65 protein-coding genes and 2 pseudogenes (1 of these 67 only partly in view) are annotated in these 53,626 nt (G+C 60.1%); 54 read left to right on the top strand and 13 right to left on the bottom strand.

Going from position 1 to position 53,626, the window contains the following annotated elements:
• The first annotated feature begins 85 nt into the window (after positions 1-85).
• The 15 genes and pseudogenes from H620_RS0108150 (at position 86) to H620_RS0108080 (ending at position 7,470) form a co-directional block, all read left to right on the top strand.
• Complete coding sequence (locus tag H620_RS0108150; protein WP_027907140.1) at positions 86-1,075, top strand: replication protein; 990 nt, start codon at positions 86-88, stop codon at positions 1,073-1,075.
• Positions 1,072-2,412, top strand: a complete 1,341-nt coding sequence (gene dnaB / locus H620_RS0108145; RefSeq protein ID WP_027907139.1) for a replicative DNA helicase — start codon at positions 1,072-1,074, stop codon at positions 2,410-2,412. Before H620_RS0108150 ends, dnaB begins: the two co-directional genes overlap by 4 nt.
• Entirely contained in the window at positions 2,412-3,065 is a 654-nt protein-coding gene (locus H620_RS0108140; RefSeq protein ID WP_027907138.1) for a PDDEXK family nuclease, read from the top strand. The genes dnaB and H620_RS0108140 overlap by 1 nt, the downstream gene beginning before the upstream one ends.
• Positions 3,035-3,124: pseudogene (locus H620_RS27740) on the top strand (replication protein P); the annotation flags it as partial. The gene H620_RS0108140 and the pseudogene H620_RS27740, both read left to right, overlap by 31 nt.
• Positions 3,121-3,411, top strand: coding sequence for a phiTE_015 family protein (locus H620_RS0108135; RefSeq protein ID WP_049818736.1), 291 nt, complete (start codon positions 3,121-3,123; stop codon positions 3,409-3,411). The pseudogene H620_RS27740 and the gene H620_RS0108135, both read left to right, overlap by 4 nt.
• Positions 3,408-3,713, top strand: a complete 306-nt coding sequence (locus H620_RS0108130; RefSeq protein ID WP_027907136.1) for a hypothetical protein — start codon at positions 3,408-3,410, stop codon at positions 3,711-3,713. The genes H620_RS0108135 and H620_RS0108130 overlap by 4 nt, the downstream gene beginning before the upstream one ends.
• Positions 3,710-4,180 carry a NinB/YbcN family protein gene (locus tag H620_RS0108125; protein ID WP_027907135.1) on the top strand — a complete coding sequence of 157 codons (471 nt, stop codon included), beginning with the start codon at positions 3,710-3,712 and terminating at the stop codon, positions 4,178-4,180. The genes H620_RS0108130 and H620_RS0108125 overlap by 4 nt, the downstream gene beginning before the upstream one ends.
• Entirely contained in the window at positions 4,177-4,407 is a 231-nt protein-coding gene (locus H620_RS0108120; RefSeq protein WP_027907134.1) for a hypothetical protein, read from the top strand. The genes H620_RS0108125 and H620_RS0108120 overlap by 4 nt, the downstream gene beginning before the upstream one ends.
• Positions 4,404-5,009: a recombination protein NinG gene (locus H620_RS0108115; protein WP_027907133.1), complete on the top strand. Its 606-nt coding sequence runs from the start codon at positions 4,404-4,406 to the stop codon at positions 5,007-5,009. Before H620_RS0108120 ends, H620_RS0108115 begins: the two co-directional genes overlap by 4 nt.
• A gap of 139 nt (positions 5,010-5,148) precedes the next feature.
• Positions 5,149-5,838: a hypothetical protein gene (locus H620_RS0108105; RefSeq protein WP_027907132.1), complete on the top strand. Its 690-nt coding sequence runs from the start codon at positions 5,149-5,151 to the stop codon at positions 5,836-5,838.
• Positions 5,828-6,217, top strand: coding sequence for a hypothetical protein (locus H620_RS0108100; protein ID WP_244880954.1), 390 nt, complete (start codon positions 5,828-5,830; stop codon positions 6,215-6,217). The genes H620_RS0108105 and H620_RS0108100 overlap by 11 nt, the downstream gene beginning before the upstream one ends.
• An 86-nt stretch (positions 6,218-6,303) precedes the next feature.
• Positions 6,304-6,675, top strand: coding sequence for a chemotaxis protein (locus tag H620_RS0108095; RefSeq protein ID WP_027907130.1), 372 nt, complete (start codon positions 6,304-6,306; stop codon positions 6,673-6,675).
• The gene (locus H620_RS0108090; protein ID WP_027907129.1) at positions 6,675-6,992 is read left to right on the top strand and encodes a hypothetical protein; all 318 of its coding nucleotides are present in this window, start codon (positions 6,675-6,677) and stop codon (positions 6,990-6,992) included. The genes H620_RS0108095 and H620_RS0108090 overlap by 1 nt, the downstream gene beginning before the upstream one ends.
• A gap of 47 nt (positions 6,993-7,039) precedes the next feature.
• Positions 7,040-7,231 (top strand): hypothetical protein, encoded by a 192-nt coding sequence (locus H620_RS0108085; RefSeq protein WP_027907128.1) that lies wholly within the window; start codon positions 7,040-7,042, stop codon positions 7,229-7,231.
• Positions 7,228-7,470, top strand: coding sequence for a hypothetical protein (locus tag H620_RS0108080; protein ID WP_027907127.1), 243 nt, complete (start codon positions 7,228-7,230; stop codon positions 7,468-7,470). Before H620_RS0108085 ends, H620_RS0108080 begins: the two co-directional genes overlap by 4 nt.
• Position 7,471: 1 nt before the next feature.
• On the opposite strand, the gene H620_RS25610 is transcribed toward H620_RS0108080, so the two are convergent.
• Both H620_RS25610 and H620_RS0108070 read right to left on the bottom strand, forming a co-directional pair.
• Positions 7,472-7,930 (bottom strand): hypothetical protein, encoded by a 459-nt coding sequence (locus H620_RS25610; protein ID WP_049818735.1) that lies wholly within the window; start codon positions 7,928-7,930, stop codon positions 7,472-7,474.
• A 157-nt stretch (positions 7,931-8,087) separates the two neighbouring features.
• The gene (locus tag H620_RS0108070; RefSeq protein WP_049818734.1) at positions 8,088-8,324 is read right to left on the bottom strand and encodes a hypothetical protein; all 237 of its coding nucleotides are present in this window, start codon (positions 8,322-8,324) and stop codon (positions 8,088-8,090) included.
• 75 nt (positions 8,325-8,399) lie between these two features.
• On the opposite strand from H620_RS0108070, the gene H620_RS0108065 reads away from it, so the two are divergent.
• The 24 genes from H620_RS0108065 (at position 8,400) to H620_RS0107950 (ending at position 29,521) form a co-directional block, all read left to right on the top strand.
• A complete protein-coding gene (locus H620_RS0108065; RefSeq protein WP_027907125.1) occupies positions 8,400-9,008 on the top strand; it encodes a putative metallopeptidase in 609 nt (202 codons plus the stop codon).
• A gap of 31 nt (positions 9,009-9,039) precedes the next feature.
• The gene (locus H620_RS0108060; RefSeq protein WP_027907124.1) at positions 9,040-9,501 is read left to right on the top strand and encodes a DUF2280 domain-containing protein; all 462 of its coding nucleotides are present in this window, start codon (positions 9,040-9,042) and stop codon (positions 9,499-9,501) included.
• Positions 9,488-10,786 (top strand): terminase large subunit domain-containing protein, encoded by a 1,299-nt coding sequence (locus H620_RS0108055; RefSeq protein ID WP_027907123.1) that lies wholly within the window; start codon positions 9,488-9,490, stop codon positions 10,784-10,786. The genes H620_RS0108060 and H620_RS0108055 overlap by 14 nt, the downstream gene beginning before the upstream one ends.
• 2 nt (positions 10,787-10,788) lie before the next feature.
• Entirely contained in the window at positions 10,789-12,195 is a 1,407-nt protein-coding gene (locus H620_RS0108050; RefSeq protein WP_049818732.1) for a DUF4055 domain-containing protein, read from the top strand.
• Positions 12,195-13,271 carry a hypothetical protein gene (locus tag H620_RS0108045; RefSeq protein WP_049818731.1) on the top strand — a complete coding sequence of 359 codons (1,077 nt, stop codon included), beginning with the start codon at positions 12,195-12,197 and terminating at the stop codon, positions 13,269-13,271. Before H620_RS0108050 ends, H620_RS0108045 begins: the two co-directional genes overlap by 1 nt.
• Before the next feature lie 151 nt (positions 13,272-13,422).
• Entirely contained in the window at positions 13,423-14,169 is a 747-nt protein-coding gene (locus tag H620_RS0108040; RefSeq protein ID WP_013972415.1) for a DUF6651 domain-containing protein, read from the top strand.
• A gap of 9 nt (positions 14,170-14,178) precedes the next feature.
• On the top strand, positions 14,179-15,147 hold the full coding sequence (locus H620_RS0108035) for a major capsid protein (protein WP_027907120.1): 969 nt from the start codon (positions 14,179-14,181) through the stop codon (positions 15,145-15,147).
• A gap of 41 nt (positions 15,148-15,188) precedes the next feature.
• On the top strand, positions 15,189-15,485 hold the full coding sequence (locus H620_RS0108030) for a hypothetical protein (protein ID WP_027907119.1): 297 nt from the start codon (positions 15,189-15,191) through the stop codon (positions 15,483-15,485).
• Positions 15,485-15,856, top strand: coding sequence for a hypothetical protein (locus H620_RS0108025; protein WP_027907118.1), 372 nt, complete (start codon positions 15,485-15,487; stop codon positions 15,854-15,856). Before H620_RS0108030 ends, H620_RS0108025 begins: the two co-directional genes overlap by 1 nt.
• A gap of 1 nt (position 15,857) precedes the next feature.
• Complete coding sequence (locus tag H620_RS0108020; RefSeq protein ID WP_027907117.1) at positions 15,858-16,241, top strand: hypothetical protein; 384 nt, start codon at positions 15,858-15,860, stop codon at positions 16,239-16,241.
• Positions 16,242-16,243: 2 nt separating this feature from the next.
• On the top strand, positions 16,244-16,633 hold the full coding sequence (locus tag H620_RS0108015; protein WP_027907116.1) for an HK97 gp10 family phage protein: 390 nt from the start codon (positions 16,244-16,246) through the stop codon (positions 16,631-16,633).
• Entirely contained in the window at positions 16,630-17,037 is a 408-nt protein-coding gene (locus H620_RS0108010) for a phage tail terminator-like protein (protein ID WP_027907115.1), read from the top strand. The genes H620_RS0108015 and H620_RS0108010 overlap by 4 nt, the downstream gene beginning before the upstream one ends.
• Positions 17,037-17,228 carry a hypothetical protein gene (locus tag H620_RS0108005; RefSeq protein ID WP_104883542.1) on the top strand — a complete coding sequence of 64 codons (192 nt, stop codon included), beginning with the start codon at positions 17,037-17,039 and terminating at the stop codon, positions 17,226-17,228. The genes H620_RS0108010 and H620_RS0108005 overlap by 1 nt, the downstream gene beginning before the upstream one ends.
• A gap of 65 nt (positions 17,229-17,293) precedes the next feature.
• Entirely contained in the window at positions 17,294-18,463 is a 1,170-nt protein-coding gene (locus tag H620_RS0108000; protein ID WP_027907113.1) for a phage tail tube protein, read from the top strand.
• Between the two features lie 57 nt (positions 18,464-18,520).
• Positions 18,521-19,006 (top strand): hypothetical protein, encoded by a 486-nt coding sequence (locus tag H620_RS0107995; RefSeq protein WP_027907112.1) that lies wholly within the window; start codon positions 18,521-18,523, stop codon positions 19,004-19,006.
• Between the two features lie 74 nt (positions 19,007-19,080).
• Positions 19,081-19,368: a hypothetical protein gene (locus H620_RS0107990; RefSeq protein WP_027907111.1), complete on the top strand. Its 288-nt coding sequence runs from the start codon at positions 19,081-19,083 to the stop codon at positions 19,366-19,368.
• Positions 19,369-19,414: 46 nt separating this feature from the next.
• Complete coding sequence (locus H620_RS0107985) at positions 19,415-19,714, top strand: hypothetical protein (protein ID WP_027907110.1); 300 nt, start codon at positions 19,415-19,417, stop codon at positions 19,712-19,714.
• Positions 19,715-19,771: 57 nt separating this feature from the next.
• A complete protein-coding gene (locus H620_RS0107980; protein ID WP_027907109.1) occupies positions 19,772-22,678 on the top strand; it encodes a phage tail length tape measure family protein in 2,907 nt (968 codons plus the stop codon).
• A gap of 9 nt (positions 22,679-22,687) precedes the next feature.
• Positions 22,688-22,831 carry a hypothetical protein gene (locus tag H620_RS27165; protein WP_167332795.1) on the top strand — a complete coding sequence of 48 codons (144 nt, stop codon included), beginning with the start codon at positions 22,688-22,690 and terminating at the stop codon, positions 22,829-22,831.
• Positions 22,832-22,857: 26 nt separating this feature from the next.
• The gene (locus H620_RS0107970; protein ID WP_027907108.1) at positions 22,858-23,310 is read left to right on the top strand and encodes a hypothetical protein; all 453 of its coding nucleotides are present in this window, start codon (positions 22,858-22,860) and stop codon (positions 23,308-23,310) included.
• Positions 23,307-23,786 carry a DUF1833 family protein gene (locus H620_RS0107965; protein WP_027907107.1) on the top strand — a complete coding sequence of 160 codons (480 nt, stop codon included), beginning with the start codon at positions 23,307-23,309 and terminating at the stop codon, positions 23,784-23,786. The genes H620_RS0107970 and H620_RS0107965 overlap by 4 nt, the downstream gene beginning before the upstream one ends.
• Positions 23,787-23,788: 2 nt before the next feature.
• Positions 23,789-24,196, top strand: a complete 408-nt coding sequence (locus H620_RS0107960; RefSeq protein ID WP_027907106.1) for a hypothetical protein — start codon at positions 23,789-23,791, stop codon at positions 24,194-24,196.
• Entirely contained in the window at positions 24,162-27,218 is a 3,057-nt protein-coding gene (locus tag H620_RS0107955; RefSeq protein WP_027907105.1) for a host specificity factor TipJ family phage tail protein, read from the top strand. Before H620_RS0107960 ends, H620_RS0107955 begins: the two co-directional genes overlap by 35 nt.
• A gap of 59 nt (positions 27,219-27,277) precedes the next feature.
• Positions 27,278-29,521, top strand: coding sequence for a phage tailspike polysaccharide lyase family protein (locus H620_RS0107950; RefSeq protein WP_027907104.1), 2,244 nt, complete (start codon positions 27,278-27,280; stop codon positions 29,519-29,521).
• A gap of 80 nt (positions 29,522-29,601) precedes the next feature.
• Here H620_RS0107950 and H620_RS0107945 read toward each other — a convergent pair whose 3' ends face one another.
• Both H620_RS0107945 and H620_RS0107940 read right to left on the bottom strand, forming a co-directional pair.
• Entirely contained in the window at positions 29,602-31,245 is a 1,644-nt protein-coding gene (locus H620_RS0107945) for a D-glucuronyl C5-epimerase family protein (protein WP_027907103.1), read from the bottom strand.
• Between the two features lie 102 nt (positions 31,246-31,347).
• The gene (locus tag H620_RS0107940; RefSeq protein WP_027907102.1) at positions 31,348-32,412 is read right to left on the bottom strand and encodes an acyltransferase family protein; all 1,065 of its coding nucleotides are present in this window, start codon (positions 32,410-32,412) and stop codon (positions 31,348-31,350) included.
• A gap of 296 nt (positions 32,413-32,708) precedes the next feature.
• Between H620_RS0107940 and H620_RS0107935 the strand changes: the two are divergent.
• The 7 genes and pseudogenes from H620_RS0107935 (at position 32,709) to H620_RS0107905 (ending at position 36,720) form a co-directional block, all read left to right on the top strand.
• Positions 32,709-33,140, top strand: a pseudogene (locus H620_RS0107935) (lysozyme).
• A 1,347-nt stretch (positions 33,141-34,487) separates the two neighbouring features.
• The gene (locus H620_RS0107930) at positions 34,488-34,976 is read left to right on the top strand and encodes a glycoside hydrolase family 24 protein (protein WP_027907101.1); all 489 of its coding nucleotides are present in this window, start codon (positions 34,488-34,490) and stop codon (positions 34,974-34,976) included.
• A complete protein-coding gene (locus tag H620_RS0107925; RefSeq protein ID WP_049818730.1) occupies positions 34,973-35,353 on the top strand; it encodes a ubiquitination-like system serine protease family protein in 381 nt (126 codons plus the stop codon). The genes H620_RS0107930 and H620_RS0107925 overlap by 4 nt, the downstream gene beginning before the upstream one ends.
• Positions 35,338-35,853 carry a DUF2514 family protein gene (locus H620_RS0107920; RefSeq protein WP_049818729.1) on the top strand — a complete coding sequence of 172 codons (516 nt, stop codon included), beginning with the start codon at positions 35,338-35,340 and terminating at the stop codon, positions 35,851-35,853. Before H620_RS0107925 ends, H620_RS0107920 begins: the two co-directional genes overlap by 16 nt.
• A 42-nt stretch (positions 35,854-35,895) precedes the next feature.
• A complete protein-coding gene (locus H620_RS0107915) occupies positions 35,896-36,120 on the top strand; it encodes a hypothetical protein (RefSeq protein ID WP_027907098.1) in 225 nt (74 codons plus the stop codon).
• A gap of 80 nt (positions 36,121-36,200) precedes the next feature.
• The gene (locus tag H620_RS0107910) at positions 36,201-36,509 is read left to right on the top strand and encodes a hypothetical protein (protein WP_027907097.1); all 309 of its coding nucleotides are present in this window, start codon (positions 36,201-36,203) and stop codon (positions 36,507-36,509) included.
• Positions 36,499-36,720: a hypothetical protein gene (locus H620_RS0107905; protein ID WP_027907096.1), complete on the top strand. Its 222-nt coding sequence runs from the start codon at positions 36,499-36,501 to the stop codon at positions 36,718-36,720. The genes H620_RS0107910 and H620_RS0107905 overlap by 11 nt, the downstream gene beginning before the upstream one ends.
• A 460-nt stretch (positions 36,721-37,180) precedes the next feature.
• Here the strand turns inward: H620_RS0107905 and glsB are convergent, their stop codons facing one another.
• Together glsB and H620_RS0107895 are read right to left on the bottom strand one after the other, a co-directional pair.
• Positions 37,181-38,089, bottom strand: a complete 909-nt coding sequence (gene glsB, locus H620_RS0107900; RefSeq protein WP_023381155.1) for a glutaminase B — start codon at positions 38,087-38,089, stop codon at positions 37,181-37,183.
• 218 nt (positions 38,090-38,307) lie between these two features.
• Positions 38,308-38,490 carry a hypothetical protein gene (locus H620_RS0107895; protein WP_023381154.1) on the bottom strand — a complete coding sequence of 61 codons (183 nt, stop codon included), beginning with the start codon at positions 38,488-38,490 and terminating at the stop codon, positions 38,308-38,310.
• A gap of 252 nt (positions 38,491-38,742) precedes the next feature.
• Here H620_RS0107895 and H620_RS0107890 point away from each other — a divergent pair, with 252 nt between their 5' ends.
• On the top strand, positions 38,743-39,564 hold the full coding sequence (locus tag H620_RS0107890; protein WP_023381153.1) for a shikimate 5-dehydrogenase: 822 nt from the start codon (positions 38,743-38,745) through the stop codon (positions 39,562-39,564).
• 54 nt (positions 39,565-39,618) lie between these two features.
• Here H620_RS0107890 and H620_RS0107885 read toward each other — a convergent pair whose 3' ends face one another.
• The 3 genes from H620_RS0107885 to H620_RS0107875 all read right to left on the bottom strand — a co-directional run bounded on the left by H620_RS0107885 (position 39,619) and on the right by H620_RS0107875 (position 41,071).
• Positions 39,619-39,861, bottom strand: a complete 243-nt coding sequence (locus H620_RS0107885; protein WP_023381152.1) for a hypothetical protein — start codon at positions 39,859-39,861, stop codon at positions 39,619-39,621.
• A gap of 97 nt (positions 39,862-39,958) precedes the next feature.
• Positions 39,959-40,486, bottom strand: coding sequence for a lactoylglutathione lyase (gene gloA / locus H620_RS0107880; protein ID WP_027907095.1), 528 nt, complete (start codon positions 40,484-40,486; stop codon positions 39,959-39,961).
• A 225-nt stretch (positions 40,487-40,711) separates the two neighbouring features.
• Entirely contained in the window at positions 40,712-41,071 is a 360-nt protein-coding gene (locus H620_RS0107875) for a histone-like nucleoid-structuring protein, MvaT/MvaU family (protein ID WP_023381150.1), read from the bottom strand.
• 357 nt (positions 41,072-41,428) lie between these two features.
• Here H620_RS0107875 and H620_RS0107870 point away from each other — a divergent pair, with 357 nt between their 5' ends.
• Positions 41,429-42,718, top strand: a complete 1,290-nt coding sequence (locus tag H620_RS0107870; RefSeq protein WP_023381149.1) for an OprD family porin — start codon at positions 41,429-41,431, stop codon at positions 42,716-42,718.
• Between the two features lie 271 nt (positions 42,719-42,989).
• Positions 42,990-43,739, top strand: coding sequence for a precorrin-6A synthase (deacetylating) (gene cobF / locus H620_RS0107865; RefSeq protein ID WP_027907094.1), 750 nt, complete (start codon positions 42,990-42,992; stop codon positions 43,737-43,739).
• 36 nt (positions 43,740-43,775) lie between these two features.
• On the opposite strand, the gene H620_RS0107860 is transcribed toward cobF, so the two are convergent.
• Positions 43,776-44,126 (bottom strand): response regulator, encoded by a 351-nt coding sequence (locus H620_RS0107860; RefSeq protein ID WP_023381147.1) that lies wholly within the window; start codon positions 44,124-44,126, stop codon positions 43,776-43,778.
• Between the two features lie 257 nt (positions 44,127-44,383).
• On the opposite strand from H620_RS0107860, the gene H620_RS0107855 reads away from it, so the two are divergent.
• Genes H620_RS0107855 through H620_RS0107835 form a run of 5 tightly spaced genes read left to right on the top strand, consistent with a single transcriptional unit; the run spans position 44,384 to position 50,883 of the window.
• A complete protein-coding gene (locus H620_RS0107855; protein ID WP_027907093.1) occupies positions 44,384-47,851 on the top strand; it encodes a response regulator in 3,468 nt (1,155 codons plus the stop codon).
• Positions 47,848-48,669, top strand: a complete 822-nt coding sequence (locus H620_RS0107850) for a CheR family methyltransferase (protein ID WP_023381145.1) — start codon at positions 47,848-47,850, stop codon at positions 48,667-48,669. Before H620_RS0107855 ends, H620_RS0107850 begins: the two co-directional genes overlap by 4 nt.
• On the top strand, positions 48,666-49,265 hold the full coding sequence (locus H620_RS0107845; RefSeq protein WP_027907092.1) for a chemotaxis protein CheB: 600 nt from the start codon (positions 48,666-48,668) through the stop codon (positions 49,263-49,265). The genes H620_RS0107850 and H620_RS0107845 overlap by 4 nt, the downstream gene beginning before the upstream one ends.
• Entirely contained in the window at positions 49,235-50,461 is a 1,227-nt protein-coding gene (locus H620_RS0107840; protein WP_023381143.1) for a hybrid sensor histidine kinase/response regulator, read from the top strand. The genes H620_RS0107845 and H620_RS0107840 overlap by 31 nt, the downstream gene beginning before the upstream one ends.
• Positions 50,462-50,505: 44 nt before the next feature.
• Positions 50,506-50,883 (top strand): response regulator, encoded by a 378-nt coding sequence (locus H620_RS0107835; protein WP_023381142.1) that lies wholly within the window; start codon positions 50,506-50,508, stop codon positions 50,881-50,883.
• A 250-nt stretch (positions 50,884-51,133) separates the two neighbouring features.
• Here the strand turns inward: H620_RS0107835 and H620_RS0107830 are convergent, their stop codons facing one another.
• The 3 genes in view from H620_RS0107830 to H620_RS0107820 are tightly spaced (at most 13 nt apart) and all read right to left on the bottom strand, a layout consistent with a single transcriptional unit that may run on beyond the window.
• The gene (locus tag H620_RS0107830) at positions 51,134-51,715 is read right to left on the bottom strand and encodes a TetR/AcrR family transcriptional regulator (protein ID WP_023381141.1); all 582 of its coding nucleotides are present in this window, start codon (positions 51,713-51,715) and stop codon (positions 51,134-51,136) included.
• 12 nt (positions 51,716-51,727) lie between these two features.
• Complete coding sequence (locus H620_RS0107825; RefSeq protein WP_023381140.1) at positions 51,728-52,576, bottom strand: 3-hydroxybutyryl-CoA dehydrogenase; 849 nt, start codon at positions 52,574-52,576, stop codon at positions 51,728-51,730.
• A gap of 13 nt (positions 52,577-52,589) precedes the next feature.
• Positions 52,590-53,626 carry the 3' portion of an acetyl-CoA C-acyltransferase family protein gene (locus H620_RS0107820; RefSeq protein WP_023381139.1) on the bottom strand. 148 nt of this gene lie beyond the right edge of the window, so the window shows 1,037 of its 1,185 coding nt (coding positions 149-1,185); its start codon lies beyond the right edge, outside the window; the stop codon is at positions 52,590-52,592.

Here is a 53,626-nt window from a genome sequence, read left to right as displayed (position 1 = left end):
TCGCGCCAATCCAAACGACAGCTCGTCCGTGAATGCCTGCATCACCTGCATGCGTTCCTGGCTGCCCAGCGCCTTGGAGCAGCCCATGAGTAACGTCTTCACCTTCAAATCAGCCGGGGGCTTTACCCGGATGGACAATCAGCTGATGGACGCTCTGGCAGCGGTTCACCTGTCGCCAGCTGAGTTCAAGACTATCCACGCGATTGCTCGCTTGGTGATCGGCTACAACCTGACAGAGCGCCGCATTACTGCCGACGAAGTGGCCAAGATGACCAACATCCTGCCTGCGCACGTTTCGCGTGCGATCAGCAGCCTGCTGGCCCGTCGAGTGCTGTACCGGGTTGGTGGTAGCCGTGGCGAAATCGGCATCTGCTCGCCGTCTGAATGGGTGTACCAAGAGCCGAAAAAGGAACAATCGACTCAACCAAAATCAGTCGAAACTACCAAAATTGGTAATTCCGACAACGTAGCGAAACTACCAATTTCCGACGACTCCCTTCTTTATACGAAAGAAAAACCCCTAGTAACTGTTCCTACGGAACAGATTACTGCCCCCCAGGGGGCTGAGCCCGCTCAGTCGGAAGCCAAGCTGGTTGTGTTCACTGGCGAAGATTTCGAAGTGGACGCCACCCTGATCACCAAATGGGCAGAGGCCTATGCACCGATCGACGTGGAAGCGGAGATCAAGCGTGCGGCAGCCTGGGCCACCGGCAGCAAGCCGAAGAAGGACTGGCGCCGCTTCCTGGTCAACTGGTTGGGCCGTGCGTTCAAGCGCAGCCCGAACGGTGCCAGTGAGGCAGGCGTGCCGGTGGATAAGATCATCGACCTGTACCACAAGGTCTGCCCGAACCTGCCAGCCGTGACCGTAAAGAGCGACAAGGTTCTGCGCAGCATGATCGCCGAGCGCTGGAACGAGTCGCCTGATCACCAGAGCGGGCAGGGCTTCTGGCTCGGATTCTTTCAGAAGGCCAACAACCGCAACCAGGTGTTCTTCCGTGGCCAGAACGTCCAGCCTCGGCTGGAGGCCCTGGTCAGCCGCGCTGTGTTCCGCGAGATCTCGGAGGCTGCGCAATGAACGAACTTCACAGCCTTGAAGCCGAGCACGGCGTTATCGGCGCCATGCTTCGCCAGCCGCACCTGATCGATGTTCTGTCCGACGCCCTCTCGCCCGAGGCATTTGCTTGGGACGACAACGCCGACCTGTACCGGTTGATTCTTGAGCTGCATGCCGATGGCAAACCTGTCGACGTGATTACCCTGAGCGATCGCCGTGCCGAACTTCCCAGTGGCACACGGACGCTAGCCTATGCCGGCGAGATCCAGGCGAATACGCCGAGCGTGGCAAACGCCAAGGCCTACGCCCAGATCATCCGTGACCGGGCAATTTGCCGTCAGCTCGCCGCCGCCGCCGAGCGCATCAACGAGGTTGCGCACGAGCAGGCCGATATCGAGGACAAGATCTCGCTGGCCCAGTCGATCGTGCTAGGCCTGGACGCATCGGGAAGCGAGGGCGAGTGCCAAATGATCGGCGACATCATGGCCGAGCATGTGGAGGTGCTTCAGGAGCGCCTGGATCGCTACGAGAACGGCGTTTCGATGGAAGGCCTGGGTTCGGGTATCCCCGACCTCGATAAATTCACCCAGGGCCTTAAGCCGGGCCAGATGATCGTGGTTGCTGGTCGCCCTGCGATGGGCAAGACGACGCTCGCCATGAACGTTGCCGCAGATGTGGCTATCGCCCAGCAAAAGCCAGTGCTGGTGGTGAGCCTGGAGATGACCAAGACCCAGCTCATGGACCGCCTGATCGCGGCTGTCGGAGGAATCCCACTGCCATCGCTTAAGACAGGCGTATGTGCCGCTGACTACCGGGTAGAACTGGCGGCCGCCACGCTCAAGCTGCGTGATGCGCCGATCTGCGTCTCCGACGTTCCTGTGATGACGATGCCTCGCATCCGCTCCATCGCGCGCCGCTACGCGAACCGTATGGGCGGCCTAGGCCTGGTGGTGATCGACTACCTGGGCCTGATGGAAGGCGAGGGCAAGGGGCGTACCGAGGATGTCACCGCCATGTCGCGCCAGATCAAGCTGCTGGCCCGCGAGCTTGGCTGCCCCGTGATCGTGCTGTCCCAGCTCAACCGGGGCTGCGAGGCGCGCCCAGATAAGCGCCCTGTGCTCAGCGATCTGCGCGAATCCGGGGCCATCGAGCAGGACGCCGACATCGTGATGTTCGTGTATCGCGATGAGGTGTACCACCCGAACACCCAGGACAAGGGCATCGGGGAAATCCTGATCCGCAAGAACCGCGACGGGGAGATCGGCACTGTGGCCACCGCATTCCAGGGTGACCGGTCCCGATTCATGCCTCTGGCCAGTCGCGCCAAGCAGGAAAATGTCGTGAAGGTGAACTTCTGATGAGAGAGCGCAGAACGATCTACCACCACGAGGGCTACCGCCTTCGCTCCTACACCGAGCTCATGTGGGTCAAGGTGATGGAGGCCGCCGGGATCTTCTACCTGTACGAGCCTGATTTGGTTCGCGTGGATGAGGGCTTCTACCTGCCGGATTTCTGGCTGCCGAATGTCGGCGTGTATCTGGAGGTCAAAGGCAAGACCCCGACCGCCGAAGAAATCATGAAGGCTGAAGCCGTGATGGAGCGCACCGGGCGCGAGGTGTTTTTCCTGGTGGGCCTTCCCCAGGCTGACGACCGTGGAATCTGCAACTGCGGTTTTCTGGTGCGAGGCGCAAGTGGCTGGACTGGGAATCTGTCCCCGAACTACCTGCATCAGGTCATTCGCGACTTCCTTTGCCCGGGCATGTGGCTCGCGATCATCCGTGCTGCGCGGCCTGACGGCTACGACTGGGTGCGGCCGATTGGCGACATGCTGGAAGAGTTCTTCCTGTCCCGCGCCGACCGATCCGAGATGGAAAAGATCCTGCGCGAAGGTCACGCCCCGGTGAATGCCGAGCGCATGGCCCGACTGCCAGCGCCAAGCCCATGCGAGTCCGCCATCAAAGCGTTTCTCGACCGTCAGCAATTCCGCGTTGCACAGCGAGGTGCCGCATGAGTCAGTTCGCCAAGTTGAACATCAAGCGCGCCGGGCAGCCGGCCGGGGAGGGAGTATGACCGACGAGATGCGTGCCGAATTCGATGTTGCTTTCCGAGCGCAGTTCGGGTTTGGCGCCTCAGACATTCAAGAGGCAAAGGACGCTGAGGCTGCAGCGATGATGGGTTGCGCTCTGTGGGCCTGGGAGGCTTCCCGCGAGGCCGTGGTGGTGGAGCTGCCGCCCAAGATCAGCGCGCACAACATCAGCGAAGGCGGTTTTGTTCGTCCAGAGGCGGAGCACTACGACGAAGCCATTGATGACTGTCGTGAAGCCATCGAGGCCCAGGGCCTGAAGGTGGCGCCATGAACATTGACCGAGAACTGGTTCTCCAGGCGCACGACCTGTTGCACAAGGGCATGGTCAACGAGGCGCACGAGGTGTTGCACAAGCTGCTCGGCGTGGATAACGACGCGCCTGAAGACCATCAGCCAATCGCGCATCGTCGCGGGTTCGACATGGCGTTTATCACTGCCTGCCGGAAAAACGGAGTGCGGGCAGCCTACGTGTTGGTCGACAACCAGAGCGAGAGCGGTATGGCACGCCTGCTGAGTGGCGGTGATGCACAGCTGTGCGCGGTCGTTGATAGGGCAATGAGGGGGCTTCAATGACCGAGAAGATAAGCGTCAACAGCCAAGCCAAGCTGTCCGAGGCCGTAACCATGCTCACCCGTCTGTTCCGCGACAAGAAGTTCGTCGTGGTCACCATGCGTCCGGGCAAGGATCGCACCCTGGACCAGAACGCCCTGTGGTTCGCCATGTACGACCGCATCGCCAAGAGCACCGAGATGGGCGACATCGAGGATGTGCGCCGGTACTGCAAGCTGCACTTCGGCGTGCCGATCATGCGCGCTGGCTGCGATGAGTTCCGCACCGGCTGGGCCGAGTCGTTCATCCACCTGCCGTATGAGGTGAAGCTTCGCCTGATGGGACCGTGCGCGATGTTCGGTCCGGATGGCTTCCCGGTGACCCGGCTGTTCGATCGGGCCCAGGGCTGCCAGTACACCGACCGCATCGTGGCCGAGTTCGCGCCGCAGGGTGTGGTGTTCAGCGATCTGCTGAGCGAGGAGGCCGCATGAGAAGGCGTGATTGGTACGACCGGCGCCTGGATAAGCGTGTAGCCCTGCAGATCGCCGAGGAGCACGGGGTTGTGGCTGACAGTACAGAATTCAGGCAGGCCCTGGTCGCCAAGCTTCAGTCCGGAGAAATGACCCTCAGCCAGGTGCAGGAGGAGCTGCGCAAAGTGAAGCGTGAGGCGAAAAAGAACGGCAAGAAAACGCGCGCACAGATCTGGAGGTCGGCATGAAACTGGCCAAGGAGACCAAGCCGAAGAAGTGCAAAGCGCCAGGTTGCGGCAAGCCCTTCAAGCCGACCATGACCACGCAGAAGGTGTGCAGCATCTCCTGCGCCAAGGCCATGGCCAAGGACCCGAAGCTGCAGAAGATTGCGGCCAAGGCGATCACCAAGCAGGGCCGCCAAGAACTGCAGGAGCGCCGAGAGAAGCTGAAGACCCGCCGCGAGCACATGGCCGAGGCCCAGACCGCGTTCAACGCCTACATCCGCGAGCGCGACGCCGGCCTGCCGTGCATCAGCTGCGACTCGCTGCCAAGCGACCACGACCTCATCACCGGCAGCCGCTGGGACGCCGGGCATTACCGGTCGGTGGGCGCCTGCCCGGAGCTGCGGTTCGAGCCGCTGAACGTCCACCGCCAGTGCGTGAAGTGCAACCGGAACCTGTCGGGGAACGCGGTTGAGTACCGTATCCGGCTGATGAAGCGCATTGGCGCCGAAGCCGTAGAGTTCCTCGAAGGGCCTCATAAGCCCCAGCGTCTGACCATCGAAGACCTGCAGGCCATCAAGGCTCTGTACAGGCAGAAGCTCAAAGACCTGAGGAGGGCAGCGGCATGACGCCAGCGTGGGGGTTTTTGATTATGGCCGCCCTCATGGTGGTGGCCGGTGTGGCGCTGTCATGGGCAGGCGCCGTGCGCCGCAAGCGCAGCTACGAAGAATTCATCTTGAGCAAGGCCAAGCAGGCAGGGGGCAAGCAATGAAGTATCAGAGCGTTTTGGCAGCAGTAGTGCGCGCCCTCGCGGCAGAAACCATGAGCGGAGTGGGCGGCGGCGACTTCGAGCCGAAGGTCCAGGCTTCGAAGCTGAAGGGGGAGATCTCCGGGAAGGATGCGGCGATGCTGGTGGACTGCTGGGTGCACGCCCGCCTGCACAGCAAGCTGATCCCTCGGCACTGGCATGCACTGACGGCCAGGTTCTCGACCCACAAGGCCAAGAAGGTTGAAGCGATCGGTAAGCTGGTACCGCTGATTGCGACCCAAGCGCCGAACCTGTTCCGGTACAAGGCAGTCACCGCCTGGGCCATTCCGCCGGTGAAGGGCGTGCAGGCGTCATCGGGCAACGAGATCGCGAGCCGGTCGGCCCGTGAGCGAGCGGAGTGGGAATCGCTGAATGCCGGTGTTATCCAGCACTTGGCTGGCGGCGAGATGCCCGAGGACGCCGGCCAGGCGCGCCGCGAGCAGTACGTGAAGCGCTCGACCGACATGATCGTGCTGCCGGCCGAGTTCTACGACATCAACACCTGGGACGGCCAGGGCTTGAACCGGACCACGTACTGGCGCTGGAAGAAGGCCATCGAGAAGGTGCTTGACGAGATGGTGGCCGAAGCGCTGGAAGCCTCTAGCAAGATACTTCAGGAGGAAGGCGTTTTGATGGCAGATGCCGCTTGACACCCGTGCAACGTTGCAACATTATTTGTTCATCATGTCATTCCTACGCGTGTTGAGGAGTGGCGAAGAAAGCCCGGCCTCAAGCGTCGGGCTTTTTCATGTGAGGCAATGGAATATGCGAACCCTTATGGTGCTTGGAGTTCTCCTTGCGACGCCGGCCTTTGCTGACATCGTGGAGCCGTCACACGACTGCACGCAGCCTGACATCCCCTACGAGTTTCAGAATAGCTACGAGCGCGAGCAGTTCCTTTCTGATGCAGAGGAGTACAAGTCGTGCATTGCTGATTTCGTAGAAGAGCAGGAAGATGCCATGCGAAAACATAAGTCGGCCGCCGATAGCGCTGTCGAGGAATGGAATTCGTTCGCCAGTTCAATCTAGCTGTTGCGCATATCTTCAAGCCCCGCCATGAGCGGGGTTTTTGCTTTTTGAAGAGGGCCTCAATGGGCCCGCACTTGGAGTAATCGATGGACCCGACCGACCTCGGCCCAGGCACAGCCACCTGGCTGGGCGGAACGGGCACTGTATTGCTGGGTGGCTTTCTTTGGCTGCGCAAGTGGTTGTCCAGGGATGCCACCGACAGGGCGATGGACACCGCCGACATCGGCGTCGTCCGGCGCTTGAATGAACTGCTCGACATCGAGCGCGAGGCCCGGAAAGAAGCTGAGGCCCGCGCCGATCAGTTCGCGAAGGAGCGGAACGATCTGGTGGCTACGGTAGGGCGCCTGGAGGGCAAGATCGAAGCCCTGACCAGTCAGGTCGGCCAGCTCAATGAGCGCGTAGCTGCGCAGAGCGATGAGCTCGCCCGCCTGCGCGGAAAGCTGGGAGGTGCTTCCTGATGGACAGATGCGCACTTGAATTCATAGCCCGCTGCTGGTGGCGCCGGGCAGAGGTCTGGATCATCGCCGCGCTGCTGGTCACCGGCGGGGCAGTCCTTGGCTGGCAGTCGGCGTTCTGGTCGATGGCCACGACCCAGGCCAACCAGGTGGCCGAGATCCGGGCCGCCTACGATGCCGCCATGGCCGAGCGCGACAAGCGCCTGGATGAGCTGACCAGCAAGGCCGAGAGCGCCGCGACCAAAGCGTCGAAGGCTGCGACCACTGCTACCCAGGCCGCCGACAAGGCTGATGAGGCCCTCAATCGGGTATCGCCGTAGTCGCACCACATTTCCAGCGTGCGCCGTTTCGTGGCGCGGAGACATCCATGTCCAATGTCACCCGACTGCGCCACGCCTTGCCGCTTCCTGCTGACGTGGTAGCCGCGACCAATGAGCTGGATGCTGCGGTGATCAAGGCTATCGATGCAGCCAAGAGCGCTGGCCTCCCTCAGGGCCTTCTTGCCGCTATTCTTCACGCCCACGCCCATGCTGAGACCCACAAGATGGTGTCCTCGTGAAGGTGTTGGAGTTCCAGCGAGAGGGGTGGCGCGACACGGTCAAGGCACTACGCAAGATCGCCGACGACCTGGAGCAGGGCAACATCGACCCATGCGTGATCGGCGCGGTCGCCCTGCGCTCCCCGGCTGGGAAGGTGACTGCGTTCGGCATTGGTCCGGCCGCAGATGATCTTCAGGCCCTGGCTCTGTTCAGGCTGGCGGAGCAGCAGCTGATTGATGTGCTACTGGAGAAAGAGTGATTTAAGGATTTGCGATCCAAGACGCGGCCGCGGAGTAACTCATGCTCGCGCCGACGGCAAGGGCCTTCCCGGCGAGAGATTTGACCGAATCCAGTAAGCCGTTTTCCGCGGCGTCCTGTAGCAGAGAGCCGAAATTCTTTCCAGTGACGCTGTCCGGTAGAGCCTTGAGAACTTCAAGCCCCTTCGCTGTGAGGACGCAGTCTTCGAAAATCGACAGTTCCCTCCGCACTGTTGTTGTGTGTGTCAGGTACCCAGTTCGTGTCAGCCAGTCAATGGTGTGGCCGAAGAATTCGATAGCGCCGAATGCTTGTTCGTTCTGGACATCCTGATCCTGTCCTTCAGGGGCTATTTGCGCCAGAAAATGATAGGGGTCGAGGATCACCGGTTCAGGGAATGATTCATAGAGCTGAGCAAAAACGGCACCTGTTAGCAGATCAAAGCGCTCCATATTCGAAGCCATGAGAATCTCCTTCGAAAAATCGTACTCATACATCGTTGGTATTTGAGTGACAACAAAGCATCCCGACTGGGAGGCGATCGAACGCCCCTTTCCGGCAGGGGGGCTTACTCTGGCGGATGAGGGGTAGAGCTACTCGCCGCAGGGAGGTGCCTTTGGCTCACTCTGCTTGACGCATTCGCTGTGCGACACCCTGCAGATAAGCGATCAGCTGTTCTACCTGAGCAGAGGTAGTGGCAATAGGATACTCACCGAGTACAGCCCTCAAGACGTCGTGGTGATCGACGAAAAACAGATCGCCGTCGATATAGGATGAATACTCGGTACTTGTTATGTCGCGCATCGTCGGGATGTCGATAGCGTTGGCGCCGTATTCGATCGTCACATCAAGCTTCATGGTTCACCTTGGCAGTGAATGGGTGGATCTTATCAATACCGGCAACAAGCCATCATTTCAAGGCGCAGGTGATCCATGAGCAGATCCATGCCGCCGGCTGAGCTGCTCGACTCTCCGTTCCTGGAGTTGCGCCCAGCTCCTGAAGTCTGGGAGTGGATTCAGCGCGAGATCCTCGCCGACACCGGTAGCATCCACAACCCAGAGCATGCCCACCTGATCGACGCCAACATCGGCGTGCTCTGGGCATCGACAGGGTTCGCCAAGCAGGGGCGGGTGGTTCTCGGTCAGGCCGAACAGCTGATGTTCCGCGCTGGCGGATGGCAGAGGGCACGGCAAGAGCAGCAGATGCGTGACTGGTTCGGCGAGGAGCCTACCTACCTCATCACCCTGGCTGCCGACTACTGCGCCCAGTGCACCGATGCTGAGTTTTGCGCCCTGGTCGAGCACGAGCTGTACCACATCGCCCAGGCGACCGATGAGTACGGAGCGCCCAAGTTCACCCAGGACGGGCTGCCCAAGCTCTACCTGCGCGGCCATGACGTCGAAGAGTTCGTCGGAGTGGTGAGGCGCTACGGTGCCAGTCAAGACGTACAGCAGCTTATCGACGCTGCAAGCCGGCCGCCTGAGGTGGCCAAGATCAACATTTCGAGGGCATGCGGAACCTGTCTGCTCAAGTCTGCCTGACCTTTGACAGACCTAAGACGGAATTGAACCTATGGCAGCCCTGAGCAACGAGGTGAAAGCCTTTATCGTTCAGGCCCTGGCCTGTTTCGATACCCCCGCACAGGTGGCGGCCTCTGTCCGAGAAGAATTCGGCATAGAGGTGAGTCGCCAGCAGTGCGAATCGCATGACCCTACCAAGAGCGCAGGACGAGATCTGGCCAAGCGCTGGCGGACCCTGTTCGACGATACGCGCAAGCGGTTCCGTGAAGAGACATCCGAGATCCCTATCGCCAACCGGGCATTCCGGCTCCGTGCGCTGGGAAGGATGGCTGAGAAGGCCGAGTCCATGAAGAACATGGCGCTCACTGCCCAGTTGCTGGAGCAGGCGGCCAAAGAGGTCGGCGACGTCTACGTGAACCGCCAGACCAAGAACGAGAATCCCCACGACAACGTGCCGCCCACCCGGGTTCAGGTGGACGTGGTGGATGCGAGGAAGCCTGATGCCGTCACTTAACGTGCCACAGGCTAGCTTCCTCCGGATGGAGAACAAGTTCCGCGGCTTCGTGGCCGGGTTCGGCTCGGGCAAGACCTGGGTAGGCTGCGCGGCGCTGTGCAAGCACGTGTGGGAGTGGCCCAGGATTGATTCGGGCTACTTTGCTCCGACCTACCCGCAGATCCGCGACATCTTCTTCCCGACCATTGAGGAGGTCGCCTTCGATTGGGGCCTGAAGGTCAAGACGAAGGAGAGCGACAAGGAGGTCGAGTTCTACAGCGGCGGCCAGTACCGCAGCACGACCATCTGCCGCTCGATGGAGAAGCCGCAGACCATCGTGGGCTTCAAGATCGGGCACGCTCTGGTCGACGAACTCGATGTTCTGCCCGCGCTGAAGGCTGAACACGCCTGGCGCAAGATCATTGCCCGGATGCGCTACAACGTGCATGGGCTGAAGAACGGCGTGGACGTGACGACGACCCCCGAGGGGTTCAAGTTCGTCTACCAGCAGTTCGTGAAACAGCTGCGCGAGAAGCCGGCCCTGCAGGGCATATACGGTCTGGTGCAAGCCAGCACGTTCGACAACGAGCTGAACCTGCCGCCCGACTACATCCCGTCGCTGATGGAGTCCTACCCGGCCCAGCTGATCCTGGCCTACCTGAACGGCCAGTTCGTCAACCTGAACTCGGGGTCGATCTACCACGCCTACGACCGGAAGCTGAATTCCTGCTTCGACACCGTAGAGCCTGGAGAGCCCCTGTTCATCGGCATGGACTTCAACGTCGGCAAGATGGCGGCGATCGTCCATGTCAAACGGCCTGACGGAAAGCCCAGGGCCGTGGATGAGCTGATCGACGGCTTCGATACCCCGGACATGATCCGGCGCATCAAGGAGCGCTATTGGCGGCACAACGGCCGGGACTACGAGAAGTCCTGCGAGATCCGGATCTATCCCGACGCCTCGGGCGGGTCGCGCAAGTCGGTGAACGCCAGCGAGACGGACATCGCCATCCTGCGTCAGGCCGGGTTTAGCGTGATCGCGCCCGACGCCAACCCGCCAGTGAAGGACCGCATCAACGCCATGAACGCGATGTTCTGCAACGCGAATGGAGAGCGGCGTTACCTGGTCAATCCGCTGCGCTGCCCGACCTATGCAGACGGCCTGGAGCAGCAGGTATGGGCCGCCAACGGCGAGCCTGACAAGAAATCTGGCGTGGACCACGCGAACGATGCGGGCGGCTACTTCATCCACCACGACTACCCAATTGAACGACCGGTCTTCACGACCCAGTCCCTGAGAATGTGAACATGAGCGATAACCCGAGCATCACGCTGCCCGCTGTCGACGCGATGCGCGCCTACTGGGCCGTGATCTCGCCGCTCATGGGTGGGACAATGGCAATGCGCGACGCGGGCAAAACCCTGCTTCCGCAATACCCAGCTGAAGACGACGAGGCCTACAAAGAGCGCCTGCGCCTTTCGACCCTGCTGCCGGCGTACTCCGAGACGGTCGGCAACATGACCTCCCGTGTGTTCGCCGAGCCGCTGCAGGTGGGCGACGATGTGCCAGAGGCCATTGTCGAGATGACCAATGACATCGACCACGCCGGCAATGACCTCAACTCCTGGGCTGTCGGGTTCTTCACCGAGGGGCTGAGCCATGGCCTGTGTCATGCCTTCGTCGATCACCCGCCAGCGGGCGAACTGAAGACCCAGGCAGACGAGCAGGCCGCTGGTGTGCGCCCTTACGTTGTTATGGTTAGGCCTGAGCAGGTGCTGGGTTGGCGCTCCAAGGGCGGCGTGCTGACCATGGTCCGCTACATCGAGGTGGTCGAGGAGGAAGATGGCGAGTTCGGCGCCAAGTGCGTCGAGCAGATTCGCGTGCTGGAGCCGGGCGCCTGGCGAACCTATCGCAGGTCAGCCAAGGCCGTGCGCGGTAAGCAGGCCGCATCTGGCGGTACCTGGGAGTTGCACGAGGAAGGCACCAACAGCCTGACCGCGATCCCCTGGGTCACCTTCTACACGGGCCGAACCGGGTTCATGACTGCCAAGCCGCCACTGATTGAGCTTGCACACCTGAACGTGAAGCACTGGCAGAGCCAGAGCGACCAAGACAACATCCTTCACGTGATCCGCGTGCCGATTCTGGTGCGCATCGGCATCCAGGCCCAGTACGACAACCATGGGAAGGTGATCCCGCCAGAGTTCAAGGTGGGCACCGGCCAGCTGACCGATCTGCCCAAGGACGGCGACCTTAAGTACGTCGAGCACACCGGCCAGGCCGTCGATGCGGGTCGCACCGCGCTGCAGGACCTGATCAACGAGATGCGCATGGCCGGGGCCAAGCTGCTGACGCCGGACAAAACAGCCACCAAGACCGCCACACAGGCGGAGGAGGAGGCTGCCCAGGAACTGTCCCCGCTGGCACGCATGGCGCACCACTTCGCCGACTGTCTGGCGCAGCTGCTCCAGTTCATGGCCGATTATCGCGGACTGGGCGAGGGCGGAACCGTCGAGATGCGCGGCAACTTCGATGTCGACTACATGCCGGAGGTGTCGCTGCCAACCCTGGTATCCATGGCCAATGCCGGGATGATCAGTAAGGAGACGCTGTTCACCGAGATGCAGCGCCGTGGGGTGATCAGCGACGAATACGACTGGGAAGAGGAACTGGCGAAGATTGAGGTCCAGGGCCCGGCTCTCGGTACGCTGTGATGAAGACCGCCAACGAGAAGCTACTGGACGAGCTGATCGGCCATGAAGTTGATCTGTCCAGGCTTAGCAACAGCCAGGTCGTGGCGATCATCAGGATCCTGAACAGTTCTGACCCTGAGCTGAGGGCAGCGCTCATCGCTGCCATCGACAGCCTGGATGCCGGCGCGTCCGTTGCAGCGATCGATGCCGCTCTGGCGCCCGTGCTGCGGATCAATCAATCGACGTTCTTTAGCCTGCAGCAGGCGCTCACAGGCGTAATCGACGGCGTGGCCAGTTACGAGATTGCCTTTCAGGCCGCTGCGCTTACAGCGGCTGTTCCTGAGCTTGTGCAGGCGCGATTCCCGGTTGCCGTGGCACAGTTCAGTCAGGTACGCGCCATTGCGCTGGCAAGACCCTTCCAAGGACGGCTGCTCAGCGAGTGGATGGCGGGCATCGAGGCTGACCGTGCTGCGTCGATCCGCGATGCCGTGCGGTCTGGCGTGCTTGAAGGGCGCACGACGCCGGAGATCGTCCGGCAGATCATGGGTACCAAGGCGGAGAAGTACGCTGACGGCATCCTGCAGAGGTCTCGCCGGGAGGTGGAGGCGGTTGTCCGGTCTGCTGTGTCCAGCACGGCTGAGACGGCCAGCGACAAGGCGTTCGAGGCCAACAGCGACATCATCAGCCATGTTGAGTGGCTGAGCACTCTGGACAACCGGACATCGACGACCTGCCGAATACGTGACCGCCTGCCGTACACATTGGGCACCTACCGGCCCATCGGGCACAAGGTGCCGTGGCTAGCCGGCCCGGGCCGTATTCACTTCTGCTGCCGCTCGACCAAGCTGCCAATCCTCAAGAGCGCTCTTTCGCTCGGCATCAGCGATGCAGCGACCAGGGCTTCTATGGATGGCCAGGTTCCGCAGCAGACCACCTACGCCGAATGGCTTGCCCGCCAGCCTGCCGGCCGCCAGGACGAGATCCTTGGCCCGGAGCGCGGAAAGCTGATGCGCCAGGACAAGCTGAAGTTGCAGGACTTTTACAACGACAAGGGCAAGTTCCTGACGCTCGATGAGCTCCGGGAGCGCCTGTTGTAGCCCGCGCCACAAAACACCAAAGCGCCATTTCGTGGCGCGCAATTGCAAAGCCTCGCCTAGTGCGGGGCTTTTTCATGCCTGCGGTTCGGATGGACGGGGCGACCTGGGGCCGGATGGCTCACCAACAGGCCGGATGGCCCAGAGAGACGAGATGAAACTCAAAACCGTTGAAGTGGATGGCAAGCAGTACGCAGTGATCGAAGATGGAAAGCCCGTATACACCGATGACGACGGCAAGGACGTCGCCTTCGATGCGGTCGGCACTCGCAACACCATCACCCGGCTGAATGCCGAGGCGAAGTCGCACCGCGAGCGCGCGGACAGCTTCGAGAAAACTGCGAAGGCGTTCGAAGGCATCGAAGATGCTGCGGCCGCCAAGAAAGCCCTGGAGATCGTCGCCAACCTCGACGCCAAGAAGCTGGTGGATGCCGGCGAGATCGAGAAGGTGAAGGGCGAAATCAGCAAGGCCTTCCAAACCCAGCTGGATGAAGCCAACGGCAAGGCGCAGACCTTCGAGCAGCAGCTGTATGCCGAGAAGATCGGCGGCAGCTTCGCGCGCTCCCAGTTCATCGCCGAGAAGATGGCGGTGCCGGCTGACATGGTCCAGGCCGCTTTCGGCAGCAACTTCAAGATCGAGGAAGGCAAGGTCGTCGCGTACGACGCCCAGGGCCAGAAGATCTTCAGCCGCGCTCGTCCGGGTGAACTGGCCGACTTCAACGAAGCGCTCGAAACCCTCGTCTCGCAGTACCCCCATCGCGACCACATCCTGAAGAGCTCCGGCGCCAATGGCGGCGGCGCGCCGAACGGCGGTGGCCAGCACAAAACCACGAAGGGCAACTTCGGTGGCACCAAGGCTGAACGCCTGGAAGCCATCAAGGGCCTGACCGCAAGCGAATAAGGAGGCCCAATGGCCCTTTCGAACATGAAGGTGTTCAACGAATACCTCAAGCGCACCACCATCGAGACCCTGGCTCAGGATGTCGAGAAGTTCAACGCATCCTCGGCCGGTGCCATCCGCCTGACTACCCAGGGCATCGACGGCGACTTCCTGCAGGAATCGTTCTGGGCAGGTCTGCACGGCGCCCAGCGTCGCGTCGACCGCTACGCTGCCAACGGCGCCCAGGCGTCCACCCCGCTGGCCCAGAAGCAGTACGACTCGGTGAAGATCGCCGGCGGCTTCGGCCCGATCCTGTGGGAGCCTTCCCAGCTCTCCTGGATCCAGAAGAACCCGGAAGAAGCGCTGGAAGTGATCAGCCGCAACCTGTCCGAAGCAATCATGGCGGACCAGCTGAACACTGCCATCTCGGCCCTGGCCGGCGCCATTGGCAACCAGCCGAGCGCCACCAACGACGTTTCGGCCACTGCTGGCGTGACCTACGTCGCGATCAACAACGCCCACGCGTTGTTCGGTGACGCTTCCCAGCGCCTGGTGGCCCAGGTCATGACCGGTGCCATGTACCACAAGCTGGTCGGCCAGAACCTGGCCAACGCCGAGCGCCTGTTCCAGTTCTCCGGCGTGCAGGTGGTCGACATCCTCGGCAAAGCCGTGATCATCACCGATGCCCCTGCGCTGTACGAGGCCGGCACCCCGAACAAGCAGAAGGTGCTCAGCCTGGCCGACGGCGCCGCGGTGGTGATGGATGGCTCTGACCTGATCACCAACATCGAGACCTCCAACGGCAAGGAGCGTATCGAGACCACCATGCAGGCCGACTACACCTTCGGCCTGGGCCTCAAGGGCTACACCTGGGACACCGCCAACGGCGGCAAGTCGCCGACCAACGCCGAACTGTCCACCGGCACCAACTGGGACCTGGTGGCGAACAGCATCAAGGCCTCGGCCGGCGTGCTGACCATCGGTGACGCCACCAAGTAATCGGTACCGCGCCCTCCGGGGCGCTTTCCCAGGAGATCGCCATGAGCGAGAAAGTGATTTACGAGAAACACCCGGTCAGCCCTGAGCGAAAGGCCGAACTGCGTCAGAAGGGCTACAAGATCATCGATGCGCGTTTCGCGCCCGATGGCTACGAACACCCGGAGCCCCTGAAGGAAACCAAAGGCTCGAAGGCTGGCAAGTCCGCTGCCGACAAGAAGGCTGCCGAAGAAGCCGAGCTGAAGGCAAAGCTGCAGGCCGCCCTGAACGAAAAGGGCGTGCAATTCAGCCCTGACGCCAGCCTGGAAGACCTCAAGAAGCTGCTGGACGAGGCCGCGTAATGATCATCTACATCACCGTCGAGCAGGTAGACGCCCTGCTTGGGCCGACCTGGGCGCCCGACGACCAGAAGGCCCGGGCGGTGCTGATGGCCAACACCTGGCTTACCAATCTCGGCCTGCCTGAGTTCGATCCGGTACCGGACGACGTCATCCAGGCCGGCGCCGAGATTGCCCGAGAGGCAGCGGCAGGGAACATCTACGGCAGCAAGGAGACCGGCGTGCTGAGCAAGTCGGTCAACGCTGACGGGGTTTCCAGCAGCAAAACCTACTCGGAATCCTCCCGCACCATCAGCGCTGGCGAGTCGTTCGCCCTGGCGCTGCTGGCGCATCACCTGAACAGCAGCGGCCAAACCAAGATCGTGAGGGGCTGATATGGGGCTTCGCGATGAACTGCAGGCCGACCTGGCCCAGGCGTTCAATACGGACCTGGCCGACGCTGTGCTGGCCTTCACTGGCGAGTACATGGGCCCCGGCGTGGTTGATCCCGCCACCGAGGAAACCACGGCCCAGCCCGTGACATACACGGGCCGAGGCGTGCTGTCCCGCTACGAAGATAGCCGTATCGACAACGTGAACATCCTGGTCGGCGACCTGCGCCTCACCGCGCTTGCCAACGAGGTCAGCGATACCCCGCATGTTGGGCACAAGATCACCGCTCCTGATCTGATGGACCGGTCCAAGCAGGTTGTCTACCTGGTCAAATCGGTGCGCTCCGACCCGGCTTCAGCCACCTACCGAATGCAGCTGAGGAAGTAGACATGGCCAAGAGCAGGGGATGGAGCACACCGCCAAGCCTGTTCACCGGCCTGGTCGAAGAGGCCCTGGCGCAGCGTGTGCGCGTCATTGCGCTGGCCATGCTCAACGAAATCGTGCTGCGGTCGCCGGTCGACACTGGGAGGTTCCGTGGCAATAACATCGTCAGCGTGGGCGCGCCGGTCTACACGAGCACTGAGAACCTGGACAAGAGCGGCGGCGAGACGATCCAGCGCGGCCTGTCTGCCATGAGCGGGCTTGAGCCGTACACGCAGGTGTTTATCCAGAACAACCTTCCATATGCCCAGGCCCTTGAAGATGGCCATTCCAAGCAAGCGCCGCCGAAGGGTATCTACGAAGCCAGCTTCCATGGCGTCACGCAGGCCTATTCATGACCTTCGAACAGATCCGCGCCGTCATCATCGGCCGCCTGCAGCAGTGGGCGGGGATTCCAGCCGATGCCATCGACTACCCGAACAACCCACAGGGGCCATTCAGTCCAGCAGGCAAGCCAATCTGGGCCAGGCTTGCGGATGTTCCTGGTCTATCCAGTACGCCAGAGGTCGGCAACGGCCCAAGCGTTCGGCGCACCGGTATTGTCATCGTTCAGCTGTTCGTGCCGAGCAACAAAGGCAACCTGGCTATTACCAAGGCCGCCGACACTTTGGTCCAGCACTTCGAGTACTACAGCGCGCCAGAAGGGCCGCTGGACTTCTTCGCTGCATCGCCAAGCGTGGTTGGTGACGAAGGTAACGGCTGGTATCAGGTCAACGTCTCCATCCCCTACAGGGCCTACTGATGAGCGAAACCATGAAGGTGCGCATCGACGGCGAGGTTGTGGACCGGGCCATAGGGAGCACCACCCTGGCCATCCAGGCCGACGGGTCCACCGTCGAGTATCACGAACCCAAGCTTGAGCCCGACGAAGTCGTATTCCGCCCTGACGACGACCCTATGCCCATCATCGTCACCCGCACAATCCCGGCCTGAGCGCCGAACCATCCCGCACCGCCACATGGCGGTTTTTTTACGCCTATCGATAGGAGATACACCCCATGTCCAGTGGTGCAAAGCGCTCGACCGCGTGGATTCGTGAAGTCACTCCGGGGACCACCCCGCCGGGCCCATGGAACGTACTGACCCGCGTCAGCTTCGGCCTGGTGCCTACCTACAACACCGAAGAGAACAACGAAATCGGCGAAAGCCGGATGTCGCAGGGCACTGCACAGACGACCGTGGATGTCGGCGGCGATATTGAGACCAAGTTCCGCTACGGAGCCCTGGATGAGTTCCTGGCCTCCTGCTTCGGCGCTAACTGGTCCGGTAATACCCTGACCATGGGTAACGAGCGCATCTCGTTCTCCATCGCCGCCTATGACGCTGACGTCGGTATCGCTGGCATCGCCCGCGGCGCCCAGGTTGACACGATCAACATCGAGGTCCCGAACGACAACGAGATCAGCGTCACCACCACGTTCATGGCCACCTCGTGGCAGGACAAGGCCGACAACACTTCCTTCATCGTCAGCCCTGCGCCCGAGGCCAACCAGCGGCGCTACGGCTTTAAGGATGTGACCGGGCTGAAGATCAACGGCGTGCAACTGGGTGACGACAACGCGTGCGTTGACACCTTCAACCTGCAGTTCGCCAACAACTCGCAGACCCAGCGATGCATCGGCAACGGCAATCCGTTCGCCGGCAACATCATCCAGACCACCTTCGTGCCGGGCGGCTCGATCACCCTGAGCTGGTCCAAGACCGCGTACCAGTACTGGAAGGCTCAGCAGACCGGCGACTCGCTCAGCTTCGAGTTCACCCTGAGCAACGCAGATGGCGGCTACACCTTCCTCATCCCCGAGATGGAAGTCAGCGGCGACTGGCCGGACGGTGGGGCCACCGACATCGTCCAGGTGGAACTGAACTACACCGCCCGCCGCGTGCCGCCGACCATTACTCGCCTGCCGGCGCCCATCGTCGTTGCTGCGGTGGAAGTAACCCCGGCCACCCTGAGCCTGGCGGTGGACGAAACCGCAGACCTCGAAGCCGCGGTAACTCCGGTAGGTGCCAGCCAGCTGGTCACCTGGACCTCGTCGGCCCCGGCCATCGCAAGCGTGAGCGCCACCGGCCTGGTAACCGGCCTGGCTGCCGGTACCGCCACCATCACCGCGACCAGCGCCGCAGATGGCACCAAGACCGACACCTGCGCTGTCACCGTCACCGCCTAAACCTTTGCCCGGCGCGTCCTGCGGTGTGCGTCGGGCCTTTTACCGCAGAGGAATTCCATGGGTATCACCATTGCACGAAAGCCTGAACTGGATATCAACGGCGAGCGTTGGGTGCACTTCAAGGTCGGCCCGGACGGCCTGGCCGTGAAATGCGACAAGGGGCCGGACACTGCCGCGATTCTGGTCGCATCCATCGCCAACCCGATCTACAAGTCGCACCAGGCCGTGATCCGCCGACATCTCGCCGCACTGAACCAGCAGGCCGGCGTGGGCACCGCTGGCTTCACCGTCGACTCCATCCCCGATGTAGAACTCGAAACCGACGACGATCTGTTCATCGACCTGGCCGCCAAGCACCTGATCAAGGATTGGCAGGGCATCGATGTCGAGGAACGCCCGGGCGAGCCAGCCAAGTACACCCCGCAGCTGTGCAAGGCGCTGATCGAGCAGCTGCCCAGCGTCTACTTCCTGGCCCTGCGCACCGCCCTGGACATCGCCAAGCGCATCGAGGAGCAGGCCCAGGCCACTGCGGAAAAGCAGTAGCGGCATATCGCTGGGGTAGGGACTGGGCCGGGCCGGAGAACGAGAAGAAGCGCTGGAAACATGAGCGCCTCGGGTTGAAGGCCCAAGAGCCGCCCGAGATCGACGATGTGGTGGCCGAGATCCTCGAGGCCTACGGTCACATCGGCCGATCCCGGCAGTACGTCGGCATGGTCGGCGCGCCGGCTCCTATTTCGCCGGCCGCGATTGCCGAATATCTCGACCGCTACCCCTCGGTGATATGCCGCGAAGAGTTCGATGCCGCCATCTTCGCCCTGGACGACGAGTTCCGCCGGCGGTGGGATGAGCAACAGGAAGAGGCCCTGGCCGAATCCGAAGGTAAGGGCAGGCGTAAGACGCGTTGATAGGCACAGCGCTGTGCTAGATTCTGGCCATCTATTGGAGGAAGCCATGAATCGACTGCTGCTAGTTGCCGCCATTGCCTTGATGCCGACCGGCACTACCTTTGCGAAAGCGCCTGATCAGTGCGAGAAAATATCGGATCTTGCGGCTGAGGCCATGAAAGCGCGGCAGGATGGCGATCTGCTGAAGGATGCTGTCAACTCGGTGGGAGACGGCAGCAAGTTCTCGGAAGCCATGGTTATGAAGGCTTACCAGGTTCGGGTTTTTGATGACGCCAGGGAGCGGGCCACCGCAATCTCCGAATTCCAGAATGCAGCCTACCGAGAGTGCTACGACGCTCACAACTGAACAACGAATCGATAAAGAACCCGCCTCGAGCGGGTTTTTTTATGCCTGGAGAATGACATGGCGCAGGAATCCCGCCTGGCGGTAACCATCGACTCGCGGGGCGCCAAGCGCAATGCCGACGACCTGACCAGTTCGCTCGAGCGCATGGAACGTGCTGGCGATGCTGCAGCGACTTCGGCCGATGGCGTGAGCAGCAGCCTCGACGATCAGCGCAAAGAGCTTTCCCAGCTGCTGGGGCAGATCAACCCCACTGTTGCTGCTCTGGGGCGACTCGACGACATGCAGGAGAAGCTGGCCAAGTTCAAGAAGGCCGGAATCGTCGAGAGTGACACGTTCGTCGAGTACACGCAGCGCATCAACACGATGCGAGATGCCCTTGGTGAGACTGCCGAAGGCATGAACAAGGCGGGTATGTCGGCCAAGGCCTACCAGGCTGCACTGCGCGGCGTCCCGGCACAGTTCACCGATATCGCAGTGAGCCTCCAGAGTGGGCAGGCTCCGCTTACTGTGCTGCTGCAACAGGGCGGCCAGCTCAAGGACATGTTCGGCGGTATCGGACCTGCAGCACAGGCGCTTGGCGGGTACATCCTGGGCTTGGTGAACCCATTCACTGTTGCGGCCGCCGCCGCAGGTGCGCTGGCCCTGGCCTACTACAAAGGGTCCGAGCAATCCGATGCCCTGCGCGACAGCCTGATCCTGACCGGAAACTTCTCGAAAGCCTCCGAGGCCCAGTTGATCGGCCTGGCCGAGTCTGCGGACAAGGTTACAGGTACTTTTGGACAGGCGGCCGGCGCACTGGCGCAACTCACCGCCGCGAGCGCGAACACTACCGGCAACCTGAAGCTCATCACCACGACGGCTGTCGAGATGCAGCGCGTCACCGGAAAGGCAGTAGAGGACACGGTCGCCGAGTTCATCAAGCTGGGCAAGGACCCGGTGGCCGGAATCGTCGAACTGGATGAGAAATACCGATTCCTGACTGCCTCTGTGTACGCCCAGATCAAGGCCCTGTCCGATCAGGGAAATGCTGTGGCTGCCGCCGACCTGGCTGAGCGCACATACGCGGAAGCGATGGGTCAGCGAACCAGCAAGATCCGCGAGAACCTGGGGCTGATCGAACGCGGCTGGCTCAACATCAAGGACGCCACCAACGAGGTTCTTGACGCCTTTGCAAGCATCGGCAGGAATAGCGTCGAGAGCGAAGGCAGGGCCATCACTCAGCTGCAGCAGAAGATTGCCTACCTGCAGAGCACGCTGGACACCGCCTACGAGGACAACGACGCCCGCGATCGCATCGCCAGCCTTCAGGCTGAACTGAAGCAGCGGCAAGACATCCAGCAGACCAACGCGAAAACCCTTGAAGAGGAACAACAGCGCCGTCGCATACAGGAGGAGGGGCGCAAGGGCCTGGACGCATTGGATGCGTCCTACAAAAGCTCGTTGACCCAAACCCAGCGCCTGAACAAGGAACTGACCGACCTCGACAAAGCGCGCGCTAAGGCTGTGGCTGCCGGGGTGTTCACCGCTGCAGAGGAAGCGAAATACGCCCAGTCGCGCAAGAACATCGAGAAGGAAATCGCCGACATCAAGGAGCGTGAGGCGAAGAAGAATGCTCCGAAGAACGTCAATCGAGGCGTGGCCGAGGCGGAAAATACGTTCGCTCGCCTGTATGGCCAGTACGACCCAGCGGCTCAGGCCGCCCGGGCGCTGACCAAGGAGCAGGGCCAACTCGACCTGGCATTGAGCAAGGGAAAGATCACCCAGGAGGAGTATGGCAAGGCGCTGGCTCAGGCTTCGATCAACTACGCCGCCGCCATCAAGGGTGCCAAGGGCCTGACCCAGGCCGAGGAGTACCGGGCGCAGCTCCAAAAACAGCTGGACAATGACCGCGCCCAGTACAGCTTGGATGCAGCCAGTGTTGGCATGGGCGACCTGCAAACGCAGCGCATGCAGCAGCGCGTGCAGCTGGAGCAGCAGACCAACGATCGTATCCTGCAGCTGCGCACCGAACTGGCAAACGCCACGACGGAGAAGCAACGCCAAGACCTACAGGCGCAGATCGACCTGACGAACGAGTTTCTACCGCAGCAACTGGCAGCGCTCCAGGCCGGCTGGGCGCAGATGGATCAGGCCATGCTCAACCCGATCAACGGGTGGACGGCTGCCGTGCAGAACTTCGGCAACCAGGCGCGCGACATTGCCGGGCAAACGCAGTCGATCTTCTCCAGCGCATTCAACACCATCTCGACCGATATCACCGACGCGATCATGAGCGGGCAGTTGTCCATGAGCACGCTTGGCGATATCGCTTCGAACGTGGTGCGCGAGATCATCGCCGGTTTCGTGAAGATGGGCGTGCAGATGGCGCTGAATGCTGCGCTGAACGCCACTCTCGGCACCGCTGCGGCCGGCCAGAGCATGATCCTGGCGGGTACCACGGCCACGGCCTGGGCGCCGGCGGCGGCAATGGCATCCCTGGCAACTCTGGGCGCCAACTCCGTTCCTGCAGCGGCCGCGCTGACCTCGACCACGGCTCTGGCGTCCAGCCTGGCCGTGATCCCGGGCTTCGCCACTGGTGGGTACGTGTCCGGCGCCGGTACCGGCACCTCCGACAGCATCATGGCCCGCCTGAGCGACGGCGAGTTCGTGGTGAATGCCGCGGCGACCAAGCGCAATCGGGCACTGCTGGAGGCGATCAACTCGAACGAGCGGGTATCGGTGGCTGGTGGTGGTGGCTCGGTTGTATCGACCCAATCGGCCGGCAGCACCCAGGCGCCTGTGGTCACTCAGCCAAACGTCACCGTGAACCTGATCGAAGACCGGTCCCGTGCCGGCACTGTTGATCAGCGCACAGGTGACGACGGCCAGCTGCAGATCGACGCCTTCGTAGCTGACATCTGGGGTGGGGGCGAGCGGGCGCAGGCGATCGAGGCGGCCTACGGGCTTTCACGCAACCCAACGTAGGTAGATCCAATGACCACCGAAACCGACGAGGTCGACGACGGGCCGGGCGCAACTGTGCCCGAGCCTGTTTTCCAGCCTGATGAGAAAGAACTGCTGCTGCAACGGCGACTCGCCCGCATCGAGGAAGCGCTGGGCCTCAGCCCTCTCACCTAAACGCAAACCTCAGCTGAGGAACGGCAATGATTCAATACCCGGCAGAATTGCCACTTCCTCTGCAGGAGGGGTATGGCCTTAGCACGGTCGATCCGATGCAGGCTACGCAGATGGTCACCGGACGCACACGGTACCGGGTCAGGCACAGCTATGTCCCGAATGAAGTGAGGTTTAACTTCAACTTCAGTGAGGCCGAGGCCGGCTTCTTTGAGGCCTGGTATGCGAGAACCCTGAGCAACGGCATGGAATGGTTTGAAATGCCGCTTCAGTTGCCGTCAGGGTTCACTACCTACCAGGCGCACTTCAAGGCCATTTACCAGGGCCCTGACCTCACACAGGTCAGCCGCTGGCGCTATTCGGCGGTACTGCAGCTCAAACAGCGCCCGATGATCCCTGAAGGCTGGGAGCAGTTCCCGGAGTACTGGTTCAACAAGAACGTCATCGACGTTTCGGCGAACAGGGAGTGGCCTGAAGCATGAGCCTTATCGAGGAGTGCTACGCCTCGGGCAGGGGCGAGTTGGTCGACACCATCGAAGCCAGGAAGGAGGGCGGCACCATCTCCCACCTGTACTGTTCGGGATGGGAAGACCGGGTTTGCACCACTGAGGACGGCCGCACGCTGACCTTCATCGCGATGGCCATGGACCTTGCCCTTCCCAAGAACGACAACAGTGCGTTCCAGAACCTGGTGCTCGGACTGGACAATGTGACCGGCGAGGTGCAGGAGGTTGTTGAGGAGGCCAAGGCCGCCGACGACCGATTCATCATCACCTTCCGCCGCTACCTGGCCGAAGACCTGTCGTTCCCGCAAGAGCGGTACCGCATGACGCTGCTCAGCCGGGAGTATGAGGACGATGTTGCCAAGCTAACCGCCGGCTTCTTCGACCTGCTCAACACCAACGGTCTCCGCACCATCCTGACCACCTCTCTGGCGCCCGGCCTGAAGTACATCTGACCATGATCGAAAAATTCATGCGCGCCCCGTATCGCGAGGGTGCACGGGGGCCTATTGCCTTCGATTGCTGGGGGATGTGCCGGGCAATCCGCCACGACCTGTTTGGCCTGTCTTGGCTCCCATCCCTGGGAGCGGTTGGCAAGGACAAGATCCGTGAAAACACCAAGGCCTACCGCAGCCTCCGTCAGGCGATGGAGGAGTGCACCCCGGAGCCTGGAGCCATTGCCGCGGTGCTGCGCGGAACGGCGCTCCTGCATGTCGGTACGGTCCTCCTGAGCGAGGGACGGCTGAAGGTGCTGGACACAAACCCCGGTGGCGCCTGCCTCCGGACAACCGGCGAGTTCGAAGCCGCGCATCCAAGAGTGGTTTACTACCGTGACCGTCGAATTCTTCCCGAACAAACTCAGTGACACCGCGCCGCTCGGTACCTGGAAGACCGACCGCCGCATGACCATCGAGGAGTGGCTGAAATCCCTGGCGCCGTCCTACGAGCGCCGGGAAAGCCCGCCAATCAGTGCCGTGCTGAATGACGAGGTAATTGAGCAGCACCTGTGGCACAAGGTGAAGTTCAAGCCGACCGACCTGCTGCAGATCTACCGCGAGCCCAAGGGTACCGACCCGTTCTCCATTACCTTCGCCCTGTTCAAGGGCGCCAAGGCGGTGCTGAAAGCGCTGATGCCGAAGATGCCGGGCATGCCGTCAAGCGCTGGTACGCAGCAGGGTGACCCGCTGACCGAGGCCAGCGCCAAGGGTAACAAGGTCAAGCTCGGTGACCCTGTGCGGCAGATCGCCGGCCATCAGCGAACCTACCCATCCTACCTGGTCCAGCCGCGCCGCTATTTCGCCGGCGCGCGCGATCAGCGGGTTGAGATGCTGCTGTACATCGGTGAAGGCCTGTATGACATACCTTCGAGCAAGGTTCGCGTCGGCCAGACTCCGCTGATCTCGCTCGGTGCCGATGCGGAATTCGCTATTTATCAACCTGGCGCAGACCTGTCCGCCGATACTGCGCACTTGAACTGGTTCAACGTGCCTGAGGTTGGGGCAAGCTCCAGCGGGTCGGCGGGGCTTGAGCTGACTACCGCGACAACCCTGACGAAGACCGCTTCCGCGTCGGCGTACCAGTTCACCGGCGACAACATCAGCGTTCCCTCTGGGGCCGGTGAATTCCCGTCCGATTGGTCGAACGGCATCATCGTTCGTGTGTTGGCCCCGTACACCTACACGGTGATCGATGGCGGCGCTGGCCGCGACATCATTCGCGGGCCGCTGGAAATGCTGAACCCTACGGTCGGCATGCTGATCGAGGTCGTTGGGGCCAATGCCGGCCTGTACGTGGTGAACAGCTATACGCCCTACAGCCCGGCCGTGCCCGCAAATCCCGGCACAACCTCGACGCTCACCGGTTCAGCGGCGCCAACCCGCTACGACTTCAACGTCACGCCCCTGAGCTTCACCCTGTTCCGTGGCGCGACCAGCTACCCAATCACGCTGAACACCGCCACCACCAACCTGGCCGGCCTGGTATCGGCGCTCAATACGCTGTTCAGCGGAATGCCATTCCAGGCCCAGGCCAGCGGCAGTGTGTTGCGCATCGTAGAACTGACGCCGTTTGCCGGGCAAGCCATCACCGCCACCGGCGCCGCCACCATCCTCGGCGCATCGCCGGTCGGCGTCACCGGTACCGCCACCACCAGCGCCATTCCGGAACAGTCGGCCGAAATGACGCTGAACTACGACGGCGGCTCTCCGGTGCTCGGCTTGGCGCTAGGCCAGGGCATGGCAACCATTGGCCCACGTGGATTGCGCTACCGGATTACTGCCTTCAGTTCCAGCCTGCTTGAGGTTGAGCGGCTGACCTCATCCGGCGCTACGGATGCAGGCTGGCCTGGTTTCAACAGCATGCAGACCGTTAACGGGCTGATCACGCTGGACTCGTCGAACCTGCAAGGCGGCTATCGTGGGCCATTTGCCTGCTGCCCGGAAGGCGAGAAAATCACCGAGATCGAATATTCGGTGTTCTTCGGCAATGGGCTGTGCGGCATAGGCCGGGAAGGTCAGATTTACTCTATCCCGTCCTACCACACCTTCGAGTACCGCGACATGGATGTGGCCGGCGCGTGGACCGTTATCGAGAAGGTCCACTCAGGCGGCTCCCTTGATTCGCAAGGTTTCACCAGTCGAGTGGTGCTGCCTTACCCGATGCGAGCAGAGGCGCGCATCAAGAAGCGCTTCGTGCAGCTTGGTGGCCGAGCCAACGAAGAAGCGCGCGACGATGTCACGTGGTATGACCTGCGCGGGCTGATGGTCAATTCGCCTGCCAGCTATCCCGGGTTGACGGTGATGACCTGCAAGATTCGCGGGGGAGACCGGTTATCTGCCCAGTCGGAAAGCCAGATCAGCGTAGAGTCGACCACCATCCTGCCGCTTATGGAGGGTGGTACCGGGCCAACCCGCGACATCGCGCCTTGGTGCATCTACCAGCTGAAGAAGCGTGGCTACACGGACGACGACCTGGACCTGCCAGAATGGCAGGCCTTCCACGAGATCTGCGTGGCCCGGGGCGACACCTACGACGAGACGCTGGACTCGACAATCACCGTGAAGGACATGGTGAACAACGCCCTGGCGTGCGGGTTCGGCGAACTGGTGACGTTCCGGGGCCTGCTGCGCCCGGTACGGGACAGTGCCCGAGCGGCCTTCGATGTCACCTACGGGCCGAAGACCCAGACCTACTCGCCGCAGAACATGACCAAGATGCTCAAGATCAGCGGCGCCATGCCGTCGATCAACGACTTCGATGGCGTGGATGTGGAGTTTTTCTCCAGTACCAGCTGGGCATGGGAAACGGTCGAGTGCCGCTGGCCTGGTGACCTTGGCATCAAGGTCGAGAAGATCAAGATGCCCGGGATCAGCGACAGGACCAGGGCCTGGCGCATCGGCATGCGCCGCCGTGGCCATCAGAAGTTCAGGACCGACGTTTACAGCTGGGAAACCGAGATGGACGGCAGCAACAGCGGCTACTTGAGCTTCGCGGCCGTTGCGGATGACGCTCCTAAACGGTGCCAGAGCGCGATCCTGCTTGGGTTCGAGGTGGCTGGCTCAGGCACGCTGTTGCATTCATCCGAACCGCTGGACTTCAGCGCTGGCGGCGAGCACCGAATAGGCATTCGCAAACTGGACGGCACGCTGTCCGGGCCGTGGACCGCCACTCAGGTTGATCCGTACACGGTGCGGGTTGACGCGCTCGACTTCACGCCCGTGGTAGACGGCCCGTTGGAGCCGCCACACATCCTGTTCGGGCCTGCAGCACGCTGGGCATACCCGGTCCTAATCACCAGTTCCGACCCAGCCAATGGCAACGTCGCCATGAAGGGCATGCCCTACGACGCCCGCGTTTACACCTACGACGACCAATCCCCGCCGGCTTGACCGGACCCTTAATCGAGCATGCCCGCCACTGAGCGGGCTTTTTTATGCCCGGAGAAAATATGCGCTACAACACTGGCAACCCGGTTGGAACCGATGGCTCGAGCGATCCGCGCGACCTCTACGATAACTCTGGCGTGATCGACGTCTGGGCGACTGACCGCACGAGAGTCACTGCGCCTGATCGGCTTGGTGTCGAACGCAGGACCCTGTATGGAATGGAACAACAGGTGGCCGAGTGGTTAGCCGCACAAGGCTTTGAGCCAGTTCCGTTAATCTATGTGGATGGCACGCAGCTTACCGTTGATCGACCAACACAGCTGATCCAGCGAAACGACAATCTCTATAGCGTAAAGCTGCCAGCCACCTTCCCAGTGGAGCTCAGCGGAACCTGGATTGATGATCAAAACCTCCTAGTGGCACAGGTTGATCGATCGCTGCGTGATGCACTGGCAAGTGCTTCCGGTGCGAGCATGATCGGTTACCGCCAGCGCACCGTTGCTGATCGCCTGAACGACACTGCTAACGTCAAAGACTATGGTGCGATCGCTGACGGCACCTATCATCCGCTGTCCGAGCGATTCGCCACTCTTTCCGCTGCTCAGGCCGTATACCCACACGCCACGGCGCTGACTGATTCCATTGACTGGGCGGCCTTTCAAGCGGCAATCAACAGCGGAGCGCCGCGTGTTCACACACCTGGCGGGCATTATGTCCTCAACAAAGGCACCCTGTGTACTAGGGATATCGTCTATTCGGGCGACGGCTATGCCTCTCACATTGATCTGAGCATGGCCGGGGTAGACGGAGGGATCCTCACTCGGGGTGATCTTGTTCAAATTTCAGATCTGAGCCAGAACATCAACCGTGGGGATCGCACTCTAACATTTCCTTCCCCTCCGGACCTTGTCCCCGGAGACGTAATCATTGTTTACAACCCAACAGACGGAAGCTGGTTATCCGACCGCCCGTCGTACCGCGCAGGTGAGATGTTCCGCGTTCACTCGATTAGCGGGAACGTAGCCACCGTTTACGGCACGGCAACCTCGACTTATTCTTTAGGCGCCGTGGATGTTTATAGATTGCGCGGCGTTCGTTGCACCGTAGATGGCTTGCATGTCACCCCGTCCGCCACTTATTCCATGGGCGCTATAGAGGTGACGCTCGGCGATACCGTACGGTTGCAAAATCTATATAGCAGCGGGGTTACACTATATACGCCGTTTGTGGTAGACCGGTGCTTTGATGTAAGCATTAATGCCGTATCTGGAGTGAACCGATCGCCATCGGTTAACGATGAGTACGGCTTGACCATTGCCAGTTGTCAAAACTTCACCATCACTGGCAGCACATGCGGCGCAACCCGTCACGCAGTAGCCCTCGGCGGCTATGACCGAGTCTGTTCGGTTCCTAACAGGAACGGCCTTTTGTACGGCCTTGTTTTGGAGAACATCGATTTAGCAGCTGATACATACTCCGGCGATATGCACGGCAATGCTGACAGTATCACGTATGACAACTGCGTGTTCCGCAATGGCGTTATGCTTTCGGGAAGAAATCCGACCGTCAGGAATAGCACAATCTTTGGGGTTAGTAGCCAATCCGGAGAATGCGTGTATGGCACCGAATGCCAGGGCGGCATTTATACTATCGAAAACTGCCGGTTAATAACTTACGGGGATGGGTTCCAGAACGCCTACATTTACATATCCCCAAGTTCATCGCTTGTAGAGGGGCTACTCTTGACGGTGAGGAATGTAACGGTGGAGGCTCCTAACGCAATAAGCAATACCGACGTTGTAGGACTCCGCCCGCGCGGTGCCACAGCGCAGAACTGCAATGCGCTGATCGATGGATTGCAACTCCGCGCTGCAACTGCCAGGAGCTTCCTCCGCGCTGATGACCAGGTTCTGGCGACAATGAACTCTGGATATCTGAGCGTAGACAACGTATTTGGCCCTGCGGGTACAGCCCTTATTTTGGCAAACGCCAAGATCGCAAACGTTCCGACCAAGCAGATGCGACAAACTGGCTCCGTGGATGTCGTAACAACTGCCGCACAGGTGGTTCCAGCGACGGCGCAAGCGTTCCGATATCCGTACTCGAAGATCCCTAATGCTCCTAGTCCTGGAATCTACCTGCCGACGGGCGCGGCTCAAGGCCTGATCGGGGCGTCCGTAGCAGTTCCGAAAGTGTACGAAGTCAACGCCCTCGCTATTAGACCGGCAATGATCGCCACTACAGGAACATTCACTGCTGGGATAACGGTCAGGCTTGGATGGGAGGCGAGTGTTGATGAGGTGTAGTAACTAAGAGCGGCCTAATGCGGATAAATACTAGGCTGCTCTTAGTGTTTGTGGCTGCTTGAGATGTGGCTGCTCAATAATTACTGCTGCGGGAAATTGGCTGACTTGTTTCTTTTGAGGAATGCCTCTAGGTTAGAAGTATTTCTGATTATAGAGGCTTCCTTGATGCGCACTTCAAAGTTATTTGTATTTGGCTTCGTGTAAATTCTAAGCGATAATTTAGCTAGTTTACTGCCAAGGTCTGATCCGTTTTTGAATCCAAGCTTGTTAAGGACGACAATATTGTCTTTGTCGCCTTTCAGGATTGGGTAATAGCTTGTTGCCAGTTTGGCATCGTCGCTTTGAAGAATGATTTCAAGCTGTGATTCCTGGGTTGTGTGAAGCACAAGTGCTATTTTTTCCGAGACGGAAACGTCACGGTTAATGTCGATGACTATTCTGGCTTCCCCAGGCTTGGCGCTTTCACCTTTTTCAGGCGTGACATCGATTGTATTGTTTGTGCTTAGCTTGCCTTGTAATAAGGCGACAGGCTTTAAATCTATCTTATCTTCGGCGCTGCTTTTTATTACTTCGAATTTGTCCTGATTGTACATGGGGACATCGACATTGCTGTGCACAGTGACATTGCAGTAATCTGGGGTTGATTTTACAGGAAGGCGTAGAATCATTCTCTCTGGCAATGGCTTTTCGCTGTACGCGTCGTTGTTCGTAGTGGATACAATTTTCCCATTAACCTTGCAGCTTGCGGTGACCGGATAAGTGTCGGTCCAGTATGCATTTGGCGCTCCCATCATGGAGAACTGTATTTGCAGACCCTTTGGTGTTTTCACTAGGTAAAGAGGATATGCTTTTTTGAAAATGTCTGCGCGCCGTTGGGCAGGTTCTTTGTAAGCGTCGTCGCCGGTGACTGCAGCAATTGCTCTAAATTGAGCTGTTTCTATTATGCTGTAATGAGTGGGGTTAATTACTTTGGGGACAAGCTGGTACCAGGTCCAGTTGTCATTTGTACTGTAGTATTGTGGAAGTCGGCTAAAGGTCCCCTTTTTTGCGCACTCATAGGCTTCCATAAGTTGCTTGTCACCAGACGCATCCGCAAGCATGTACAAAGCTTGGAGCCCCCAGAGATGCCCGTTGAGAACGTGGTACTCTTTATCTTTTGTTATTCCTTTCCACGAATACTCAGATATCCAGCAGGTATCGTTTTCTCGCCATAGTACTCCGCCTTCGGTAGGCGGTTTAAGCATAAGATGAGCGCTTTTCAGTGCTGCTTCTCGGTAACGTTCATTACCGGTTGCTTGCCAACCAGCAAAGAGGGTCATTGGGCCGAAGAAGCCGTCCATGCCAGACCACCATGGGGCTTTGATGCCCTTGTCATAGTCAAAGCCATAGAACCAGCGAGTACCATTGGCATCGCGACTTGCAGGTTGATACTCATCCAGCATGAAGTCTAGGGTTCTTTTGGCAAGATCTAAGTTCTCCTGGTTTCCGGTTCTTTCATGCATCATGAGAAGACGGAAGGCAAAAAAGAATGGTCGCAGTGGGTCTTTTTTCTCTGCTGTCTTTTTAAGTCCTTCTTCGTTGAATACAGAAGGCTTCATCCTGGACCATTGGAATGGGGCGAGTTCAACATCTGTTCCGCCAGCAAGTCTTTTTTTGTCATCCACTGTTGCTTGGGCAGGACTTGATATGATGTAGAGTGCGGCCAATAAAACAGGCAGTTTCATGCTGAAAGCGTCCTTTCGTAAGCTTGTGCGTCTCTAGATAGTCATCGGGTGTATTGTGATGACTATGCTTTAAAGTGCAGTGTCGAAGATAGTGTGTGTCAGTTATTCATGCTGTGGAATATTTTTATCTTGTGCCGCGCTCTGCGGTTTGCTTTTCCAAGAGTAGCGAGACTTTAGATTGATCAATGGGCGCTCAAAGAAGATGTAGCTCAAAGGAGCGACAACGAACGTCAGCCATACACCAATGTCTACGCTTGGCGGGAAGGTTGCGCCGCCGCGATAAGGTCCATTTCCTGTAAAGATACCTTGCCATACATAAAGGCCGTAGCTAATAATGCCAAGGGCGGCTAGCGGCTTGATTTCCAGCATGCGTACTAGCGTAGATCCTTGATTGTGGTATATATAAAGTACCAAAGCGCATACGGACGTAAGCCATATGGCGTCAGAGGAGAAAAAGGCGGGGGTTGCTGTGCCGAATAATATTGAAACTAGAAGTATGTTTGATTTTGACTTGTCAGTGAACAGGGTTTTTATGTAGTTTGCGTTGCATACGAAAGCAAGCATGCATCCTGCGAGGATTGGCAGCATTGCTGGGAATGTCCAGCGGTTCATGTAAAATCTTTGGCTTTCAGGGTATATAGATGTTCCAATTGTTACGCATGCCACTGCTATGGCGGTAGCCGTTATGAATGCGACTCTATTTCCGAGGCAGAAAATAAGAGGCCAGAATAGGTAGAAGTGCTCTTCTACAGAGAGTGACCAAAAGTGTGACATTGCGGAGTATGCGCATTCTTTTGGGTAGAAGTTAACTGTATATGTTAGTGCGTATGCGAATGAGCAGTTGGGGATATTGGCTCTGCTCGTGTAATCTATGTACATGAGGAAGAATATAGCCAAATAGTACAGGGGGAAAATTCTAAGTGCTCTTCGCTTTATGAAGGCTATTATGTCAACTTTCCCTGTTGCATCTTTCTCCTTTATGAGGAGAAATGTGATAAGGAAGCCGGAAAGTACGAAAAACACATTGACTCCGGTCTGCGCGCTTAGAGCTGAACGGACGGCAGTGCTAGTAATTCCGAGCGCTTGCCATGCTTCCGCATGAGACATGATTACGAGCAAGACTGAAATGGCTCGAAGCCCATCAAGTCCCTTGATTTTACCGACCATTTGTCACCTCGAGGCATTGAAAGCGGCGAAATTCTACATGAAATTTTGATCTGGTTGGCCATCGCCTCGGTACGAAGTGTCGATTGCGGCAATCTCAGGTGATCTATTCGCCGCTGCTTGCATGTGGGTATGCCGACTTTTCGGGCGTGGTAGCGGGAAACGTCAGGGGTCGCTGTGGATTTAGGTGCTCTGCTTTCGCTGTCCGCTATCCCTTCCATTCACCACTTATTGCTATCTGCCCATCTGACCCAAACCAACCGGCTATCAGCCGGTATTTTTTTGCCTGGAGGAAACCCATGCGTACATCACAACGCGGCTTGAGCCTGATCAAGTCGTTCGAGGGCTTGCGCCTGCAGGCCTACCAAGATGCTGTTGGCGTCTGGACCATCGGCTACGGCACTACTCGATGAGTAAATGTCGGCATGAAGATCAGCAAGGAGCAGGCCGAGCGCATGCTGCTGAATGACGTGCAGCGCTTCGAGCCAGAGATCGAGCGCCTGGTGACTGTGCCGCTCAGCCAAAACCAGTGGGATGCCTTGGTGAGTTTCACCTATAACCTTGGCGCCGCAAATCTGGAGTGGTCGACGCTGCTGCGTAAGCTAAACGCTGGCGACTATGCCGCAGCCGCCGATCAGTTCCCGCGCTGGAACAAGGGTGGCGGGAAGGTTCTGGTGTGGCTGGTGCGCCGCCGCGCCGCCGAGCGTGATCTGTTTTTGGAGGGGGCGTGAACGGCTGGGGGGCGCGCGCCGTCGGTGCGGTTCATGCATAATGTTGGTTTTGAGCGGAAAACATGAATCGCAGGGAATTTCTTGTTTCGGCTGGTGTTGTAGCTATCGCCACGGCGACCCCTTTACTTCGCAGGATTGCGCCACCAGGACCACTTACCATTCAGAACGCGTACAGCCTATGGTACAACCGGCCCGCAGCCGCCGACCTAGATGGTGGGTTCTGCTTTGGATACATTACTTCTCGCGGAGAAATTGTCATTGCGGAAATTACCGACGAACTATTGGTGCGGCGATCGAATGTTATTCATCGATATGATGATTCAAGCGATCATGGGTCTCCGGCCCTAATAAGAATTCCCAGTGGAAAGCACAAGAACAAGATTCTGGCATGCTACAGCAATCACGCCACTCCGCTGATGATGAACCGGACAAGCAGGCCTGGGGATGTAGGTGGTTGGGATGGGGCAAAGATACTCGATGGTGGTCGATCTACGTATGCCTCACTCGTGTCTTTGCCAAATGGGCGAATCGTCCTCATGCACACCCTCCAAGAGCGTGTCGGTAAATACAGTATAGGAGAGTGGCGGCGCACAGTTGCGAGATGGACAGAGGACGGTGGAGATAGCTGGTCTGATCCAGTTCAAATTGTAGGGTTTGGAGCGGGAACGTTCCCTTATTCAACGCCGATGACAGTCTCTCCTGACGGCAGATGCGCGATGACATATGCAATTTATAGGGCAGAAACTAAGCGACATCATGGACTCACTCTGGTTGTTACAAGCGATTCGCTCCAGTCTCTGATTGAAATTCCAATTGAGCTCGGAGAAAACTCAACTCAAGATACAGTCCCATATGAGACAAAATGGCTAGACAACGGGACAGTGGCTGTTTCGTTCAGCCAAATGTTAGGTGGTGGTTCACGCGGCGTGAGCAGGGTTGCATTTGTCAACGTTGAAAGCCGAGCAGTATCTACCATTGTTACGCTTTCAGAAGCTGCGGTTCATACTTACGCTGGAGGTGCCTCTCTTGATTCTCGTGGGGCGTTCGCTGTCAGCTCACCTCCTAATGGAGGGTTGGTCCAACAAGACATATCCAATGGGTCTAAAAAGATTTTGGTGGAAAAAGGTTCCTTCTCTTCTCCGTGGATATTCACATCGAACGGACGGCCTATGTTGGCTGCTCTAAAGAATCCATCCATAAAATCTACCCGGCGCTTCTCGGCAGACCTCTACATTGCTCAGTTGAGGTGATCAATCAAAGATTGCATCTCAGGACTGGCTCGCAGGCCTGAGATGCACTGAATCAACCTACCGCCACCTGGCGGTATTTTTTTGCCTGGAGAAAACCATGGCTCGACTGACTGAGGCCCAGGCCGGTGGCGCAAATGTGCTCCGGTTCCTGGACCTGATCGCCTTCTCGGAAGGCACCGCGACCGTCAAGGGTAGCGATGACGGCTACAACGTCCTGTACGGGCGCGGCCTGTTCACCGGCTACCAGGATCACCCACGTCAGAAGCTGACTTTCCCCATCAACGGAAAACCAGTTACCAGCACGGCAGCAGGCCGGTACCAGCTGCTGGCACGCTACTGGGACGCCTACCGCGTGAGCCTGCGATTGCAGGGCGGCTTCACTCCGGAGAACCAGGACCGTGTAGCGCTGCAGCAGATCCGCGAGCGTCGGGCGCTGGAGGACATCAAGGCCGGCCGCATCTCCGATGCGATCGCCAAGTGCTCGAACATATGGGCCAGCTTCCCGGGCAGCACCTACGGGCAGAACCCGCACCGCCTGGACAAGCTGCTCGGGCGCTGGGTCGAACTGGGAGGGGTGCTGGCATGACCATCAAAACGATAGGCCGCTGCCTGGGCCAGGCACATGACGGATCGCTGTGGTTCTTCTGCAAGGGCTGCGATGCGCCACATAGCCTCCAGGTTGGCGCGGGGCCCGGTCCGCGCTGGGGCTACAACGGCAACGCAGATTCCCCGACATTCACGCCATCGGTCCTGGCTCAATGGGATGAGTGGGATCCACCGGCCACCACGCTGGAGATCCGCGACAAGATTCTGAGCGGCGAGATCGTGCAGACCAAGGTCGCCAAGGTATGCCATTCCTTCGTCACGGACGGTCGCATCCAGTACCTGGGCGACTGCACTCACGCGCTGGCCGGCCAGACGGTCGATCTGCCGGACTGGGAGGCGTCATGGAGCAGCTGGTGAGGCTTGTGCCGGCCTGGTGCTGGTGGCTTGCAGCTCTACTGCTTGCCGCCGCTGGCCAGCAGTATCGCGTCGTGGCCGCCCAGGGCGAAACCGGTACCGCGCGCGGCCAGCTGGCCGAATACCGCTTTGAGGTGGCCGAACGCGACCGGCGCGTCGCAGCCCAGGCCAGAGCTGAAGAACTACGCCGCCAATCCGCGGCGGACGAGGAGGGTGAGAGTGCACGCAAGAAACTGGAACTGGCCAAAGGCCGCGCCGCTAATGCTGAGTCTGCTGCTGACGGGCTGCGCTGGGAAATCGCCAGACTGCGAGACGGCCATCGAGCCACCTGCGATACCATCGCTGCCCAGCAGCGCCAGGCAGGAACCTCTGCCGTCGTGGTGCTCGGGGGATTGCTTGAGGAGTCTGACCGAATGGCGGGAGACCTCGCGACAGCGCTTGAGCGAAGCCGAATAGCTGGACTGGCGTGCGAGGCGGTGGTTGATCACATGAAGGCTCCGTAGCGACTGCCTATAATGGGCGGTCTAGGTGGACGGAGAAGAGCAATGGACAAGCGCACCTTCATTGGGATGGTCGAGGCCGGCGAGCCGCTGATTCAGCAGGCCATCGACGCCATGCGGGAATACCACCAAGCCCAGGACTGTGGCGCGCCGCCTGAAGAGGTCGAGCGCCTACGCTTGCTGGCTGAGTCGCTGTTCCAAGTCGTCTCCGATTACCAACTTCGCGTGATTGCCAAGATGCGCGGCAAGGAACTACCCCCGCTGCACTGATCCGCTGACCGGCAGTTGCCGGGGTGCTGACTTGGTGGATACGATACTGTATCCATATACAGTATTGGTGTCGGTGAGCTATGTACTTCCTCGTTGTTCGTCGCCGAGTACGCGGCGTGGCAATCCCTGCGGACCAGCTTCGTAAGGTCAAGGCCTTGAAGGCCGACATCCACATCGGTGAGCATCACTCCGAGGTGCTTGGCCGGGTGGCTACCCAGGCATGGGTTTTCAACCCGACGCCGAGCGGAGACATCATCCCGCGCCTGCTAGATGCCAAGGTCAACGGCATGGCCCAGCTCGGCATGAACATCAATGGCGTGGAGGAGGTCGACGGCGTGCTCTACGCGCAGTCCTGGTGGTGCCGGGCGGAGGGGTCGTATGGCAACTAGTCTGCCGCCGGCCTGGCTGGCCGAACTGAACGACCAGGGTGCCCTGGTCACGGATCCGGATGGGCGTGCCGCCGTGCTCTGTGAAATGGCCTTTGCTGCTCATCGCCGCCGCGAGGTGGACGACGGTGAGTTATCCGACATGCTGGAATTTGCCGAGGCTGCCCGGCTGTGGGCGCTCGAGCATGAGGGGCCTGTCGGGGTGTCAACTTGAGAGGGGAGTTAGGGTTGGCAGAACGCCGGAAGAGGCGGGTTCTTGCTTGCCAAAAGTGCTGGATGGATGCACAGGGAAGCTCGTACCACTTTTTGTACCAATAGCTGTGTTTTGGTGGGTATCTCAGAGTGATGAGGCGGGCTGGAAGGCCCGTAAATACGGGCTTTCCTCACTTGCGTAAACTGTTCAAAACGCGGAAAACATCTTTGGAGTATGGCTGAACGGCTGTCGAATGCCTTATATCTAAAGGGCGCAACGTGAAGGAAATTTAATCCGGTACGCCATTTTTGATTTCCCCAAGCGCGTAGGCGGTGCGGTTTGCGATGCAACATCCACGACCGGCCTTATTCGACCCGAAGGGGCCTGCGAGGTCGGCGGCGCTCCCGCAGCGCTCACTGCTGACGCCAAGGCAGCTTTGGGGCGCAGGCCAGCCTGACGGCCAGGCGACACCACCCGCGGGTCAGAACACCGACCATCCGATCCGTGAACTGAGCAACTCGAGCGCCGCCATCCCGGCATACGAGTTGCCCGCCGTATTCAACTCCGGCGACCACACGCAAACGGTGAATTGACCCGGCACGATCGCCACTATTCCGCCACCTACGCCACTCTTGCCTGGCAAGCCCACGCGGTAGGCGAAATTCCCCGCTTCGTCGTACAGCCCGCTGGTGGCCATGATCGAGTTCACCTGCTGGGTCTGGCGTCGGGTCAGGATTTGCTCGCCACTGTGCTTGCAGAACCCATCGTTGGCCAGGAAGCAGAAGGCACGGGCCAGGTCGAGGCAGCTCATCTGCAGTGCGCAGTAACTGAAGTAACTGCGCAGCACCGTCTCGACTTCGTTATGGAAGTTGCCAAATGACTGCATCAGGTACGCCATGGCGGCGTTGCGCGCGCGGAACTGGTACTCCGAATCCGCGACGCGGGCATCGATGGCGATACGGGGGTTGCCCGATAGCCGCCGTACGAAGTCGCGCATCGACAAGGTGGGCGCGGCGAAGCGCGACTGATTGATATCGCAGATCACCAACGCGCCCGCATTGATGAAGGGGTTGCGTGGGCGCCCGCGTTCGAACTCCAGCTGTACCAGCGAGTTGAACGGTTGACCTGAGGGCTCATGGCCAAGACGCTCCCAGATGGCTTCACCTGAATGGCCAATCGCCTGGACCAGACTGAACACCTTGGAAATACTCTGCACCGAAAACGGCACCAGGGCGTCACCTGCGCAGTAGTAGCTGCCATCGTTGCCATAGACGGCGATGCCCAACTGCTGCGCAGGCACATCGGCCAGCGCGGGAATGTAGTCAGCCACTTTGCCCTTGCCGATCAAGGGACGCACTTCGTCGAGAATCTCGTTCAACAGCGTTTGCATGGAAAGCCCTGTAATCACTTCCCCAGACGACAAGCGAGGGGTAGCGTTTCAGACGCAGGCTCATCGGCACAGATCACACATTCATGATGAAATGGCCCGAGCGATCGGCATTGTAGGTGTCAGAAAGCAGGTGACCCCATCCGCCGGGCCATGAAGGCAAAAAAAGCCCGCCATAGGCGGGCCAGAAGGGCGTAGGGAGCAACGCACAACAAATAGGGTCAGGCGAGCAGCGTGTCTGCTTGCAGTCGCTGGGCCAGGGCCTGGGCCGAGGCGCGAGTCATCAGTGGGCCGCTGACGGCTTCGCCATTGCGTACCAGGTACCAGCAGGCCAGCAGGCCTTGCTCACGCAATGCGCTTGGGACGGCGCTGCCGACGACGGACATGATCTGGATAGTGGCCATGTGGACCTCCTGTAAAACATGGCCCTACCTTACGCAGCAGCCAGAGAGGTTTGAAATCAACTTCCTCGATAGTGGTCATTAGCTTTATCAACGATCACCGGCGACCTGACGGTTCAGGGGGGCGTGTACCTCCACTATGACCCAGGCGACTGTCAGCTGAGCGCAGGGAGACGGTAAAGGTTGTGTAAGGGACGCCACCACAGGTCTCTGTTAGGCTGCATAACCGATTCAGTGACGAGTAAGGAGCCGGTAATGGCGACATCTCCCAGCAAAGACACCCAGTTGTGCATTTCCCTGGCCGGGCGACCGGGTACCTTTGGCGTGCGGTTTCACAACCACCTCTACCAGCAACTGGGCCTGGACTTTTACTACAAGGCCATGACCACCGATGACCTGCCGGCGGCGGTGGCGGGTATTCGTGCGCTGGGCATCCGTGGATGTGGGGTGTCCATGCCATACAAGGAGGCCTGCATGGCATTGGTGGATGAAGTCGACCCTTCCGCCGCCGTCATCGAGTCGGTCAATACGCTGGTCAATACCAAGGGCTACCTGAAGGCCTACAACACAGATTACCTCGCCGTTCGGCAATTGCTGGAACAGCACCAGGTCGACCCCGGCACGGCGTTTGCGCTGCGGGGCAGTGGCGGCATGGCCAAGGCGGTGGCCCATGCGCTGCGTGATGCCGGTTTCCGTCAGGGCACCCTCGTTGCCCGTAACGAGCAGGCCGGTCGGCAGTTGGCCGATGCCTGCGGTTATCGTTGGCTGGCCGAACTGGGCGATCGCTGCCCTCCGATGTTGGTGAATGTGACGCCGATCGGCATGGCAGGTGGTCCCGAGGCTGAGCAACTGGCATTTTCCGAAGAGGCCATCGCCGCGGCCGAGCGAGTGTTCGACGTGGTGGCGATGCCAGCGCGCACACCGCTGATCCGCCGCGCTGAAGCATTGGGCAAGCCGGTGATCACTGGGTTGGAGGTCATCGCCCTGCAGGCGCTGGAGCAATTCGTGTTGTACACGGGCGTAAGACCGTCGAAGGCTCAGGTCGAGGCAGCAGTGGCTTACGCGCGGGACCTTTGAGTCGCCGGCAAGCTCCCGCAGGCGTCCCGCGCGCCTGCAGGAGCCGGCATTCGATCAAAATGCTTTGTGGCCTCCATCCAGCCGCTGGTCCACCAATGCCTTGCCATGGGCCAGTGACACATGCTGGGCGTTGTCCAGGTCGGCAAAGAACTTCATCGGCATCGAAATGCGTCGGCTGGTATGGCCTTCGGGATCTGTGATCAGGCATCCGGCCGCGTAGGGCAGGGGAGAGTCCGGGTGGGGCATCACGCTGGCGGTGATGGTGTGGTCGCGGTATTCACAGTGAAGGGTTTGCATCGTCCTTACCTCGCTGTGGCATGTGAAGCCGTTACCTTCATATACCACAGCAAGGTGCCGGGAGTTCCCGGCCCGACGAGCGCGAACCGACGAAAGATCAGTCCTTGAGTTCGGTCGGCTGGATGACTTCGACCCAGTAGCCATCGGGGTCCTTGACGAATGCCAGGTGCTTCATGCGCCCGTCGCTCAGGCGCTTCTGGAACGGAACGTCCAGCGCTTCGAAGCGTTCGCAGGCTGCGCGCACGTCCGGCACCGAGATGCAGATGTGGCCAAAGCCGCGTGGGTCGGTGTTGCCGTTGTGGTAGGCGAACGCCGGGTCGCTCTCGGTGCCGTGGTTGTGGGTCAGCTCCAGAACGCCTGGAATCGACTTCATCCACTGGTGGCGTTCGGCATCGTCGGCTGGGATGTGCGCCGGGTCGACCAGGGCCAGGAAGTACAGGCTGAATTCGGCTTCCGGGAAGTCACGCTTGTCCACCAGGCTAAAGCCCAGGACGCGGGTGTAGAAGTCTAGGGACTTCTCGATGTCCTTGACCCGCAGCATGGTGTGGTTGAAGACGAAGTTGGCGGTAGCGGCGTCTGGCCGGGCGGTAACGCCAGGCAGCGAGTGCAGTTCGTGCAGGCTCATAGGTACTCCTGAGACGGGCTGGCGGCTAGGCACCAGCGAAAAACAGACAGGGTGTCATGATACGGCAGTGAACCGATTGCGCAAATGAAAGCGCCCTGCATGAGGCAGGGCGCTGGAATTAGAGGCCCGCATGTGCGGGCGCGTGATGGGGTCGCTAGTCCTTTAGCTGTCTCGATACTGGGGGAGTCGATGTGAAAAAAGCGTGAAGTGTGCGTGGACGTTTCATCAGCGCACCCAACTTTCCACCGTGCTGGCGCCGTATTGCTCCTTCCAAGCCTTCAAGCCTCGGTGATTGCCGCCTTTGGTTTCGATCAGCTCGCCGGTATGCGGGTTTTCGTAGACTTTCACCACGCGGGGGCGGCGCTGCTGTTTCGGCGCTGCGCTCGAAACCCGGGTAACGGCTTTGGGGTCAAGGATGGCGATGATATCGCGCAGACTTTTGTCATAGCTTTTCATCAGGCCGACTAGTTTCTGCTCGAATTCGATTTCGCGTTTTAGGCCGGCATCCTTTTTCAGCGCCTCCAGTTGAGCCATCTGTTCCTGGAGCGCTTTTTCGGCAGCACGAAACTCTGCAAGTCTGGACACTGTTTTCACTCCTGTACGTCATTCGTGGCGGGGCGTGACGAACATGGGAGAAAGATAAACGCCGGCCACGTGGGTGGGTATCAGCTGTTCGCTGATAACGAGTGTAGCACCCGTTGCTAGTGGGTAAACCGCAAACTTTTTATAAGTAAGGTGGGAACTTTACACGTTTTTTGAACCGCGATCTTTAACGCTTTTGGCGTGCTCTGCGGGGCCTTTTAGACCATGGTCCAATGGTGCGTACCAGAGCGGTTACGTGACCATTTCAGATGATGGCCGCCCAATGTTTGGCCATTGCGCATTGCCGCGTCGCTTGTTGCTCGCGGATTGTTTTCGCCTTATTTCTGGATGTTCCCCCGCATGTTTGCCCCTTTTCCTCTCGCCCCCGGGCGCCGTGTTGCCGGCCTGTTTCTTCTGTGTGCCGGCGTCGATGCCCAGGCCGCCGGTTTTCTTGAAGACAGCAGTGCCAAGGTCGAAGCACGCAATGTCTACTTCAACCGGGATTTTCGCGATGGTCACAGCAGTTCCAGCCAGGGCGCTTCCAAGCGTGAAGAGTGGGCGCAAGGCTTCATCCTGAATGTGCAGTCCGGTTACACCCAAGGGCCGGTTGGTGTTGGCGTGGATGCGCTGGGCATGGTCGGCTTCAAGCTCGATTCCAGTCCGGCGGACAGCAACAGCGGATTGATGCCGTCCTCTGGCCACGACCCACGCCACTCTGCCGATCAGTATGCAAAGATGGGGCTCGCGGCCAAGGTCAAGGTATCCAATACCGTGCTCAAGTACGGCTCCATGATGCCCGATATGCCGTTGCTCAAGTACAACGATGGCCGTCTGCTTCCGACCCTGTTCCACGGCTTCATGCTGACTTCCGAAGAAGTGCGCGACCTGAAGTTCACCCTGGCCCGCCTAAACACTTACACCGCACGGGACTCTACCGACCGGCAGGATATCCGCGTGCATTGCAAGAACAAGCGTTATGCCTGCGATATCGAGGCCGACCACTTCGATCTGGCCGGTCTGGACTACCGTTTCAATGACCGGGTCACCGCTACCTACCAGGTGTCCAAGCTGGAAAACATCTATCGCCAGCACTTCCTCGGCGTAGTGGCCAACCAGCCCCTGTCGGTGGGCAGCCTGTCGGCCGACCTGCGGGTGATCAAGAGCGACGATATCGGCAATGCCCGCGCCGGCGAAATCGACCACCGCGCCTTCAGCGGCATGCTCGGCTACAGCCTGGGTGGACACAAGGTCAGCGCCGGCTGGCAGCGGATGTATGGCGAAAGCGCCATGCCGTACCTCGACGGCAGCAACCCCTACCTGGTCAACTACGCCCAGGTCAATGACTTCGCCGCCGCCCAGGAGCGGTCCTGGCAAGTGCGTTATGACTATGACTTCAAAGCCCTGGGTGTGCCCGGGCTGACGTTCTTCACCCGCTATATCAACGGTGACAGCATCAAGGTCCCAGGCAGCAATGCCGAGGGTAAGGAATGGGAGCGCGACACCGAGCTCAAATACCAGGTACAGCGCGGCACTTTCAAGGATGTCAGCGTGCGCCTGCGAAACTCCACCTATCGCAGCAACTACGAGAAGTGGGCGCGCGATATGGATGAGACACGGGTGATTGTGAGCTACAACTTCTCGCTCTGGTGATGTACGACGGGCCTGATGCTCTAGCGCTGTGTGAAAAGGCATAAGACGAAGGTCAGGCAAGGCGAAAACAGCCGAGGAAGCTGAGTTTCCGGACATGAGCATTCCGGGGTTGTTTTCAACGCAGCATCACCGAGTATCAAGGCTTTTCGTACAGAGCCTAAGGCGTTTGTGGGCTGACCAATAGGTCGACATAGTAGATAGCCCGAAAAGTTTGCACTGCCTCCAGGCCTTGTTTTTCCACTACCATGAGGAAAACTCGGCGGAAAAGACGATGCATACACTCCTGCTGATTGGCATTGGGGCGGGTGATCCGCGCCAGGTGACGCTGCAGGCCATCGATGCGCTCAAACGCGCCAGTGTTTTCTTCGTGCTTGAAAAGGGCGCGGACAAAGATGAATTGGTGCAGTTGCGCAGGCGTGTCCTTGAGCAGCACGCTGCGGCCGGTAGTTATCGTCTGGTGTCGATGGATGACCCGCAGCGCGATGACCAAGCCACCGACTATGCCGCGGCTGTACAGGACTGGCATGAACAGCGTGCGCAGTTGTATGCCCGTACACTGCGCGACCAATTGCGCCCAGGTGATATCGGCGCGTTCCTGCTGTGGGGGGACCCGACCCTGTACGACAGCACCTTGCGCATCCTTGACCGGGTTCGCCAGCTCGGTGTGGCATTGTCGCTGGAAGTCATCCCCGGCATCAGCAGTGTTCAGGCTTTGGCGGCCAGCCACCAGATTCCGCTCAATCGTATCGGCGAGCCGTTGACAGTGCTGCCAGGCAGACGCCTGGCCGAACAGGCAAGGATCGACAACGTGGTGGTCATGCTCGATGGACAGTGCGCGTTCGCCACGCTCGATGACCCCGAACTGACGATTTATTGGGGGGCCTACTTGGGCACCGAGGATCAGCTGCTGATCGCGGGCCCGCTGCAGCAGGTCAAAGGGCAGATTGTGCGAGTGCGAGAACAAGCGCGCATGCGCAAGGGGTGGATCATGGACACCTATCTGCTGCGTCGGGAATGTTGAACAGGTGCCGCTTGGACGGCCACCTTGAATTCGAGGTCAGGGCGCGCCCAGAATCGCCATCACCTTGTCACGCAACTGATCGATGCTGAAGGGCTTGCCAATCAAGTGCATGCCCTCGGGCACGTCGACACTTTCGGCATAACCGCTGGCGAACAACACCGGCAGGGAGGGCCGGATCTTGCGGGCTTGTTTCGCCAGATCTTCGCCACGCATGTCCGGCAACCCGACATCGGTCATCAGTAGATCCAGCGGCTGACCGTCATCTTCAAGCACGCGCAGGGCTTCGGTGGCATCTGCCGCTTGAACGATGGTGTAGCCCATTTCGTCGAGCACTTCGACGATCAGCAAACGTACGATGTCGTCGTCTTCGACTACCAATAGGGGCATGGTTCAGGTCCTGTTGAGAGGGGAGTGTCTGTATATCTGTTCATCGGGCGATGATAGAAGTTCCCCCGAGGATACCGACCGACGCGATGGGAGGGAACGATTCGTGTTCGTCACCTTCAAATACTGGCTAAATGCCCTGCCAGACTGGGCAAAGCTGGTTAGACTCGCTGTAACTGGTGAGCAAAGTGGCTGGAGATAATGGAAACTGGCCGCTACACCGTTTCAATGGACTTTAATTTTTGCTCGGGCGTTATCTCATGACTCAGGCCGCCTCCATGGACCAGAAAAGTTTCCGCAAACTGTTGGCTCGTAACATCAGCCTGCCTTTGGGCGTAGGCCTGCTGGGCGCCGTGGCCTTCGTCACGGTGATCAACTACCTGCTGTCGGCCATGCAATGGGTGGAGCATACCGACCGAGTGATTGGCAATGCCAATGAAACGCTCAAGCTCTCGATCGACATGGAAACTGGAATGCGGGGTTTTCTGCTGACCGGTGAAGAACGTTTCCTCGATCCCTACGAGGTGGCCAAGCCACGCATTCTGGGTAGCCTGAAAAGTTTGCGCGAACTGGTCGGGGACAACGCGCAGCAGGTCGATCGCATCGACCGCTTGATCGCCCTGCAGCAGGCCTGGAACGAATTCGGCAGTGGAATGATCGCGTTGCGTCGCGATCAGGGCAATTACCAGGCCTTGATAGGCAGTGGTCGCGGCAAGCGCATCACTGACGAGATCCGTAGGGAGTTCGATGACCTGATTCTCACCGAACAGCAGTTGCGCTCGGCACGCAACGAAAAGGTCAGTACCGTCACGGTGACGGCCATATCCGCGTTCGTGCTGCTGATCGTCGGGCTCACTGCCTTGTTGGCCTACCTGGGCAGGCGTGACCTGCTTTCGCTGTCCACCAGTTACAACGATAACCTGCTGGCACAGCAGCGCTCGGCTGAACGCCTCGAACATCAGGCCTGGCTGCGCAACGGCCAGACCCAGTTGGCCGAGCAGGTGCTGGGGCAGTTGACCCTGCCGATGCTAGGCGACAATATCCTGCGCTTTTTCGCCAGGTACCTGGGCAGTGTGGTCGGTGCGGTGTACGTGCGAGACGAGCATGGGCGGCTGATCCGCGTGGCCAGCTACGGCCTGGATGCCGAGGAGCAGGCCCGCGAGCAGGTGCTGGGCGACAGTGAAGGGCTGATGGCCCAGGCAGTGCGTCAAGGGCGCTTGTTGCGCCTGGACGACTTGCCTGCCGATTACTACCGTCTCAGTTCCGGCTTGGGCAGCGGCCTGCCGCGCAGTGCGTTGCTGATGCCGACCAGCGATGATGGCCGGGTCAACGGCGTGATCGAGCTGGGCTTTTTGCGTCCGCTGCAAACGCGGGATGACGAGTTGCTCGATCGCGTCTGCGGCAACCTGGGCATCTCCATCGAAAGCGCCCGCTATCGTCAACGTTTGCAGGAGGTGCTGGCCGAGACCCAGCAGCTCAATGAAGAGTTGCAAGTCCAGCAGGAAGAGCTCAAGACCGCCAACGAAGAGCTTGAAGAGCAATCCCGCGTGCTCAAGGAGTCCCAGGCGTATCTGGAGACCCAGCAGGCGGAACTGGAACAGACCAACGAACAGCTGTCCGAGCGAACCGACGCGCTGAACCGCAAGAATGATGAACTGAACCAGGCCCAGCAGGAGCTTCAAGCCCGCGCCGATGATCTGCAGCGCTCGAGCAAGTACAAGTCCGAGTTCCTCGCCAACATGTCCCACGAGCTGCGTACGCCCCTCAACAGCTCGCTGATCCTGGCCAAGCTGCTGGCCGAGAACGGCGAGGGCAACCTCAGCGAAGAGCAGGTCAAGTTCGCCGAATCGATCTATTCGGCCGGCAACGATCTGTTGAACCTGATCAACGACATTCTCGACATCGCCAAGGTCGAGGCCGGCAAGTTGGAAGTCCGTCCCGAAACTACCCAGGTCGAGCGCCTGGTAGACGGCCTGAAAGGTATGTTCCTGCCGCTGGCCGAGAACAAAGGCCTCGCCTTTGCCGTGCGGGTCGAGCCGTCGGTTCCGGTCACCGTGTTCACCGACCGCCAGCGTCTGGAGCAGATCCTCAAGAACCTGCTGTCCAACGCCATCAAGTTCACCGATCACGGTCAGGTCAGCCTGGACATCAGCCACCAGGCGGGCACCGGCATCGTCTTCGCGGTGCGCGACAGCGGCATCGGCATTGCCGCCGATCAGCAAGAGGCGATCTTCGGCGCCTTCCACCAGGTCGATGGCAGCAGCAACCGGCGCTACGGTGGCACTGGCCTCGGTCTGTCGATTTCCCGCGACCTGGCGCATCTGCTGGGTGGGCAGATCAGCGTCGACAGCAGCCCAGGCCAGGGCAGTGTGTTCAGTCTGATCCTGCCTGAGCGCTATGAGGCCCAGGATCAGGTGATCGAGCCGCAAAGCCTGCGCCCGGCGATGGATGCGCTGCCACCTGCGCCCCAGGTCAGCCAACCCAGCGCGCCGAAGCGCCCGAAACCGGCGTTCGACGATGACCGTGGACAAGCGCCGTTCGACAATCGTTGCATCCTGGTGATCGAGGATGAGCCGAACTTCGCCCGCATCCTCTTCGACCTGGCGCACGAGCTCGGATACAGCTGCCTGGTGGCCCAGGGGGCCGATGAAGGCTTCGAGCTCGCGGTGCAGTACATCCCCGATGCCATCCTGCTGGACATGCGGCTGCCTGACCACTCCGGCCTTACCGTGCTGCAGCGTCTCAAGGAACAGGCCATGACCCGGCACATTCCGGTGCATATCATCTCGGTGGAAGACCGGGTCGAGGCGGCCATGCACATGGGCGCGGTGGGGTATGCGGTCAAGCCCACCAGCCGTGATGAACTCAAGGAGGTGTTCGCCCGCCTGGAAGCCAAGCTGACCCAGAAGCTCAAGCACATCCTGCTGGTCGAGGACGATGACCTGCAGCGCGAGAGCATTGCCCGGTTGATCGGCGACGACGATGTCGAGATCACCGCCGTGGCCATGGCGCAGGAAGCGCTGGAGCTGTTGCGCGAGAACATCTACGACTGCATGATCATCGACCTGAAGCTGCCGGACATGCAAGGTAACGAGTTGCTCAAACGCATGACCGCCGAGGACATCCGTAGTTTCCCGCCAGTGATCGTCTATACCGGACGCAACCTCACGCGCGAGGAAGAAGCCGACCTGCTCAAGTACTCGCGCTCGATCATTATCAAGGGCGCGCGTTCTCCGGAACGTCTGCTGGACGAAGTGACGCTGTTCCTGCACAAAGTCGAGTCGCAGTTGTCACATGAACGCCAGCGCATGCTCAAGACTGCCCGCAGCCGCGACAGAGTCTTCGAGGGGCGCAAGCTGTTGCTGGTGGACGACGATGTGCGCAACATTTTCGCGTTGACCAGTGCCCTGGAGCACAAGGGCGCGATCGTCGAGATCGGCCGCAACGGGCGTGAGGCCATCGAGCGCCTGGAGCAGCACGACGACATCGACCTGGTGCTGATGGACGTGATGATGCCGGAAATGGACGGCTTTGAAGCCACCCGGCTGATTCGCCAGCAGCCGCGTTGGCGTAAGCTGCCGATCATCGCCGTGACCGCCAAGGCCATGAAGGATGACCAGCAGCGTTGCCTGCAGGCGGGTGCAAACGACTACCTGGCCAAACCGATCGACCTGGACCGACTGTTCTCGCTGATTCGTGTCTGGCTGCCGCAACTGGAGCGAATTTGACTAGCGAACGCAACACCGATATCGAGATCCGGCTGCTGATCGAGGCGATCTACCTCAAGTACAGCTATGACTTTCGCAATTACTCCGGCGCTTCCATCAAGCGCCGGGTCCTCCATGCGCTGCGCCAGTTCGAGTGCATGACCGTATCGGCGCTGCAGGAGCGGGTGCTGCACGACCCCGGCATGTTCATGCAGTTGCTGCAGTACCTGACGATCCCTGTCAGCGAGATGTTTCGCGACCCCGAGCACTTCCTGGCCTTGCGCAACGAAGTAGTGCCGCTGCTGCGCACCTGGCCTTCGATCAAGGTGTGGATCGCCGGTTGCAGCACAGGCGAGGAGGTTTACTCCATGGCCATCCTGCTGCGCGAGGAGGGCCTGCTCGACCGCACCATCCTGTATGCCACCGATATCAACCCGCACTCGCTAGAGAAGGCCAAGCAGGGCATCTACTCGATCAAGAGCATGCGCGAGTACGAAGCGAACTACCGCCTGGCCGGTGGGCGCCGGGATTTTTCCGAGTACTACACCGCAGCCTATGGCAACGCCATCATGGACAGTAGCCTGCGCGAGAACGTGACGTTCGCCGACCACAGCCTGGCCACCGACAGCGTGTTCTCGGAAACCCAGCTGGTGTCATGTCGCAACGTCCTGATCTACTTCAACAAGCAATTGCAGGACCGGGCCCTGGGCCTGTTTCATGAGTCCTTGTGTCACCGGGGGTTCCTGTTGCTCGGCAGCAAGGAATCGGTGGACTTTTCGGCTTACAGCGACCGGTTCGAGCCGCTGGTCAAGCCCGAACGGATCTACCGTAAATCATGAAGGGCGTACAAGCGGTGGTCATGGGGGCCTCGGCGGGAGGTGTCACGGCGCTGTTGCAGGTGCTTGGCGCACTGCCGAAAAACTTCGCCATACCCATTTTGTGCGTGCTGCACCTGCCGGGTGACCGCCACAGTCACTTGGCTGAAGTGTTGCAACGACGATTGCAGCGGCCGGTGCATGAGGCTTGCGACAAGCAGACCATCCGCCCCGGCCAGATCTATGTCGCCGGGCCCGGTTACCATCTGTCGATCGAACGTGACCTGAGCCTGTCGCTGAGCCAGGAAGCCCCGGTGCATTTCTCGCGGCCGGCGATAGATTTTTTGTTCATGTCGGCAGCTGATGCCTTTGGTGCCGGGCTGCTCGGCGTGTTGCTCACCGGCGCCAACGAAGATGGCGCCGAAGGGCTTGCCTACATCAAACAATCCGGAGGCCGGACCGTGGTCCAGGACCCCGATGACGCACAGGTGGCGTTGATGCCGGAAGCCGCACTGGCTTTGCATCGCCCGGACCTGATTCTTCCTTTGAGCGGTATCGAGCAGTTGCTCGCCAACCTGGAACCCTGCGCATGTCAAGCAACATCATCGCCAAACTGCTGATCGTCGACGACCTGCCGGAAAACCTGCTGGCCCTCGAAGCCCTGATCCAGGGCGACGATCGTGAAGTGCACCAGGCCCGTTCGGCTGAAGCGGCGCTGTCGCTGCTGCTGGAGCACGAATTCGCCCTGGCGATTCTCGATGTGCAGATGCCGGGCATGAATGGCTTCGAACTGGCCGAGCTGATGCGCGGCACCGACAAGACCCGCAACATCCCCATCGTGTTCGTCAGCGCCGCGGGTCGTGAACTGAACTACGCGTTCAAGGGTTATGAAAGCGGTGCCGTGGATTTCCTGCACAAACCGCTCGATACCCTGGCGGTCAAGAGCAAGGTCTCGGTCTTCGTCGACCTGTTCCGCCAACGCAAGGTCCTCGACCGCCAGTTGCAGGCCCTCGAGCGCAGCCGCCAGGAGCAGGAGGTGCTGCTGGCCCAGCTGCAAACTGCCCGGGTAGAGCTGGAGCGGGCGGTGCGCATGCGCGACGACTTCATGTCGATCGTTTCCCATGAAGTGCGCACCCCGCTCAATGGCCTGATCCTCGAAACCCAGTTGCGCAAGATGCACCTGGCGCGAGGCAAGCTCGAAGCGTTTACCGCCGACAAGCTGCAGGCTATGGTCGAGCGCGACGAGCGGCAGATCAACAGTCTGATCCGGCTGATCGAAGACATGCTCGATGTGTCGCGCATTCGCACCGGCAAACTGTCGCTGCGGCCCAAACCGTTCGACCTGAGCCAGTTGGTGCGTGGGTTGGTCGAAAACTTCGCGGCCCAGGCCGCTGCCCTGGACACTCACATCGAACTGCTGCGCTGCGAGCCCCTGCAGGGCGAGTGGGACGAATTTCGGATTGAGCAAGTGGTGGCCAACCTGTTGTCCAACGCATTGCGTTATGGTGAGCGGCGCCCCGTGCAGGTGCGCGTCTACGCCCAGGACGGCATGGCCTGGGTGCAGGTACAGGACCAGGGTATCGGCGTCAGTGCGGACAACCAGCAGCGGATTTTCCACCAGTTCGAGCGGGTTGCCGCGCATCAGGCCAGTGGTGGGTTGGGCTTGGGACTGTACATTTCCGAGCAGATCGTCCAGGCCCATGGCGGGCGGATCCTGGTCGAAAGCGAGGAAGGCCAGGGTGCCACCTTCAGTGTGCAATTGCCGCTGGCGCGTACGACCGAACAAAACGACCCGCTGCGGGCAACCTCTGCCTGAGCCAGGGGTCAGAAGGCCAACTTAAAGAATTTCAAGGCGTTGTCATGAGTGAAGATGCACAAGATGTGGTACTGATCGTCGAGGACGAACCGGCGATTCGCATGATCCTGCGCGACTACCTGGCAGGCGAGGGTTACCACGTGCTGGTGGCCGAGGATGGTGAGCAAGCGTTCGCCATTCTGGCGAGCAAACCGCACCTGGACCTGATGGTGACCGATTTTCGCCTGCCGGGCGGCATCTCCGGCGTTGAGATCGCCGAGCCTGCGGTGAAGTTGCGACCGGACTTGAAGGTGATCTTCATCAGCGGCTACCCGGCGGAGATTCTCGAATCAGGAAGCCCGATCGCGCGCAAGGCGCCGATCCTGGCCAAACCGTTCGACCTGGATACGCTGCGCGAGCAGATCCAAGCGCTTTTGCGCTGATGCGACGGGCCTCTGCGCAGAGAAACCCGCTCTCACCAGGGCTGTGGCAGCTCTGTGGGCGCGCGTTCACCCGCGAAGAGACCCGCACGTAACTCAAAAACAGCAGCCTAGGGTCTGTATGAAGAGTCTTGAGACGAAGGTCAGGCAAGGTGAAAACAGCCGAGGAAGCGGAGTTTACGGGTTGTAAATGAGCATTCCGAGGCTGTTTTCAACGCAGCATCACCGAGTTTCAAGGCTTTTCGTACAGCGCTTAGCGCAATGTGCGCTCTATCCCCCCCACCAGCAGGTCCTCCATCAACCCCAGCCCTTGCTCCTGTGGCAATGCCTGCAAAAGTGCTGGCAACTGGTTGAGCAAGGTCGCCAGCACGTGGGCCGTCGCCGCCAGGGCGTCCCCCGACAGCGTTGCCCGAGGCGCAATCAAGCGCAGCAAACCCGACTCGTAGCGCTTGCGCAGCACGTTCAAGCGCGCCTGTTGCGCCTCGCTCAGGCAACAGAAATCGCGTTCGGCCAGGCGAAACTGCATGGGCCGCTGCACATGCAGCTCCCAGTGCGCGGCAATCAGGCACGACAGCGCCGATGCTCCCCGGGCCATGGCCCGACGGCCCAGGTCCAGCGTCGCCTGCAGTTCCTCGTACAACTCCTCGATCAAGTCGTACAGCAGGTCCTGCTTGCTGGGAAAGTGATGGTACAGCGAGCCTGCGGTCAGCCCCACGTGCGCCGCCAGTTCGCGCATGCTGACCTGCCCGAAGCCTTTCTCGGCAAACAGTGCCATGGCCCTGTCACGCCGCTCTTCAAAGTTGCTACAGCGCATTTCGGCAGTGACAGGTGGCATGGCATTCGCTCCTCAGTAAGTGAAGAAACCACGACCGCTCTTGCGCCCCAGCCAACCGGCCGCGACCATTTCCTTGAGCAGCGGAGCAGGGCGGTACTTGCTGTCGTTGAAGCCCTCGTGGAAGGCCTCCATGATCGCCAGCAGGGTATCCAGGCCAATCAAGTCGGCCAGCGCCAGCGGACCGATCGGCTGGTTGCAGCCCAGGCGCATACCGGTGTCGATGTCCTCGGCACTGGCCAGGCCTTCCTGGCGCACGAAAATCGCCTCATTGATCATCGGCACCAGAATGCGGTTGACCACGAAACCTGGGCGGTTACCTGCGGTGATCGGCGTCTTGCCAAGCTTCTCGGTGACTACCAGGGCCTGCGCATAGGTGCTGTCGCTGGTCTGCAGGCCACGAATGATCTCTACCAGCGCCATCATCGGCACCGGGTTGAAGAAGTGCACGCCGATGAAGCGTTCCGGGTGCTCGATGCACGCGGCCAGCTGGGTGACCGAGAGCGATGAGGTGTTGGTGGCGATCAGGCAATCGGCAGCCACATTGGCAGCCACCTGCTGCAGGATGCGTTGCTTGAGCTGCAAGTTCTCGGTGGCGGCCTCGATCACCAGTTGTACACCGCTCAACTGAGCGTAGTCGGTGCTGGTGCGGATACGCGTTTTCGCCCCCTGGGCCTGGTCGGCGGTCAAGGTACCTTTGTTGACCTGGCGTTCGAGGTTCTTGCTCAGGGTCGCCACACCGCGTTCCAGCGCTGCGTCGGAAACGTCCACCAGTAGCACCTGGTAGCCCGCCACTGCGCAAACCTGGGCAATGCCATTGCCCATGGTGCCAGCGCCGATCACGGCGATTCGTTCAATGCTCATGTTCCTGGCTCCCTCAGACGCGTTCGAAGACGATGGCGATACCCTGGCCGCCGCCGATGCACATGGTCGTCAGGGCATAGCGGCCCTGGATGCGATGCAACTCATGGATGGCCTTGGTGGCAATGATTGCCCCGGTGGCGCCGACGGGGTGGCCAAGCGAGATACCTGAGCCGTTCGGGTTGACCTTTTCCGGGTCGAAGTCCAGCGCACGCGCCACGGCACAGGCCTGGGCGGCGAAGGCTTCGTTGGACTCGATCACGTCCAGGTCGCTGACGTTCAGGCCGGCTTTTTCCAGGACCTTGCGGGTGGCTGGGATTGGGCCCAGGCCCATCAGCTCTGGCTCGACGCCTGCATGGGCATACGCCACCAGGCGCGCCAGCGGCTTGAGGCCCAGGCGCCGTACCGCCTCGCCGGAAGCCAGGACCAGGCCGGCAGCACCGTCGTTGATGCCACTGGCGTTGCCAGCGGTGACGGTACCGTCTTTCTTGAACACCGGCTTCATACCGGCCAGTTGCTCGGCAGTCACATCGCCGCGCACATGCTCGTCCACGCTGAACTGCACGCTGCCTTTGCGCGTTTTCAGCTCCAGCGGGACGATCTGGCTGGCGAAACGGCCTTCGGCGATGGCACGCGCTGCGCGGCGCTGGCTGGTCAGGGCCAGTTCGTCCTGCATTTCGCGGGTGATGCCGTGCTTGGCCGAGACGTTTTCGGCGGTGATGCCCATGTGGAAGTGCTCGAAGGGATCGTGCAGCACACCAACGGTGTAGTCGATGCCTTGCAGGTCGCCCATGCGTGCGCCCCAGCGGGCCTGAGGCAGCAGGTACGGTCCACGGCTCATCGACTCGGCGCCCGCGGCCACAGCGACGTCGGCATCGCCCAGCAGCAGGCACTGGGCCGCCGAGACGATGGCTTGCAGGCCGGAGCCGCACAGGCGGTTGACGTTGAACGCGGGGGTCTCCTTGGGAAGGCCCGCGTTCAGCGCAGCCACTCGGCTGAGGTAGGCATCACGTGCCTCGGTCGGAATGACGTTGGCCATCACCAAATGGCCGA

The organism is Pseudomonas taiwanensis DSM 21245 (assembly GCF_000425785.1).
In the GTDB taxonomy this organism is placed as follows: domain Bacteria; phylum Pseudomonadota; class Gammaproteobacteria; order Pseudomonadales; family Pseudomonadaceae; genus Aquipseudomonas; species Aquipseudomonas taiwanensis.
Note: the sequence above shows the minus strand (reverse complement) of the source record. Positions and strands in the feature narration are given on the sequence as shown.

Bases quoted from the DNA above. Each gene is read 5' to 3' on its own strand.
- glsB (WP_023381155.1), bottom strand. From the start codon at position 38,089: ATGCAAACGCTGTTGAACGAGATTCTCGACGAAGTGCGTCCCTTGATC.
- H620_RS0107825 (WP_023381140.1), bottom strand. From the start codon at position 52,576: ATGAGCATTGAACGAATCGCCGTGATCGGCGCTGGCACCATGGGCAAT.
- H620_RS0108135 (WP_049818736.1), top strand. From the start codon at position 3,121: ATGACCGACGAGATGCGTGCCGAATTCGATGTTGCTTTCCGAGCGCAG.
- H620_RS0107950 (WP_027907104.1), top strand. From the start codon at position 27,278: ATGCGCTACAACACTGGCAACCCGGTTGGAACCGATGGCTCGAGCGAT.
- H620_RS0108070 (WP_049818734.1), bottom strand. From the start codon at position 8,324: ATGAAGCTTGATGTGACGATCGAATACGGCGCCAACGCTATCGACATC.
- H620_RS0108065 (WP_027907125.1), top strand. From the start codon at position 8,400: ATGAGCAGATCCATGCCGCCGGCTGAGCTGCTCGACTCTCCGTTCCTG.
- cobF (WP_027907094.1), top strand. From the start codon at position 42,990: ATGCATACACTCCTGCTGATTGGCATTGGGGCGGGTGATCCGCGCCAG.
- H620_RS0107930 (WP_027907101.1), top strand. From the start codon at position 34,488: ATGGCTCGACTGACTGAGGCCCAGGCCGGTGGCGCAAATGTGCTCCGG.
- dnaB (WP_027907139.1), top strand. From the start codon at position 1,072: ATGAACGAACTTCACAGCCTTGAAGCCGAGCACGGCGTTATCGGCGCC.
- H620_RS0107920 (WP_049818729.1), top strand. From the start codon at position 35,338: ATGGAGCAGCTGGTGAGGCTTGTGCCGGCCTGGTGCTGGTGGCTTGCA.
- H620_RS0108120 (WP_027907134.1), top strand. From the start codon at position 4,177: ATGAGAAGGCGTGATTGGTACGACCGGCGCCTGGATAAGCGTGTAGCC.
- H620_RS0108025 (WP_027907118.1), top strand. From the start codon at position 15,485: ATGATCATCTACATCACCGTCGAGCAGGTAGACGCCCTGCTTGGGCCG.
- H620_RS0108105 (WP_027907132.1), top strand. From the start codon at position 5,149: ATGAAGTATCAGAGCGTTTTGGCAGCAGTAGTGCGCGCCCTCGCGGCA.
- H620_RS0108035 (WP_027907120.1), top strand. From the start codon at position 14,179: ATGGCCCTTTCGAACATGAAGGTGTTCAACGAATACCTCAAGCGCACC.
- H620_RS0107860 (WP_023381147.1), bottom strand. From the start codon at position 44,126: ATGCCCCTATTGGTAGTCGAAGACGACGACATCGTACGTTTGCTGATC.
- H620_RS0107925 (WP_049818730.1), top strand. From the start codon at position 34,973: ATGACCATCAAAACGATAGGCCGCTGCCTGGGCCAGGCACATGACGGA.
- H620_RS0107845 (WP_027907092.1), top strand. From the start codon at position 48,666: ATGAAGGGCGTACAAGCGGTGGTCATGGGGGCCTCGGCGGGAGGTGTC.
- H620_RS0107885 (WP_023381152.1), bottom strand. From the start codon at position 39,861: ATGCAAACCCTTCACTGTGAATACCGCGACCACACCATCACCGCCAGC.
- H620_RS0107965 (WP_027907107.1), top strand. From the start codon at position 23,307: ATGAGCCTTATCGAGGAGTGCTACGCCTCGGGCAGGGGCGAGTTGGTC.
- H620_RS0108060 (WP_027907124.1), top strand. From the start codon at position 9,040: ATGGCAGCCCTGAGCAACGAGGTGAAAGCCTTTATCGTTCAGGCCCTG.
- H620_RS0107890 (WP_023381153.1), top strand. From the start codon at position 38,743: ATGGCGACATCTCCCAGCAAAGACACCCAGTTGTGCATTTCCCTGGCC.
- H620_RS0108040 (WP_013972415.1), top strand. From the start codon at position 13,423: ATGAAACTCAAAACCGTTGAAGTGGATGGCAAGCAGTACGCAGTGATC.
- H620_RS0107980 (WP_027907109.1), top strand. From the start codon at position 19,772: ATGGCGCAGGAATCCCGCCTGGCGGTAACCATCGACTCGCGGGGCGCC.
- H620_RS0107915 (WP_027907098.1), top strand. From the start codon at position 35,896: ATGGACAAGCGCACCTTCATTGGGATGGTCGAGGCCGGCGAGCCGCTG.
- H620_RS0108010 (WP_027907115.1), top strand. From the start codon at position 16,630: ATGACCTTCGAACAGATCCGCGCCGTCATCATCGGCCGCCTGCAGCAG.
- H620_RS0107940 (WP_027907102.1), bottom strand. From the start codon at position 32,412: ATGGTCGGTAAAATCAAGGGACTTGATGGGCTTCGAGCCATTTCAGTC.
- H620_RS0107830 (WP_023381141.1), bottom strand. From the start codon at position 51,715: ATGCCACCTGTCACTGCCGAAATGCGCTGTAGCAACTTTGAAGAGCGG.
- H620_RS0108140 (WP_027907138.1), top strand. From the start codon at position 2,412: ATGAGAGAGCGCAGAACGATCTACCACCACGAGGGCTACCGCCTTCGC.
- H620_RS0107835 (WP_023381142.1), top strand. From the start codon at position 50,506: ATGAGTGAAGATGCACAAGATGTGGTACTGATCGTCGAGGACGAACCG.
- H620_RS0107870 (WP_023381149.1), top strand. From the start codon at position 41,429: ATGTTTGCCCCTTTTCCTCTCGCCCCCGGGCGCCGTGTTGCCGGCCTG.
- H620_RS0107855 (WP_027907093.1), top strand. From the start codon at position 44,384: ATGACTCAGGCCGCCTCCATGGACCAGAAAAGTTTCCGCAAACTGTTG.
- H620_RS0108050 (WP_049818732.1), top strand. From the start codon at position 10,789: ATGAGCGATAACCCGAGCATCACGCTGCCCGCTGTCGACGCGATGCGC.
- H620_RS0107895 (WP_023381154.1), bottom strand. From the start codon at position 38,490: ATGGCCACTATCCAGATCATGTCCGTCGTCGGCAGCGCCGTCCCAAGC.
- H620_RS0108015 (WP_027907116.1), top strand. From the start codon at position 16,244: ATGGCCAAGAGCAGGGGATGGAGCACACCGCCAAGCCTGTTCACCGGC.
- gloA (WP_027907095.1), bottom strand. From the start codon at position 40,486: ATGAGCCTGCACGAACTGCACTCGCTGCCTGGCGTTACCGCCCGGCCA.
- H620_RS0108090 (WP_027907129.1), top strand. From the start codon at position 6,675: ATGGACAGATGCGCACTTGAATTCATAGCCCGCTGCTGGTGGCGCCGG.
- H620_RS0107995 (WP_027907112.1), top strand. From the start codon at position 18,521: ATGGGTATCACCATTGCACGAAAGCCTGAACTGGATATCAACGGCGAG.
- H620_RS0107970 (WP_027907108.1), top strand. From the start codon at position 22,858: ATGATTCAATACCCGGCAGAATTGCCACTTCCTCTGCAGGAGGGGTAT.
- H620_RS0108100 (WP_244880954.1), top strand. From the start codon at position 5,828: ATGCCGCTTGACACCCGTGCAACGTTGCAACATTATTTGTTCATCATG.
- H620_RS0108005 (WP_104883542.1), top strand. From the start codon at position 17,037: ATGAGCGAAACCATGAAGGTGCGCATCGACGGCGAGGTTGTGGACCGG.
- H620_RS0108115 (WP_027907133.1), top strand. From the start codon at position 4,404: ATGAAACTGGCCAAGGAGACCAAGCCGAAGAAGTGCAAAGCGCCAGGT.
- H620_RS0108095 (WP_027907130.1), top strand. From the start codon at position 6,304: ATGGACCCGACCGACCTCGGCCCAGGCACAGCCACCTGGCTGGGCGGA.
- H620_RS0108125 (WP_027907135.1), top strand. From the start codon at position 3,710: ATGACCGAGAAGATAAGCGTCAACAGCCAAGCCAAGCTGTCCGAGGCC.
- H620_RS0108045 (WP_049818731.1), top strand. From the start codon at position 12,195: ATGAAGACCGCCAACGAGAAGCTACTGGACGAGCTGATCGGCCATGAA.
- H620_RS0108030 (WP_027907119.1), top strand. From the start codon at position 15,189: ATGAGCGAGAAAGTGATTTACGAGAAACACCCGGTCAGCCCTGAGCGA.
- H620_RS0108055 (WP_027907123.1), top strand. From the start codon at position 9,488: ATGCCGTCACTTAACGTGCCACAGGCTAGCTTCCTCCGGATGGAGAAC.
- H620_RS27165 (WP_167332795.1), top strand. From the start codon at position 22,688: ATGACCACCGAAACCGACGAGGTCGACGACGGGCCGGGCGCAACTGTG.
- H620_RS0107945 (WP_027907103.1), bottom strand. From the start codon at position 31,245: ATGAAACTGCCTGTTTTATTGGCCGCACTCTACATCATATCAAGTCCT.
- H620_RS0108020 (WP_027907117.1), top strand. From the start codon at position 15,858: ATGGGGCTTCGCGATGAACTGCAGGCCGACCTGGCCCAGGCGTTCAAT.
- H620_RS0107910 (WP_027907097.1), top strand. From the start codon at position 36,201: ATGTACTTCCTCGTTGTTCGTCGCCGAGTACGCGGCGTGGCAATCCCT.
- H620_RS0107960 (WP_027907106.1), top strand. From the start codon at position 23,789: ATGATCGAAAAATTCATGCGCGCCCCGTATCGCGAGGGTGCACGGGGG.
- H620_RS0108000 (WP_027907113.1), top strand. From the start codon at position 17,294: ATGTCCAGTGGTGCAAAGCGCTCGACCGCGTGGATTCGTGAAGTCACT.
- H620_RS25610 (WP_049818735.1), bottom strand. From the start codon at position 7,930: ATGGCTTCGAATATGGAGCGCTTTGATCTGCTAACAGGTGCCGTTTTT.
- H620_RS0107840 (WP_023381143.1), top strand. From the start codon at position 49,235: ATGTCAAGCAACATCATCGCCAAACTGCTGATCGTCGACGACCTGCCG.
- H620_RS0108085 (WP_027907128.1), top strand. From the start codon at position 7,040: ATGTCCAATGTCACCCGACTGCGCCACGCCTTGCCGCTTCCTGCTGAC.
- H620_RS0107985 (WP_027907110.1), top strand. From the start codon at position 19,415: ATGAATCGACTGCTGCTAGTTGCCGCCATTGCCTTGATGCCGACCGGC.
- H620_RS0107905 (WP_027907096.1), top strand. From the start codon at position 36,499: ATGGCAACTAGTCTGCCGCCGGCCTGGCTGGCCGAACTGAACGACCAG.
- H620_RS0108150 (WP_027907140.1), top strand. From the start codon at position 86: ATGAGTAACGTCTTCACCTTCAAATCAGCCGGGGGCTTTACCCGGATG.
- H620_RS0108130 (WP_027907136.1), top strand. From the start codon at position 3,408: ATGAACATTGACCGAGAACTGGTTCTCCAGGCGCACGACCTGTTGCAC.